Here is a 55,215-nt window from a genome sequence, read left to right on the forward strand (position 1 = left end):
TCGCGATGGCCTGACGGCCACCCTTGACAGACATGGTCGCCCTCGGCCAGGCGGCCGGCCGCCGTCCGGGGCTGGAGGCGCGCCGGATCGCCACACACCCCCGCTGGCCCGGCGTCCGACGGTCGTCCAGGGCGGGGAGACGCGTCAGATCGCTACATGGGCGCCGTTTGGCGGCGTCCGACGGTCGTCTCGGGCGGGAAGCGCGCTGAGCCGCAGTGGGCGTAAATGCGTCGACAGCGGCGCCGGCACCCGGCACAGTGGCCGGCCGTGACGAGTAGTGAGCTGTGGAGCTGCGCGACCGCCGACCCCTACGACGCCCACGAAGCCGGAACTCCGACCGTGGACGCCGGAGTGACGCGAGCGGGGTGGACGCTGCGCCCTGCGGTGCCGGCGGACATCGAGGTGATCGCCGAACTGCGCGCCACGGTCATGCGTGCGGACCTGGAGCGCCTCGGGCGCTATGACGAGCACCTGGTACGGCAGCGGCTGCGGGACTCCTTTTCCCCCCGGTACACGTCGATCATCACGGTCGACCGTGAACTCGCAGGATGCGTCACGGTCAGGCCTGCCGAAGGCAGGCAGTGGCTGGAGCACTTCTACCTTGCTCCGCACCGCCAGGGCCAAGGCCTCGGATCCGCCCTGCTGCGCACGGTCTTGGAGCACACCGACGCGCAGGACATGACCGTCGGCCTGAACGTCTTGCAAGGCAGTGCCGCCCGCCGTCTCTACGAGCGCCACGGCTTCGTCGTGGAGGCCCAAGACCCGATCGACGTCTTCATGGTGCGCCCGCCGGGGGGCAGGGGACTCGGTCAGACGCCGACGAACGACGCCCACGTAGCGATCTGACGCGCCTCCCGGCCCCAGACGGCCGCCGGCCGCCGAAAAGGTGGAGGCGTGTGGCGATCTGGGGCGCTCCTGTCGCCCGATGGTGCTCTGGGCGTCGTTTCGTGCAGGGACGGGTCCCGGCTGCCCGCCGGCGGGTCTGCTGATGCCGGTGGGGCGAAAGGGCCACCGGGGCGGGAGAGGAAGGTCTCTGATGCGCCCGTATGCCTCATCCACCCCCCTGGCCGTTCCCCTGGGGGCGTCCCGGCAGAAAAAATGCCTCCGGGGCGGGTCGGTCGGTCAAGGGTGGCCCGCAAGGGCCATCGCGCAGCGACGCGACCGAAAGGGAGCGCCCTTGAGGGACCGGCCCGCCCCGGACACCATCAACTGCCCGGGACCCCCAGAACGCCTTCGATCCCGGGTCATCGGCTCCCGCCGGCCCCCACCCCGCCGTCCCCCACCGCCCCGAGTCCGCACCGCATCCCCTCACCCCCCGAACACCACCTCCGCCTCCGCCCGATACGCCCCTACCAGCGGCTGCACCGGCGACTGCGCCCCCGCCCGCTCCCCCACGACACGGCGCAGTTCCTCCGGCGTCGCGTGGCTCAGGAGCCAGCCACGGGTCCAGTGGGGGTCTGCGGCGCCGTGTGCCGCGCGCAGGCCCGCTTCGGCGGCCGCGAACGCGGCTCCGGGGACCTGCTCCGTGATGACCGGCAGGAGGTGTTCCTCCTCCGCCTCGATGTGGTCGCCGAGCAGGCCGCGCGCTCGGGCGAGCAGGGCCGCCAGTTCCGGCGCGCCGTGGGCCGGGTCGGCGGCGAAGCCGTCGGCGGCCGCATCGCACGCGGTCTGCAGGGCCTCCAGTGCGCGGTGGTCGTCGACGAAGCGGACGATGTCGGCGATGGCCCCTGCCGGGTCGGCCGCGGCGTCCAGGACCAGCGGCCACAGGATCTCGGCCTCGCCGCGGTGGTGGGCGCGGACGGCGCGGTGGTAGCGGCGCACGTACGCGGCGATGGCGGCGGCCCGTTCGGGCGACACCGGGCGTGCCCCGGCGGCGAGGTCCGCGAGCAGCCCGGCGAGCCGGTCGGCGTCGGCGAGGATCGCCCGGTGGGCGAGGCGGAGGCCGGTCAGGTCGGGAACCGCCCGCAAACCGCGCGGCGTTGCCGTGGTGACACGTTCGCTGTTCATGCGTACGACTGTGCGCGCCCGGGCTGTCCGTCCGGTCAACGTTCGATGAACGCCCCCGTCGGACCGTAGGCTCGAGGGCCCGTACGTACGCGCGCAGGGCCGTCCTGCGCCGTTCCCGCCGTCCAGCACCCTGGGAAGGCACGATGCCGTATTCCGGTCCCGGTCCGCAGTCCGTCGACCGTGCCCTGGCCATCCTCGACGCCGTGGCGGACGCGGCCGGGCCGGTCAGTGCCAAGGTGCTGGCGCGGCGGCTGGGGTGCTCGCTGTCGACGGCGTACCACCTGCTGGGTCCGCTCACCGACCGCGGCTACGTGGTGCGCACCTCCCGCGGGTACGCGCTGGGCCCCCGGATCCCGGGGCTGCACCGAAGTCTGCGGCGGGATCTGGAGCCGGCTCCGCGGATGGCGGGGCTGTTGGCGGGGCTGCGGCGGGCCACGGGGGCGGAGGCGTACTACACCGCGTACCGCGGCGGGCTGATCACGGTGGTGGACACGACGGCGCCGGTCACGGACGCCGGCAATCCGTTCACGCCCGGCCGGGAGACGCGCGCCCACGCCACGGCCCACGGCAAGGCGCTGCTGGCGGAGCTGCCGCGGCCGGTGCTGCGGCGGTATCTGGCCGAGCACGGGATGGCCCGGCTGACCGCGGCGACGATCACGCGGGCCGATGTCCTGGAGGCGGAGTTGGCGCGGGTGCGGGGGCAGGGGTTCGCGGTGTCGGAGGGCGAGGCGGATCCGGCGTTCACCTGCCTGGCGGTGGCCCTGCCGCGCGCGGCGGGCACGGACGGCGCGGACGGCGGGGCGGTGCACGCGCTGTCGGTGTCACTGCCCGGCGAGGAGTACCGCCGCCGGCCCGCGGAGCTGCGCGGCGCGCTCGTCCGCGCGGCGGCGCACGCAACGGCCGCGGCGGTGCCCGGCGGCGGCGGGGCGGCGTGAAGGCGGCACCGCGCGCCCGCAACCGCCGCCCGCACCCGCTGCGCGGAGCGTCCCCCGGATCCGCCTCCTGCACCCGCCGCCCCCGTCCGCTGCCCGCCCCCCTACCCGCCCGGTCGCGGGTTTTCCGACGATGCCGGAATTCCGGCCCGCCGTGCGTGCGGCGGGCGCGGGCGGCTGCCAGGCTAGGCAACATGATCTTCATCGCCGTCAGGTTCGACGTCCGCCCCGAGTTCAGCGACGAGTGGCTCGCGATCGTCGACGACTTCACGCAGGCCACCCGCAACGAGCCGGGCAACCTCTTCTACGACTGGTCGCGCAGTGTCGACGACCCGAACAAGTACACGCTCCTGGAGGCCTTCGCCGACGCCGAGGCGGGCGCCGCGCACGTGGCCTCCGACCACTTCAAGGCCGGCATGGAGACGATGGCCGGAGCCATCGCAACCACGCCGGAGATCATCAACGTCGAGGTGCCCGGCCAGGGCTGGAGCGCCATGGCCGAGCTGTCCCCGCGCGAGGCCTGAGCGGCCGGCCCGTCAGGTGGAGGTGCCGAGCAGGCGGGCTGCCGCCTCGCGCATCTCCACCTTGCGGACCTTCCCCGTCACCGTCATGGGGAACTCGTCCACGACGTGGACGTACCGCGGGACCTTGAAGTGCGCCAGCCGTCCGTCGCAGTACGCGCGGACGGCTTCCGCCGTGAGCGGCTCGGCGCCCTCCCGCATCCGCACCCAGGCCATCAGCTCTTCGCCGTACTTGGCGTCGGGCACCCCGATGACCTGGACGTCGAGCACGTCGGGGTGGGTGTGCAGGAACTCCTCGACCTCCCGCGGGTACACGTTCTCCCCGCCGCGGATGACCATGTCCTTGATGCGGCCGGTGATGGCGAGGTAGCCGTCCTCGTCCATGACGGCGAGGTCGCCGGTGTGCATCCATCCGGCGGCGTCGACGGCCTCGGCGGTGCGCTCGGGCTCGCCCCAGTAGCCGAGCATGACGGAGTAGCCGCGGGTGCACAGCTCGCCCGCTTCGCCGCGCGGGACGGTCCGGCCGGTCTGCGGGTCGACGACCTTGACCTCCAGGTGCGGCCCGACGCGGCCCACGGTGGACACGCGGCGCTCCACGGAGTCGTCGGCGCGGGTCTGCGTCGAGACGGGTGAGGTCTCCGTCATCCCGTAGCAGATGGACACCTCGGCCATGCCCATCCGGTCGATGACCTCCTTCATCACCTCCACGGGGCAGGGTGAGCCCGCCATGATGCCGGTGCGCAGGCTGGAGAGGTCGTACGTGTTGAACGCGGGGTCGGCGAGTTCGGCGATGAACATGGTGGGGACCCCGTACAGGGACGTGCACGCCTCGGCCTGGACGGCGGCGAGAGTGGCCGCCGGGTCGAACGACGGCGCGGGGATGACCATGGCGGCGCCGTGGCTCGTGCAGGCCAGGTTTCCCATGACCATGCCGAAGCAGTGGTAGAACGGGACGGGGATGCACACCCGGTCCTGTTCGGTGTAGTGGCAGAGCTCTCCGACGAAGTAGCCGTTGTTGAGGATGTTGCGGTGTGACAGGGTCGCGCCCTTGGGGAAGCCCGTCGTGCCCGAGGTGTACTGGATGTTGATCGGGTCGTCGGGGTCCAACGCGGCCGCTGCGCCTGCGAGTTCGGCCGGGTCGGCGGTGCGGCCGCGCGCGAGGAGGGCTTCGTGGTCGGGGCCGTCGAGCAGGACGGTGAACTCCAGTGCCGGGCAGTTCGGCCGCGCTTCGGCGATCATCGCGGCGTAGTCGGAGGTCTTGAAGCGCTCGGCGGCGATGAGCAGCCGCATCCCGGACTGCCGGACCACGTACTCCAACTCGTGGAGCCGGTAGGCCGGGTTGACGGTGACGAGGATCGCGCCCATCTTTGCGGTGGCGTACTGGATCAGCGTCCACTCGGCGCGGTTGGGGGCCCAGATGCCGACGCGGTCGCCCTTGGTGATGCCGAGGCCGAGGAGGCCGAGGGCCAGGGTGTCGACGTCGGCCGCGAACTCGGCGTACGTCCAGCGGCGTCCGGTGGCCGCCTCGACGAGGGCGTCGCGATCGGGGAACCGGCGTACGGTGCGGTCCAGGTTCTCCCCGATGGTGTCGCCCAGCAGGGGCACTTCGCGGGCACCGGATGCATGGCTCGACGCAGCGGACACACGTTCCTCCTCGATCGGTGGCGGTGCATCCTAGCGGCCCGGAGGTCACTCCTCGATGGCGCCGCCGAGGCTTCGGAGGTGGCGGCGGAAGGTGTACGAGGGGTCGGCTTCGCGGAGCACCAGGTAGTCCTCGAAGGCGGTCTGGCTGCGGAGGCTGCGGCCGGCCCGGATGAGGCGGGCCTGTTCGCGTTCGGTCCGCATGATGTGCCGGGCCGTGTCCAGGAGTTCCTCCACACGGAACGCCTCGGCGAAGAGGACGCCGTCGGCGTCGCCGAAGACGACGTCCCGGTCGGTCACCAGGTGCGGTCCGAAGCGGGCGCCGGCGGCGGCGTCCGGTTCCGGGTCGTCGAGTCGGACGGGGCCGGCGGGGTGGGTGCCGTAGCTGAAGACGGGCAGGCCGATCTCGGCGAGCTCCGGGGTGTCGCGGTGCAAGCCCCACACGGCGATGCCCTCGACGCCCGCCTGCCCGGCTTCCAGGACGGCGAGGTCGCCGATGCAGGCCTCGTCGTCGCGGCCGCCGTTGTCGATGACCAGGACGTCGCCGGGGCGGGCCCTGCCGTAGGCCTCCAGGAACGCGTCGACGCTGCCGTAGTGGCGCACCGGCAGGGCGGGGCCGGCGATGCGGTGGCCGGGCACGACGGCGGCGATGCCGGGCGGTGCGACGCGCAGGGGCGCACCGGTGCGTACGCACGCGTCGGCGAGGAGGGGGGTGGACAGGTCGGCGAAGTCCTTCAGCATGGGCCCGTTCCCTTTCGGAGTGCGGACCGCCGCGGGCGGTCGCGGTCGGCGGGTCGCGGCCGCGGCGGGAGGGGTCCGGGCGGCCGGCCGTCACCATGGTGCCGGGCCGCGGGGCGGGAGGGGTGCTGCTCAGGGGATGTCGGTGTCGGAGGGTTCCGCCTCGTAGGCGTGCGGGTCGTCGACCATCCATTCGACGAGCGGCGAGTCGCCGAGGACCATCTCGTCGGGGTCGGGCACGCCGGCCCGGCGCAGGAACTCGATGACGTCGGCGTCGCTGCGGGCGAGGCCGAGGACGGTGTCCCGGCCCTCGGCGCGCAGGGACACGCGGCGGCCGCCGGCGGGTGAGATCCCGTGGACGAGGATCGGGGCGTGGTGCATGGGGCCAGCCTCCGCCGGGACGGGCGGCACCGCATCCGGAGGGCGGGCGGGCGGCGGTCGGCCGGGGGGCGCGGGAGTGGGCAGGGGTGGGTGGCGGAGGGCGGGATTCGGACAAAAGAGCTCCCCTTCGTGACGTGCACCTGACATTTCAAGGTCTTCGTGGGACCTTCCCCTCGCACGTCGCACGGCTCTCTCCCCCGGTACGGGCCGGACACCGCCTCCGCCCGCCCGGGCGCACGCCCGCGCGGCCCTCCCGCGGCCGCGCGTCACACCCCACGAGGACGTGGCGAAGAGGAGCGACAGATGAAGATGGCGACTTGGCCCGGACTGACCGTCCTGGCCGCCGGGCTGCTCGTCGGCACCGCGGTACCCGCCGCCGCCCTCGGCCCCGCGGCCGAGCAGCGGCTCGACGGGTCCATCGCGGTGGCCGGCAACACCTGTACGTGGACGAACGCACGCACCAGCGCCAACCCCCCGAGCACCCTCACCGTCGACCGCACCAGCATCAATGCCCCCGGCGGCAACCTGAGCTGCGCCGGCGGGATCACGGCGACCCTCAACAACAACCCGCAGTTCACCTTCGACGACGCCGCCGGCACGGCCCGGACGGACGTCATCGACATCACCGGCAAGCAGAGTTTCATCTCCTGCCGCTACAAGGCCTCCGGCATCACCTGGAACCGGGAGGGCGACACCCGCAAGTACGTCAACCAGGCCTTCACGGCGACGAAGGTCTCGGGCAGCTTCCTGTGCCCGGGGTCGGTGACCACGGCCGCCGGCGGCGCCTCGATGCTCTTCCGCTGAGTGGCGGGCCCGCCCGCCCCGCACCGCGCGGGCCCGGGCGGGCGGGCCCGGTGCGGCTGCCGGGTCAGGCCTGGCAGACGCCCCGCTCGTGGTCGAACGTGGCGGTGTCACGGGAGAACTGCCACTGCGGGGCGAGCAGCTGCTGGTTCAGCTGACCGGCTGCCGCGGGGCTCTCCACGATGTAGCCGAAGTCCTGGAGCCACGCCGGGTAGAGGTTCTTCGAGCCGATGTAGAACGCCGATCCGTCCACGGCCACCAGCTTGTGGTGCTGGGCGTACGGGCGGCCGTCGGCCCACTTCGGGCTCTTCGAGCTGCGGAACGTGGCCAGCTGGAGGGTGGAGCACATGGCGGCCTTGGCCTTGGCCTGGTCGCCCGTCAGCAGTGCCAGGCGGGCGCGCAGGACGTCGCTGATCTCGGAGAGCGACTTGATCTGGGAGTAGCCTCCGCTGCCGACGGCGCCCCGGTTCTCCGGGTCGCTGACCACGATGCGGACCTTGACACCGGCGGCCATCTTCGCGGCGAGCGCGTCGTAGACGCGGATGTCGTAGCGCGGCAGGGGCGGGCAGGTCGCGTTCATGTCCTGCTGGGAGATCTCGATGTGCCGCTCGGCGCTGGAGATGAGCGTCCGCAGGGCGCTCTCCTCCGGGTTGACGGTGTCGTAGTCGCGGTCGGCGTTGGTGTTGTCGTGGAGGCCGACGACGCCGCACTTGGTGTCCGGGGCGGCGGGCAGGGTCGGCTGGAACGCGGACGCGGGGTCGTTGCGCCTGATGCCGACGCCGAGACCGCCGACCGCGATGGCCGGGACGCCGCCGGTTCCGGCCCGGTCGCCGCGGGTGCCCGCGCCGGGCTCGGCCGCCGCGGCGGCGGCGTTCTCGCCGGCCAGGGCGGGCGTGCAGGCGGCACCGTTCGAGGAGGCGAACCAGACGCTCGCGAAGTTGCCCTTGTTCCGGCAGGTCCAGGACCACAGCTCGTCGAGGTACCGGCCGGCCGTGCCGGCCGCCGGGCCGCGCAGGGCCAGGGAGACGTCGGCGACGGGGTGCGCGGTCTCCAGGTAGTCGTCCTTCCAGCTGTTGATGCCGCCGGTGATGACGGAGCTGCCGTCGACCACGAGGAGCTTGGAGTGGTTCCAGGAGAACGCCGTCTTCGACGTGGTCATGGAGGCGACGTTCAGGTCGATCCGGGAGGCGGCGTCGGGGCCGAGCTTGGCGACGAGCTCGTCGCGGTACTTCGACGGCACCACGTTCACGTGGTAGACGGGCGCGGCGCCGACGAGGATGCGCACCTTGAGCTTGTTCCCGCGCGCGGCCGCGGTCTTGAGCCCGGCGACGATCGCGTCCTGGAAGCCGCCGTTCGGGAACGGGGCGAGGGTCGATATGTCGACCGTACGCGTGGCCTGCGCGATGTTCTCCGTCGTCTTCGCGAGAAGGCGCTCGGCGCCGGGGCGGGAGGCGCAGGTGTCGTCGCCCCAGCAGCCGGGCGTCTGGAGCAGCCAGTCGCCGCCGCCCGCGGCGGAGGCGTCGAGGGTGTTGCCGGCGGTCCGCTCCCACACCGTGCCCTCGAGGCCGGGCGAGACCTGGCGGAGCATCTGCTCGACGGAGTCGAGGTGCGGGGCCGGGCCCGCAACCGGGGCGGGGCCGTTGCCCGGGGCGGCAGCGGCGGGGCCGGCGGCGCACAGGGCCAGCATGACCGCCCCGACCGCGGCGCGGGTGGCGGGGGCGGAGGGGCGGAAAAGGGTATTGCGGTGCAATGTGACTTCCTTGCAGGAGGGATCGCCGTCGCCGCAGAGGGGGCCCGGCAAGATCAACTCGCGGAAGTTACCACTCGGTCAGATGGTCGAAGAATCCGATGAGTACGTTTCGGCCACACCGTCAACTTGGCCCCCCCACCTGCCCGATCCGGCCCCTCGCGCGCCGCCCGGCCGTCCCGGAAGGCCCGCCCGACACGGGGCGAACGCCCGTTCCGGGACCTCCGCGAGGGGATTCGGATTGGACAACCGCACGCGTGAGCGACCACGATGATGCGCGCAACATCGCGGCAGCTCAGGGGGGCAAACCGGTCACATGGTGTCGTTCCTCCGCTCGGTCCGCATCGTCCCCAATTCCGACACCGGAGAGATTTCGCCATGAGCTTCGGCGACCCGAACAATCCGTACGGCCAGCCCCCGCAGGGCCAGCCCGGCTACCCGCAGCAGGCCCCGCAGGGCGTGCCGCCGCAGTACGGCTACCCGCAGCAGCCCGCGCCGGGCGCGGCCCCGCAGTACGGCTACCCGCAGCAGCCGGCCGCCGCCCCGTACGGCGGCTACCCGGCGCCCGGCATGCCCGGCGCCGGCATGCCGGAACTCGCCCACTGGGGCCTCCGCGTCGGCGGCTACCTGCTCGACATGCTGATCATCGTCGGCCCGATGTACGCCCTCGGCTTCATCGACCTGGCCACGGCCTCGAACTCGGCGACCGCCGAGCCCGGCATCTTCTTCACCATCGGCATTCTCTACGCCCTCGGCATGGCCATCTTCCAGCTGTACAAGGAAGGCGCCACCGGCCAGTCGATCGGCAAGAAGATCGTCGGCATCAGCGTGCTCCGCGAGGCCAACGGCACCCCCCTCGGCTTCGGCATGGCCTTCGTCCGCAAGCTGGCCCACGTCCTCGACGGCCTGCCCTGCTACATCGGCTGGCTGTGGCCGCTGTGGGACGACAAGAAGCAGACGTTCGCCGACAAGGTGTGCAGCACCGTCGTCGTCCGCGTCCCCAAGGTCTGACCGCTCCTCGGACCTCCCCCGCCCGGCAGCGCTCCCCGGCGCTGCCGGGCGTACGCGTTCCCGGGCCGGCCCGCGGCGGAGCCTGCCCGGCCGCCCCGCCTCAGGCCGCCCGTGCTGCGGCCTCCGCGCCGGCCCCCGGCCGCGCCGCGTCACCCGCGCCGCCCGCCCGCGCGTCCGCTTCGGCGAGCGCCGTCCGCAACCGCCGGGCCTGCACGGCCAGCTGGGACGAGCCCGCCCGCTCCGCCGCCCCGGCGAGCCCCTCGGGCGCCGGGCCGGCCGCCCCGCACCCCTGGGCGCAGTCCGCGGCCACGGCCAGCACCTCCCCCGCGCCCCGCGCCCCGGCGCCGTCGGCCAGCAGCGCCGGCAGGGCCTGAGCGAGCAGCGTCCACGTCAGGCGGTACGCGCCGGTGGCGGCGGCCGTGCGGGCCGCGTCGGCGAGCCGGTTGGGCTTGACCGTGCCGAGGGCGAGCAGTTCGGCGAGGTCCCGCCCGAGCAGCGCGGCGTCCAGCTCCCCGCGGGCGGCGAGGACCAGCAGGGCGTCCACCGCGGCCAGCCGGTCCTCGGCGTGCCGGGCGCCGAGGCCGGTGGCGACGGCCAGGTGCAGGACGGGGCCCGCCGGGCCGCCCAGTTCGGCGATCCGCGCCAGCAGCTCCCCGGCCCCGCGTTCCCCGACCGTGGCGCAGGCGGTCAGCGCGGGCAGCAGCCAGACGGCCTGCGTCTCGCGGTCCTCGGGCATGACGGAGTGCTGGGCGAGCTCGTAGCCGCTCCAGTGGTAGCAGCGCCGGCCCGTGTCGGCGTACGGGCGGCCGAGCCGCCGGAACTCGGCGGGGAAGGAGCCGTCCTGCAGTGCGGGGCGCTCGGGCAGCTCGACGACGATGCGCGGCACCGTCTCGCGGGTCCTGTCCCACCCGAGGCGGCTCGCCGCGGAGGCGGGCTCCTGCACCCGGCGCGCCGTGCGCGGCGGCTCCCCGGCGGAGGCGAGCCAGGCGGCGAGGCGCCCGCCCTCGGCGGTGCCCAGCGCGGAGGCCGCCGCGGCGGCCTCCGGGTCGCGGCGGACGCGCAGCAGGGCCTGGGCGAAGTCGGCCGGGGCGGGTGCGGCGCCGAGGCGCCCGTACTCCGCGAGGCGGGCGACGAGTTCGAGGGGCTCCAGCGTGCCCGTGTCCCAGCTGGGGGTGGCCAGCAGGAACGGCAGCGGGTCGGTCAGGGTGCGGGCCGCCGCCTCCCGGATCCGGGCTGTGGTGACCGCGCCGAGCGCGGCGTGCACGCAGTCGTGCGGGTAGCCGACGCCCCGGCGGCTCCCCGCGGTCCGCAGGTCGACCGCCCGGACGCAGCCGAGCACCGTCGCGGCGACGAGTTCCACGCCCTCGAACCACTCGGGGTCCGTCCAGCCGTCGGCCTGGAGCCAGCGGCGGTCGGCGAGGGCGGGGTGCAGGACCGCGGCGAGGGCCGCGCGGTCGCGGTGGGCGTGGCGGACGAGGGCGTCGAGGGCGGTTTCGAACTCCGCGGGGTCCGGCTGCCGGGCGTGGGTGGGGGCGGCGACCAGTTCCACCGTCGCGGCGAGCGATAGGTCCGCGGCCGGCGCCGTCCGGCGGCGCTCCGGCGCCGGCGGCAGCACGTCCTCACAGGGCCCGGCCGCGGCGCCGCCTGCGGACGCGCCGAGGAGTTCCGCCGCGGCGCGCCGGTGCACCGGGCCGAGGAGCCCGGCCTGGTCGGCGAGTTCGGCGCGCAGGGCATCGTCCTCGGGCCGCAGGTGTGCGGCGGCGAGCCGCAGGGCGCGCTCCTGGAGCGCGGTGTCCGCGTGCCCGAACGCCGCCGCGGCCGCGGGCAGCAGCACGGCCCGGTCGTCGGGGCTTCGCCGCAGGGCCTTGCCGAGGAGCACGAGCTGGGCGCGTACGAGCTTCTTCTCGGGTCGGAAGAGGACGGCGGCGGACATCTCGGCGAGCTGCTCGGCGGTCAGCCGGCCCGCCTCGGCCAGGCCGGCGAGGATTCCCTGGGCGTGCCCGGCGAGCGGCGAGGGGGCGTCGCCGGCCATGGCGATCCAGTCGCCGGTGCGCGCCTGCTGCTCGTCCTGGGTGAGGTCGAGGGCCTGCAGGAGGTCGAGGTAGAAGGACAGGTGGGCGGGGCGGCCGCCGCGCAGCAGGCGGGCCGTGCAGCCGTCGGCGAGGACGCTGCGGTCGAGGAGCCCGTCCGCGGCGAGCCGGGCCAGTTCGGCGGGCCAGCCGCTGCCGTCGGTGGAGCGGCCGTACCAGGAGAGCGGTTCGGCGGGCTCGGCCGTCTCGAACAGCAGGGGGACGAACGCGCGCAGCTGCGGCTCCTCCCGGAGCGCCGCGCGCAGCGGCCGGCCGCGGCCGGCGGAGCGTCCGGGGCCGCCGGTGCTCATCTCGCGGACCCAGCCGTTGACGAAGGCGTCGCCGGTGGGCAGGGGGCAGTCGGCCCGGCGGACGAGTTCCCGGATGAGGGGGTAGTCCTCCTCGGCGGTGGCGGCGCGGGCGGCGAGGCGGTGCGCGACGTCGCCGAGCCAGGCGGGGTCGCGGTCGGCCAGGACGTGGAGGAGGAGTGCGGTGCGCCGTGCGGGGTTGTCCGTACGGAGGTCCCGGGCGGCGATCCAGGCGGCGGCGGCCGCGGCTCCGGTGTGGCAGGCGGCCCCGGCGAGCAGCAGGCCGCGGCGTATGCGCTCCCGCTCCTGCCAGCGGGACCAGTCCCAGCCGCGGACTTCGCGGCGCAGGGCGGTCAGTTCGGGTACGAGGGTGCGGCGCTCGGCCGGGGTGAGGGGCCGGAGCAGGGCGGGGAGGGCGTCGCCGGCGCTCCGGCGTACGGCTTCGAGGACGGCGGCGGTGCTCATCGGGTTCCTCCGGAAGTGCGGGTGGCGGCGGTGCGGGCGGCGGGGGCGGCGGCCCGGGCGCGCCGGGCCATGCGTACGGCGAGGGCGTGCTTGCAGGGGCCGCGGCGGCCGCGGTGGTCGGCCCACCACTGGCAGGTGCAGCTCAGCACCCCGCCGGCGGACTCGCGGACCTGGTAGCGCCGCCCGCCGGAGGCGACGGTCGCGGTGGCGTCGGCGCGCAGGGAGACGTTGCCGTCGGCGAGGAGGGCGCGGGCGGCGCCGAGCCGGGGGTTGTGGCGTTCGGCGCGGGCGGCGTCGTAGGGGAGTTCGCGGTGGAAGTAGGCGGCTTCGGCGGCGTCGTAGCCGACGCGGCCGGCGGTGCCGAGGCGGACGAGGGCGGCGCGGACCCGCGGGACCGTCAGCCCGGACTGCTCGGCGAGGTCGGCGGTGTCGATCCGCGGTTCCCAGGCGAGGAGGACGGAGACGAGTTCGGCGTCGGCGGCCGCGTCGTCGGTGGCGAGCGCCTCGAGGACGCCGCCCTCGCCGGAGAAGCCGCGGTGGGGCTCCGGGGAGAGGGTGAGGGTGAGCCGCATGCCGGGGGCGGCGACCTCCCAGGCGGAGGCGGTCGCGGCGCCGCCGTGTGCCGCGGGGCCGTAGACGCGCAGGCCGGTGGCGTGCCGCAGGATCCGCTGGAGGGCGGCGAGCCGCTCGGGCCCGGGGAGGCAGACGGCGCCGGGAACGGGCCGGGTGGTGGGGCGCAGGGTGGCTCCGGCGGGGACGACCCACAGCGGGGCCGCCCGTCCGGTGGCGCCGCTGCCGCCGGGCGCGGTGCGCGGCAGGGTGCGCAGGAAGCGTACGGCTTCGGCGGCGGAGAGCTCGGCGCGCAGGTCGAACGCGGCGGAGACCACCTGGGACTCGGCGAAGCCGCGCAGCCAGCGGTCGGGCAGCGGCACCTTCTTCTCGACGACGGGCCCTTCCAGGGTGGTGACGGCGAGGTCGTCGGGGCCGACGCGCAGGTGCATCGGGTCGTCGCCGGCGAGCCGCGACAGGGCTTCCCGCAGCGGGTTGTTGACGTCGACGTTGGTGGTGCCGTGGCCGGTGTCGGCGCCGTCCAGGCCTTCCGGGAGCACGTCGAGCCGGGCGTAGACGCCGCAGCAGCCGGAGAACGACTCGAAGCGGAGCCGGTCCCCGTTGGCGGTGACGACGGGGTCGAGGGAGGCCCGCAGCGTGCGCTGGTGGTAGCGGGCCGCGGCGACGTCGGCGACGGCGAGCAGCCCGCGGGCTGCGGCCTGCGGCGAGCGCAGGAACCCGGCGAAGAAGCTCGGGTGCTCCTCGGCGCCCACGGGTGTCAGCCCTCCGGCGGTCTCCAGGCCCAGGAGGTGCCCCTGCGGGTCGGAGGTGAGGGACGACGGGCGTGCGTAGGCGAGTGCCTGCATGGATCGGCTCATGGGCGTCAACGTAGGGGCGCGCACTGACAACCGGACGGCCCGTCACCCGCCGCGGCGAGCGCGCCTGGTGGTGGGCCGCGCCGCGGCGGGGCGCCGACGGGCGGGCGTCGCGTTCGCACACGAGGAGCACCCGGCGGCCGTCACACGACGACGGACGCCGGGCCGCCGGGGCGCCGGGCCGCCGGGGCGCCGGTGCACCCCCGACTGGGATGGAGCCCGTATGGGCAGCATCCCCGCCACGGATCCCGTACGGGCAGCGCCCCGCTGCGGACACCCACGAGGGCGGTTATCGGACCCGCGGTTCACGGTGGTCGATCCACCGCGTTCGCAAGTGCGCTGACGCGACGGCTCCCGAAGCGGCCGATTCCGCACCGGCCGGTCCCGCGACCCTGCTGTAGCCCGGGACGCGCGGGGCCGCGGCCGGCAGCCGCACGAGGGTCCTGCCGGACACCGGCGGGGCCCCCGGCCCCGTTCCGGGCGTCTGCGCCGGACCGTCGCGTCAGTCGCCGTCGGCCTCGTGCCGGCGCGGGGCCAGGCGTTCCACGACCTCCGCGAGATCCTCGCACACCTGCTCGATCCGCAGGCGGATGTTGTTCTGCTCGGTCACCAGCGCCGACAGCAGCAGCACGGTCAGGGCCGCGGAGCCGTTGAGGGCCTGGAGGTTGACCATGATGTCGAACAGGGTGTGGCCGGCGAAGGGGCCCGCCTGGTCGATCGCCGCGGAGATCGCGATGACGGAGACCAGCAGGGCGCACGGGGCGCCGCCGACGTGCTGGAAGCGGACGCCGGCCCAGATCAGCATCGGGAAGACGAGGAAGAGCACCGACAGCTCGCTGCGGCAGGCCACGGTGGTGACGAGGCCGCAGGTGACCAGCAGGGCCAGCGCCTCGGCCGCGCGGTAGGCGTCCGCCGGCAGGGTGACGTGCGGGAGGACCAGCAGCACCGGGGTGACCAGGAGCACGCCCATCGCGTCGCCCGCCCACCAGGCGGCCCACACCGGCCAGAACTCCGACGGCGGCAGGTCGCCGGTGGCGACGAGCATGCCGCAGCCGATGGTCGCGCTGATCAGCATGGCCGGAAGGCCCGCCAGGAAGACGAGGGCCAGCGCGTCCCGCAGCCGGTCCATCTGTGTGCGGAACCCGGTGCGCCGCAGCAGCAGGTACGCGCACACGGGGGCGAGGGTGTTGCCGAGGAGGAGCCCCGCGTCCCCGGGTTCGAAGGAGGCCAGGTGCTCGATGTTCATGTACGCGCCGAGCGTGATGCCGGGCCAGGCGCGCAGGCCGAACCACAGCAGGGCGGCGAGGGCGATGCCGGTGGGCGGCCACAGCGGGGTGACCATGGCGCCTTCGACGACGATGCTCAGCAGGAGCCCGGCCTGTCCGGTTGCGTAGTAGGCGACCGCGACCGCGAGGATCCTGAGGACGTCGGCGACGAGGGCTCGCCATTCCACGGTGCGCACCACAGCATCAGACAACAGGCACCGCCCCGGGGAGGGGCGTGACACGCGCTACCCGGCGCCCCGTCCGCGTTCGTCGTGGCTGATGACGAGGACGGCGGCGTCGTCGGCGTGGCCGGTGGAGTCGGCGACCTTCATGACCTCGGCGGCCAGTTCGGCGGGGTCGGTGCCCGCCGCCTCGCGTACGACGCGCAGGACGCGTTCGAGGCCGACGTCGAGGGGGAAGGCGGGGCCTTCGATGACGCCGTCGGTCAGCAGGACGATGGATCCGGCCCGGTCCAGCCTGCGGCGGGTGACGGCGTATCCGGCGCCGGGCAGCATGCCGAGGGGGACGCCGCCCTCGTCCTCGGCCATGCCGTAGCGGCCGTCGACGGTGGCCCATATCGCGGGGACGTGGCCGGCGCGGGCGCAGTCCAGTTCCCAGGTCTGCGGGTCGAAGCGGAGCAGGGTGCAGGTGGCGAAGAGCTCGGTGCCGGTCGAGAGCAGCACGTCGTTGGTCCTGCCGAGGACCTCGCCGGGGTCGTCGACGACGGAGGCGATGGCGCGCAGGCCGATGCGGACCTGGCCCATGAAGGCGGCGGCTTCGACATCGTGTCCCTGGACGTCGCCGATGGAGAAGGCGAGGGCGCCGTCGGGCAGCCGGAAGCCGTCGTACCAGTCGCCGCCGATGTCGAGGCCGTGCCGGGCGGGCGCGTAGCTGGCGGCGGTGCGCAGTCCGGGGACGCAGGGCAGGGAGCCCGGCAGCATCTCGCGCTGGAGGGCTTCGGCGAGCTCGACGCGGGCCTGCTGGTGTTCGGCGCCGGCGCGGGCGCGGGCGGTGAGTCGTCCGAGGGTGCTCAGCAGGTCGTCCGCGCTCTGCGACCGGGGGCCGCGGCGCGGGATCACGGACTGCTCCCGGCTGCATCCATGCGTCGCTCGTCCCTGCTCTCGGTTCTCGCGGCGTGCTGCGCCCCAGACCCGTGCCCATCATATTTGCAGGTCTGCGCGGGCCGCGACAGGTCCTGTGCCGTACGGTTCCCCGACGGTCGCATCACCGGCCGGAGCAGGGGCGGAGCGCCCGGGGGCGACCACGGGGCGTGAGCTATGTTGGAAGACGAGTGACATGAGAGGGAGGCACACCGGTGTCATCCGGGCAGCAGGCACGCGCCCAGGCGGCTGCGATCACGCCGAGCGGGCAGGCGCCCGACCACGAGAGGGCTCCGGGTGACCGGGTCCGCGCCCTGTTCGACGGCCGCCGCCTCTCGCCCGGCCAGCGGCGCATCGCCCAGTACCTGATCGACCACCTCACCGAGGCGGCGTTCCTGTCGATCACGGAGCTCGCGGAGCGGGTGGGCGTCAGCCAGCCGTCGGTGACGCGCTTCGCGACGGCGCTCGGGTTCAGCGGCTATCCGGCGCTGCGGGACGTCCTGCAGCCGATGGCGCTGAGCGCGGTGGCGGGCTCGCCGGAGGCCCGCGAGCAGTACCGGCGCAACGAGCTCCAGGCGGCCGTGGACGCGGAGATCGAGAACCTGGAGAACGTGCGGCGGCTGCTCGCCGACACCAACCAGGTGCTGGACATCGGGCGGGAGCTGGCCCGTTCGGTGCCGCTGACGGTGCTGGGCCTGCGGATCTCGGTGTCGTTGGCCGAGTACTTCGCGTACGCGGCGCGGCGCATCCACCCCGACGTGCGGCTGGTGACCCGGGGCGGCAGCGTCGCCTACGACGCGCTGCTGCAGTCGCGCGAGGCGGGCGGGACGTGGGCGCTGGCGTTCGCCATGCCGCGGCACGCGAAGGAGACGCTGTCGGCGCTGCGGGCCGCCCGGCACGCGGGGCTGAAGATCGCGCTGATCACCGACCACACGCTGGGGCCGCTGGTGGACGAGGCGGACGTCGCGCTGACCGCGGGGACCGGGGCGCGGCTGGTGTTCGACTCGTACGCGGCGCCGGGCATGCTGTCTGCGGCGCTGCTCCAGGCCATGGCCGATGCGGATCCCGAGCGGACGCAGGCCCGGCTCGAAGGGTACGAGCAGGTCGCCGACCAGCACGGTTTCTTCCTCTAGGGACCGGTTTGACCCGTAGTGACCTGCGGATTTTCATGCCGTCGAGGCGCATGTAATTTTTCATTCTCTTGTTTACTCGACGGTATATATGTTTACTGAGCAGCGCGCCGGATCCGTCAGACGCGCCAAGGAGGGCGACCCCTAACGCCCTCCCGGAACGGATACCCGGGCCGGACGACTCCTCCTCACGTCCTGGCCCGGGTGCCGGTCCCGGCAGCGGGTCCACCAGAGCGCTTGTGGCGGCCCCCGGTCAACCCCTGGGCCGGGGCCGCCGCCCACCGACGCCTCGATCACAGTTCGACACCCTTCGGAAGCGACGAGAATGCGCCAGACGCTCTCCCCCGCCCTGAGCCCCGACTGGCCCTGCCAGGTCAAGGCTCCGGGCACCCAGGACTGGGAACGCACGGCCATGCGCTGGCTCCGGGACCTGCTCCCGGCCCGCTACGGCAGCTACTCCACGCTGACCCGCAGCTCCGTCCTCCTCGCCCGGCACGCCCAGCTCCAGCTCCAGCACGAGATGCGGACCGTCCGCGTCGCCCTGGAGACCAGCCGGGCCGAGCTCCCGGCGCTCGGCGTCGGCGAGGCCGTCATCGAGAACTCGATCCGCATGTACGCCGTGGAACTCCAGCAGCTCGGCCGGCTGTCGCGGGCCGTCCGGCTCGTCGGCGACGCACTGCGCGCTACACCCAGTTGATTCCGGCGCGGGCCAGGAGCGGGTCGTCGACCAGCTCCCACAGCGGGACCGCGTAGTTCCCGAAGCCGTAGCGGCCGCCGTAGTGCAGGCCGAGGACGCGGTGGTCGGCGAGGTCGAAGACCGGGGAGCCGCTGTTGCCGCCGAGGGTGGAGCAGTCGTGCCGGACGGTGAGCCGGTCGGGAGCAAGGCCCGTCGTCGTCCCCGGCTGGAGCCGTTTGACGTTGTAGACGTCCATGAAGATGCGGCGCATCGCCTCGGGCTCGTTGCGGCGGCCGTCCTCCGCCGGGTAGCCGACCACGTACACGGGCCGGCCGGGCACGTCGCCGGGCGGATCGGCGGCCACCGCGAGCGGCGTCGCCGGAGCGCGGCCGTCCGAGGCGGTGTCCACGCGCAGCAGGGCCAGGTCGACCTCGGGGTGGATGCCGATGACCTCCGTGACGGCGAACTCCAGCGACGCGTCCCCGGGCGCGGTGTCCGCTTCCTCCGCGAGGTCCAGCCGGGCGGACATCCCCGCCCGGAACGTCCAGGACCCGCCCCCGCCGTCGCCGTCGCGGCCGGCGGAGAACTCGACGGCCACGTGGCGGTTGGTCATCACCACCCCGGGGGCGACGAGGAACGCAGTGCCCACCCAGGCCAGCCGCGGATGGCCCTCGACGTCGACGCGGCCCACACGGGCGAGCGACTCGCGGATCGCGGCCCGGTGCCCGTCCAGGACCGCCCAGTCACCCTGCTGGGAGGGGAAGTCGCGGCCCTGCACCAGGATCGCGGGCCGGCCCTCCAGCAGGACGATGGCCTCCACGCCGAAGTACTCGTCCTCGTCGACCTCGTCCGCGCGGCCCTCGGCGAGCTTCTCCAGCCCGCGAGCGCCTGCGGCCAGTACGCGCGCCCGCTCCTGAACGGCGCAGGCGGCGATCTCCCGGGCCGCCGCCCCGGCCTGCGCGAGGCCGCCCTCCGCCCCGGCGGGGAGCGGGGCCGACTCCGGAACCTCCGCCTCAAGGGCGTGCCGTACGCGGGCGGCCACCTCGCGCAGGTCGCCGAAGACCTGCTCGGGCCGGGTGGCCACCGGTGATCGGGCCGTCATCTCAGACCACCTCCGCGGGGTGCCGCCCGCCGAGCAGTGCCTGGGCGTCCGCGATCTCCCGGTGGACGGCGGGACTGTGCTCGGCAAGGTGCTGCATGATCGTGCCGATCTGGGTGCCGACGTTCACGAACGCCGTCGTCTTGCCCTGGTAGACGACGTCCTCGACGCGCCGGGTACCGCGGTGCAGGGCGACGACCGTCCAGTCGTCGGTGAGGACGGGCGATCCCGAGGACCCGCCGCGGGTGTCGGTGAAGTAGCGGACGTCCTTCGCGTCCGCCTCGTAGACCAGGTTGTTGCGCAGGGCGACGCGTTTCGGCTCGCCGCCGGGGTGCTGGATGATGTTGACGGGGACGGGCTCCTGCGGGGTGACCGCCAGCGGGGCGGCCGCGATCCGCAGGGGTTCGCGCGGCGGGCCGTCCGCCAGGCGGAGGACCGCGTAGTCGAGGCCCTCGTCCCAGGCGAGCAGCTCGGCCACGGCCACCTCGTCGGCCGGCGTCGCGCCCGAGGCGGCGTCCGCGCCGTAGTCGAACCGGCAGCGGGTGTTCCGCGCCTGGAGGAGGAGGTCCGCGGGATCGAGGGGGCCCCGGCTGGCGGCGGTCCGGGTGCGCGCGGTGACGACGTGGTGGTTGGTGACGAGCAGCCCCGGCGCGATGAGCCAGCCGGTGCCGGCGTGCGGGTACCCGCCCGGCCCGAGCGGCGCGCCCCCCTGGTACGGGGTCACCTTGAGCCGCGCCACTGCGCGGCCCGCGGCCTCGCCGGCGAGGAGGAACTCGAAGGGGACCGTGTCGTCGCGGAAGACGATCTCCTCCTTGGTCTCCCCGGCGGGCGGCTCGGGCACGTCGGGCTCACCTTCGGCCTCGCGCGCCACCTCGTCCAAGGCGCTCTGGAACACCGCGAGCGGGCCGGCCTCCGCCGTCTGGGCGACGGCGTTGCGCAGCCAGATCTCCAGCGGCACGGAGCCGTCCACGAGGCGCTCCACCCTGTTCATCGCCTCCAGGTCGGACTGCACCTGTGCGCCGGGGGCGGCCAGGACGGGCAGGACGCCCCTGTACCTGGGCATGATCCCGGCGAGCAGGAGGGGCCGCATCGAGGGATCGGCCAGCCCTGTCTCCAGGGCGGTGTTCCTGAGGCGGATGAGGTCCTCACGCGGCAGGTATGTGAAGTCCATGCGGTCCACGCCCCGTGGGGGCGGTTCCTTTCCGGTGTCGGGCGAGACCTGTTCGACCTCCGACTTGTCGGGTCTGCGGACAGCGACGCCCATGGCGGCCGCCACTCCGGAGACGAGGTCGCCGTGGTCGTCCCGCAGGACGATCAGGCGGCGGGCGAGTTCGTCGAGGGTCCCGCGGCGGCGGGCCTCCCGCAGCATCCCGGCCGTACCGCTGCCGGCCGGGTCGGCTGCCGGCGCGGCCGCTCCCGACAGGGCGGAGCTCTGCGGGCCGGCCCCGGCCCCGGCGGACCCCGGAGGCTGCGACTCGCCCTGCGCACCCGCGTCCTGCCCTTCGGTCGGCACGGGTCCCCCGGCCGGTACGGGCCCGCCAAGCCGTCCAGGCCTTTCGGGCCCAGCGGGCAGTGGGGGTGCCCCCAGCGGCGGGGGCCCGGCGGGCTCCGCCGGCGCAGTGGGCGGAACAGGCCCGGGCGCCGGGCCGGACCCGCCGGGCTGCACGGGCGCACCCGGTGGTGCGACAGGTGCCGGCGGCTTCGGCGGCTGCGGCGTGGTGCCGGCGGCGTCGGCGAGGACGCGGTGCAGGGCCTCGCCGAGCCGGGGCTGTTTGGCCACGGCCAGGCGGATCGATTCCGCCAGCTGCTCCAGGGCCGTGTCGTCGGCTTCGGGCAGGCCCAGCACCTTGAGGGTGTGGTCCAGTGCGGCCGGGTCGCGGGCGGACACCTCCGCGGCGACGGCCCGTACGAGGGCCGGCTGCTGCGCCATCGCCTCGTCGGGCAGCGCCCGCAGCCGCTCGGAGAGCCTCGTCACGGCCTCCGGCCCGGCATCGGTTGCTGCGGCGAGCCGGGAGCGGGCCAGGAGCGCGCCCATCGCGTCGAAGTCGCGGCCCAGACCGGTCGCGAGGTCCTCGGCCTCGGCGAGGTCCCGGTCGGCAGCCGCCGGATCGCCGTCCTCCTCCGCGAGCCGGGCCGCGAGCAGCAGCAGGTCCAGTTCGGCGTCGGCGTCGCCCGCCTCCTCGGCCCGGTCGATCGCCCTGTCCGCCTCGGCCCTGGCCTCCGCGCGCCGGTCGAGGCGGGCGAGGGTCTCGACCAGCAGCGGGTCGAGCACGCTGCCGGGGGTCCAGGGCCGGCGTTCCGCCAGCCGCGCCTCCGCCTCGGCGAGGTAGCCCTGCGCGAGCAGGTCCTCGACCTCCCGGGCGGTGATCCGCTCCCAGTCCTCCTGGTCGGCGTCGTGCAGCGGCAGCCCTGCGGTGTGCCCGCCGAGGCGGCCGTCGAGGAAGGCCGCAGACCGGGGTGCCATGTCCTCGGCGGCGCTGCCGAGGTGGCGTTCGACGCCGGGTTCCCAGCGCTCCTCCACGGTGCGGGGGCTCTCGTTGAGGCGCAGCCGGTGGTAGATCTCCTCGGCGCGGGCCTCCGCGCCGGGCCGGGCGGCGTAGAACTCCACCGCCCGCCGGGCGACGGCGCGCATCAGGACGGTGCCGGCGGTGTCGGACAGGCGCAGCATGATGGCGCGCAGGTCGGGGCGGTGGCGGATCCGGCCGGGCCCGGCGGGTTCCATCAGGTCGAGCCGGGCCAGCAGGCCGAACAAGGTCCGGGCCTGTTCCGCCGTGTCGACGCGCAGCCCGCACGGCTCGGCGAGGACGTCCTTGACCAGCTCGGGTGTGATCTTGCGCAGGGCCAGTCCGCCCTGGGCGAGGGCCCGGACGGAGGGGTTGGCGATGTGGCGCAGGATCCGGTCGTAGAGGACGCCCTGGACGAGCATCTGGTCCACCTTGCGCAGGACCTGGCGGCGCCGGGGCAGGCTCTCCACCAGCTCGCCCAGCTGGCCCGTGCCGTCCCCGACGATCATTGCGGCCCGAGCGGCGAGCTTCAGGCTGAGCGGATGTCCGCCGACGCGCTCGGCGAGGGCCCGGGCGACGGCCTCGTCCTCGATGCCGCGGCTGCGCAGGAGCGCGACGGCCGCGTCAGAGCCGAGTTCGCCGAGTTCGATGGTCAGGGGGTCGACGACGCGCGCGGGGTGGTCCACGGGGGCGCGGCCGGCGACGATCCACCGCAGCCGCGGGTAGGCCTTCTGCAGCACCGACCACATGGCCCACAGCCGGCCGATCGCCGGGTTGGCCCGGTACTGGGCGGCCTCGAACGAGTCGACGGCGACGACCAGAGGCGGGGCCTGCACGCCCGCCGGCTCCTCCGCGCCGGGACCGGTACCGACGGCCAGGGCCACGAGTTCGGCGACCTGCCGGACGAGTTCGGTCTCGCGCGTGCGGGCGGTGGTGTGGAACCGCTCGGCCGCGGTGCGCCCCATGCTCGACCGGGTGGAGGAGAGCCCGTACAGCTCGTCGATCTCGCCCTGCTCCTCGCGCTGGGTGCGGGCGGTCTCCTCGCATGCGCCGGCGAGGGCGTCGAAGGCGGGGCGGTGATCGGGGTACTGCACGCCGAGCTGCCGGGCCATTTCGGCGATGAGCGTGGCCGGTTCGTGGACGGAGAGGGTGGGCCGCGCGAAGTCCACGTACGCGAAGGGGAAGGGGAAGGGGGCCGTGACGTCGTCGGGGAGGCAGTCGAGGAGGAACTTGGCCAGGAGGGTGCTCTTGCCCATGCCGCCGAGCCCGTGGATCAGGAGCGGGGGCCGTTCGGCCGGGCCGGGGCCGCCGGCTCCGTCGTCGAGGACGTACGCGCGCAGCCGGGACAGCTCGGCGGTGCGGCCGCAGAAGGCCTGCTGGTCCATCACTCCTCCAACAGGCGGCGCAGCGGCTGGAGCAGGCGCACCCGCTCCAGCAGGTTCCGGAGCTGCCCGGGGTCGGGGATTCCGGCGGTGCCCGGGATCCGGGACAGCCACAGCACGGCCTGGTGGGCGGCGGCGAGGGCGTCCGCGTCGAGCCGCCGGGCGTCCGGGGGCCGCCCGCTGAGGTAGGCGAGCGTGATGCGTTCCGGTGCCGGGCCGGCCTGCACCTGGGCGAGGTTGGCCTCCAGGCAGCGCCGGGCGGCGGCCGGCCCGGGCAGGTCGGCGAGGGCCGCCTCCCGGATGTCGTCGCGCAGGGTCCAGACGGGCGGGTTCGTGGAGAGCGTCGTGCAGTCGTCGACGAGTTCCTGCTGGGCGCGTCCGGAGGGTTCGCGTTCGCCGGGCAGGCGCAGGGTGTCCGGTTCGAAGCGGACGAGCAGGCAGGCGGCCCGCCGGTAGGCCCGGCGGTCCTCGGAGGGGGCCGCCGGCTCCAGGGCCGCCGGGGCGCCGAGCTCGCGGAGCAGCAGGCGGGCGTAGTCGGCGCCGGGTGCCAGGGAGCGCCAGGTGCCGACGGCTGTCTCGGCGGCCGTGCACAGCCGGCGCATGGGGCTGTCGCCTGAGGCGGGTGCCTGTGCGGCCTCCCACACCGCCGCCGCGGAGGCCGCGGCCAGGCGGACGGCGTCCGCGGGGGGTACGGGGGCCTGGGTGAAGTACGTGCGGAAGAAGTCGTCGACGTCGTCGCGGCCGAGGATGCGGGCGGTGTCCCGGCACACGGTCTTGCGGATCTCGTACGGCAGCTGCGGCATCGTCGCCGGGTAGCCCAGCAGGACCAGCCGGGGCGCGCTGCCCTCGGGTGCGGGCCCGTGCTCGAACAGGGCCCGGGCCAGCTGGCCGATGGCGTCCCAGGCGTCGGAGGTCGAGGCGAGCCGGTCGCACTCGTCGAGGATGATCCAGAACGCCTCGGGGGCCGCGGTGGCGCGGGTGACGATCTGCTGGACGGCCCATTCGTGCGCGGACAGTGGATCGTTCAACGGTGCCGGATTCAACTGCGGGGGCTCGGCTTCGGGGTTGAGGCGTGCGGCGATCTGCCGGATCAGCTGGGCTGCGGTCGTCGTGTGCGTCAGCGTCACGCGGACGGGGCGGAATCCGCAGTGCTGGCCGAGGTAGCGGATGAGGCTGTAAGTGTAGGAGCGGCCGCTGTCGGGCTCGCCGTCGACGACGAGGACGGTCTTCTCGGGGTCGGCGAGGAATTCCCGCAGCCGTTCGCGCAGCTGTGCGCGGTCGATGAACACCTCGGCGCCGTTGCGCAGCACGCCCGCGCGGAAGTGGTCCTGGTCGGAGACGTGGGCGCGCGCGTCCTCCGCGAGTCTCGCCCGGAAGGCGGTGGCCTGGGCCTGCAATTCGAGCTGGCAGGCGAATTCGTCGAGACCGAGCAGGACGTCGAGGAGGAATATCTGGGCAGTGATGCTGTGCCGAACGGCCCGGACCAGGGCGGCGGCGTTGTCGCCGGCCTTGGAGGTGAGGCTGAGCGCGCCGATGAACGCACTCGGGTACCCGACCTGCCGGAGGCGGTCGTGGGGGTCGGGCGTGTCCAGGAGGTAGTCCCGCACCCAGGCGGTGACCACGCCCCATTCCGTGTCGGTGAGCGGCATTGTGCACCTGCCCGTCCGCCCGTGGGGGCGGCCGACGGATCCACTGGTGACATCTGTCATGGTTTCACCCGCTTCACCTGGGTGCAAGGCCGCGGAGTGGCGGGCGCGGGGCAGCCGGCGTCGACGGCGCCGCGGGGCCGGTTGGTCGCAGCCGTTGCTCCGCCCGCACGCCGCACTGCCGGACTCACACGGCCGCGTCCGGTCGGCACATCCGCTGCGGTGGCGGCCCCGGCCGGTCCTTCGTTCGGCCGCCCGCCGACCTCACCGCGGCGGCCGTTCCCGATCGGGCGGCACCGGCCGCCGCCGGGTTCGCGGGGTGCCGCGCCGAGGAAGCCATCCCCGAGGTATCCCGATCCCGCACCGCTCTCCGAGGAGGAACCCGTGCCCGCAGGACTCTCCGTCCACGTAGGACTCAACAGCGTCGACCCCGCCGCGTACGGCGGGTGGGACGGCCGACTGCTGGCGTGCGAGAACGACGCCCGCGACATGGCGGCGGTCGCCCGCGCCGCCGGCTTCGAGCCGACGGTGCTGCTCACCCCGGAGGGCACCGTGGACCGCGTGACGGCCGAGCTGCGCAAGGCCGCCGGGCGGCTGGAGGACGGGGACATCCTGCTGTTCACCTACTCGGGCCACGGCGGACAGGTCCCGGACGAGGAGGGTGACGAGCCGGACGCCCTCGACGAGACCCTCGTCCTCTTCGACCGCCAGTTCCTCGACGACGAGCTGCACCGGGAGTTCCGCCGCTTCTCCCCCGGGGTGCGGATCTTCTGCCTGCTGGATTGCTGCCACAGCGGGACGGCCACCGAGGCCGCGTCGCAGCCCGGCGGAGACGGTGACGCCGCGGTCCGCGTCATGCCCGTCGTACGCCAGCAGCAGCTCTTCGAACGCGACCGGGCGTTCTACCAGGAGCTCCAGCGCGAGCTGCGCAAGAACGGGGTGGACGGCGAGCCCGGCACGCTGCTGATCTCCGCCTGCCAGGACGACCAGTTCGCCCTGGACGGCCGGGTGAACGGCGCGTTCACCGAGGCCCTGCTGCGGGTGTGGGACGCGGGCGCGTTCTCCGGCGGCTACCGGGACTTCCACCAGGCCATCCGGGAGCGGCTGCCGCGCACGCAGGTGCCCAACCTGCACACCACGGGCAGCCCGTCGCCGGAGTTCCTCGGGCAGAAGCCCTTCACCGTCTGATCGGCCGCCGCGCGGGCCGTGACTTCCGGCGCGGTGCGTCGTTGGTCACGGTGGTCAAGCGAAGTGCACCCGTGACGTCCCGGGCCCCCTGCGGGGGTCCGGGACTTTGCGTTGGCCGCCGGATCCCGGCGCGCCGGACCCTGCCGGAGGGAGAACTCGCTGGTCCGGGCGGCGCAGGGCTGACAGACTGGCGGCTTCGCACACCGGAGGAGGACACATGGCACAGGAGTCGGACGCGCCGCAGGACGAGTCGCCCGCCGAGGAGGCCAAGCGCAGGTTCCGCGAGGCCCTGGAGCGCAACGCGCGCAACGCGCGGGCCCAGCAGGCCCACCAGAGCCGGACGAAGATCCAGGGCACCAGCACAGGGGCCGGCGGCGGACAGAAGCGGACCCGCCGCAAGGCCGGCTGACCGGCCGCCCGAGCGCGCGCTGGGCCACATGGGTGACAGGCGATAACCCCCGGCGGGAACGGCAGTTGATCAGCTCGTCCCGCCGGGGACCACCATCCATGCGACAGCGCGACAGAAGGATCCTCCTCATGCTCAAGAAGCTCATGGCCACGACCGCCGCCACCGCAGCCGTGCTCGGCGCCGGCGCCGCGGTCGCCTCCCCGGCGATGGCGATCGGCAACGACAACGGCGTCAACACCGTCAACGGCAACGACTCCGCGCAGATCTACGGCAACCAGGAGACCAAGGGCGCGATGAGCCCGCAGCTGGGCCTGGTCCAGGGCTCGCTGAACAAGCTCTGCGTGGGCCTTCCCGCCAAGGTCAACGCCCAGTCGCTGATCGGCGCCCTCAACATCGGCGTCCAGGACATCAACGTCCTGTCCAACCCGATGAACCAGCAGTGCGCCGAGAACTCCACCCAGGCCAAGGGCGACGAGTCCCTCTCCCACATCCTGGACAACATCCCGGTCCTCTCCGGCAACCTCTCCGCCGGCAGCTGACCCCCCGGGCGGGGCAGCGGCGCCGCTCCCCGCACGACAGGCAGGGCCCGTACGCACCACCCCGCGTACGGGCCCTGCCCGTTGCCCGCTCCCGGAGCCGCCCGCGCGGCCACCCACACGGCACCTTGGTCTAGACCTTGACAGGTCCATACCAGTTCGCTTGGCTGGTGGCAGTGCCGCCCCACCGGCAAATCCCCACGCCTTAGGAGAAGTTGCGTGATACGTCCGCTGCGCCGCCGCGCCCTCGCCCTCGCCGCCGCCGCGGCCGCCGCCCTCGGCATCGCCGCCGCCCTGCCCGCCTCCCCGGCCGCCGCCGCCCCCGCCTGCGCCGGCGCCTGGACCTCCTCAGCCGTCTACACCGGAGGCGCGACCGCCTCGCACAACGGCCGCAACTGGCAGGCCAAGTGGTGGACCCAGGGCGAGAAGCCCGGCACCACGGGCCAGTGGGGCGTCTGGTCCGACCAGGGGGCCTGCGGCACCGGCGGCGGTACGGACCCCGACCCGGACCCGGGCACCGACCCGTCCGGATTCGTCGTCACCGAAGACCAGTTCAACCGCATGTTCCCGAACCGGAACCCCTTCTACACCTACCGCGGCCTCGTCGCGGCCCTGTCCGCCTACCCCGGCTTCGCCAACACGGGCGACGACACCACCAAGCGCCGGGAGGCCGCCGCCTTCCTCGCGAACGTCTCGCACGAAACGGGCGGGCTCGTCCACATCGTCGAGCAGAACACCGCCAACTACCCGCACTACTGCGACGCCGCCCAGCCCTACGGCTGCCCCGCAGGGCGGGCCGCCTACTACGGCCGCGGGCCCATCCAGCTCAGCTGGAACTTCAACTACAAGGCCGCCGGCGACGCCCTCGGCATCAACCTGCTGGGCGACCCGTACCTGGTGGAGCGCGACCCGGCCGTCGCCATGAAGACCGCCCTGTGGTACTGGAACACCCAGAACGGCCCCGGCACCATGACGGCGCACGCCGCGATGACGAACGGCTCCGGCTTCGGCGAGACGATCCGCTCCATCAACGGCGCCCTGGAGTGCAACGGCGGCAACCCCGCCCAGGTCCAGAGCCGCGTGAACGCCTACAAGAACTTCACCGCGATGCTGGGCGTGACCCCCGGACCGAACCTGACCTGCTGACCGGGCCGGGCCCGACGGCCCGCCCCGCCGGCCCGGCGAGGGCCCCTTCGGCGCGTCCCGCGCTCAGGGGGCCCTCAGGGCCATCGCCAGCTGTGCCCGCGAACGCACCTCCAGCTTCTGGTAGATCCTCGTCAGCCGCGCCTCGACGGTCTTGACGCTGACGAACAGCCGGGCCGCCGCCTCCTGGTTGCTCGCGCCCTGCGCCACCAGCAGCGCCAGGCGGGCCTCCGCCTCCGTCAGGGCGGCCAGCGCCACCGCCGGCCCCGCCTCGGCCGGCACCGGCTCCGGCCCCTCGGCCGCCAACTGCGCCCACGGCCGCGCACCCGCCTGCTCGAAGACCGCCGCGGCCGCCTGCAGCGCCGCCCGCGCCGGAGCCTTCCGGCGCCGCCGCCGCTCCGCCCGGGCCAGCGCGAGCAGCGTCCGGCCGCGCTCCACCGGCAGCTGGTACGCCTGGAAGTCGGCGGCCGTCCGCGTCAGCAGCTCCACGGCCGCCTCTGCCTCGCCCAGCACGGACAGGGCCGAACCGCGCGCCCGGTCCAGCGCCGCGACGACCGTCGCCCGTCCCAGCGACCGCGCGACCGCGCCGACCTCGTCGATCAGCGCCACCGCCTCCTCGGGCGCGTCCGCGGCGACCAGGGCCTCCGCGAGCTCCCCGTGCCAGCGCAGGATCGAGGGGTCCACCACCTGCTGGGCCGCCTCCAGGACCGCCACCCGGCGCAGCGTCGCCACCGCCTTCGCCGCCTCGCCCGTCGCCAGCTCGACGAGGCCGAGCGCGTACAGGCTCCGCGACAGGAAGACCTGGTCGCGCTCCTCCTCGGAGGCCTGGATGCCGCGGCGCGCGTACCCGGCGGCGCGTGCGAAGCTCCCGCCCGTCACCTCCGCCATCGCGGCGACGTACCAGGCGGGGCCGGGTGAGAGGCCCGCCTCGATGGTCAGCTCCAGGGCCCGCCGGGCGTGGTCGGAGGCGGTCGCGCACCGGCCGCGCCGCAGCTCCACCTCGGTCAGGCTGCGGAGCACCTCGAAGACGTCCTCGGCGGAGCCGGTGCGGCGGACCGCGGGCAGCAGCGCGAGCAGCTCGCGGCGCGCGTCGGCGAGCCGGTCGTCGAACAGGGCGTGTCTGACCGCCAGGTACTGCGGGGCGTTGCGCATGCCGAGGGGGACCTCGGGGGCGGGCAGGGCGAGCGCCTCGGCCAGGATCTCCTCGGCGTCAGGGTCGCCGAGGATGCGGCCCATCCGGGCCCGGACGGTGAGGGCCATGGCCTCGGCGACCTGGTCCCCGCCGATGGCGGCGAGCCGGCCGGCCTCGGCCGCCTCGTCCCGGGCGCGGACGGGGTCGCCGTCGCTGAGGTTGTGCTTCCAGGCGACGCGCAGGCGGACCGCGGCCTGGAGGGCCGGGTCGCCCTCGGCGTCGTCCACGGCGTACGCGAAGGTCTCGTCGAGGGTGCCGAGGGCCTGCCCGGCGGCGTCAATGACGGCGAGGCGGGCCCGGACCCGGTCGGAGCGCGAGGCGTCGCGGGCGAGGACGGCGCGGGTGGCGCGGCGGGCGAGGTCGGCCCGGCCGGCCCAGCCCGCGTCCTCCGCGGCGGCGACGAGCCGGGCCAGTTCGTCGCCGGGCCGGTCGCCCGGGGTGCGTTCGGCGGCGAGCAGTCCGAGTTCGGCGGCCAGTGCCCGCTGCCCGCGGCGGCGGCAGTCCGCGGCGGCCCGGGTGATCTCGGCGGCGAGCCATTCGTCCGGGGTGTCCACGGCGAGGGCCCGGTGGCGTACGGCCTGGACGGGGTCGTCGACGGCGGCGGCGAGCGCGGCGTGCCCGGCGGCCCGCTCGGGCCAGCCCGCGTCGGCGGCCAGCGCCATGGGCAGGGCTCCGGCGGTGAAGGCGACGGTGCCGTCCTCGCCGACGGTGACCAGTGCGGCCCGTTCGGCCTCGGCGAGTTCGGCTTCGGCGTCGGGGCGGCCGGCGCGGCGCAGCAGCGCGGTGGTCGGGCGGGCCGCGAGGGCGGCGAGGAGCAGGGTGCGCCGGGTGCGGGCGGGGACCTCGGCGAGGAGGCGCCGGGCGACCTCGCGGGCCTGGCCGGACAGGGGCAGGGTGTCGGCGTGGTGGGCGCCGCCGTCGCGGGAGCCGGCGGCCTCGGCGAGGGAGTGGCCGAGGGCGAGCGCGAGGCGCGGGTTGCCGCCGCTGGCCTGGTGGACCCGGCCGGCGATGCGGGCGGGCAGGCCGTGCCGGACGAGGAGTTCGGCGACCTCGTCGGCGCCGAGCGGCGGGATGCGTATCGCCGGGGTGCCGGGGCCGCACAGGGGCGCGGCGACGGGCACGCCGCCCTGCACGCATTCCGCGACCAGGACGCGGACCCGGGGAGGGGTCAGCCGCAGGGCGAACCGGAGCAGATCGGTGCTTTCCGGGTCCAGCCATTGGGCGTTGTCGACGACGAGGAGGACGGGGGTGCGCGCGGCCAGGGTGCGCAGCACCTCGACGACGGCGAGGCGCAGGGCGACGTGGTCGCGGCCGGCGCGCGGGGTGTCGGTCTCGCGGCGCAGGTGGGCGATGGCGGTGCGCTGCGGTCCGGAGAGCGGTTCGAGCGCGTCGCAGGGGACCGAGGCGAGCAGCGCGGCGGCCGACGCCTCCGGGATCCACCGGTCGGCGGCTTCGGGGGCGAGGCGGAGCACGGTTTCCTGCCTGGCCTCGGCCGCTGCCGCGATGGCGCCGGCGAGCTCGGTCTTGCCCGCGCCGGCGGGTGCGGTGAGCAGGGCGCGCCCGTGCTCGGCGAGCGCCTGCTCGACCGCCTTGATCAGTTCACCGTGTCCTACGGTCGCGTTGGCGCGCCCCGCTGCCACGCACAGCCACCAGCCTCTCGGTCCCCACTCTGTGCCTTTCCTGTGAGGAGCGAGAATACGAGGTCGCGGGCCGGGTGGAGGCGAAGTGTGACGCACAATTCAGTCACGGCCGGGAAAGCCGCGCGGGCCTGCCGGTACGAGGGTATCGGCAGGCCCGCGGGTGTCATCGGGTGGTGCGTGCGCCGGCTGCCGGGGCGGCCGGGCGGGGGTGTCTCAGAAGGTGAGCTTCCAGGCGTCGAGGTAGCCGGTGTCGCCGCCGGCGTTGTCGTTGATCCGGAGCTTCCAGGTGCCGTTCGCGACCTCGGAGGAGGCGTTCACGGTGTAGGTCTGGTTGATGTTGTCGGTGCTGCCGCCGGCGCGGTTGTGCAGGGTGTAGACCGAGCCGTCGGGGGCCACCAGGTCGACCTTGAGGTCGCCGATGTAGGTGTGCTTGATGTCGACGCCGACCTGGAGCGCGGCCGGGGCGTTGCCCGCGACACCGGTGACGGTGATCGGGCTCTCGACGGTCGCGTTGTCGAAGATGTTCACGTTCGTGGTGTTCTCGAGGCCCGGGGCGGGGGTCGTCGAGGTCACCGCGTTCAGCGTGGCGGCCGCGTCGGCGAGGCCGGTGCCGCAGCCGCCGGTGCAGGTGCCGGCGAGCGGGCGGGTGTTGGTCTTGATGGCCGCCTCGATCTGGGCCGGGGTCAGCGCGGGCTTGGCGGCGACCATGAGGGCGGCGAGGCCGGCGACGTGCGGGGCGGCCATGCTGGTGCCCTGGTACGGCTTGTAGTTCTCCGAGCCGGGGGTGGTGAGACCGGTGTTCAGCGTGGAGAGGATGGCGTTCTCGGGGGTGGTGACGGTGCCGGGCGTGTCGGTGGCGCGGCGGGTCTCACCGCCCGGGGCGGCGACGTCGATGCTGGCGCCGTAGTTGGAGTAGTACGAGCGGTCGCCGGCGCGGTTGCTGGCGGCCACCGTGATGACGTTGCTGCAGCTGGCCGGGGTGAAGCCGGCGGCGTCGGCGTTGCTGTTGCCTGCGGCGACGACGACGGTGGTGCCGCGGGCGACGGCCGCGTTGATGGCGTTCTGGTAGCTGGTGGAGCAGGTGCCGGAGCCGCCGAGGCTCATGTTGATGACCTTGGCGGGGTTGGCGTTGGCCGGGACGCCCGAGACGGTGCCGCCGGAGGCCCAGGTGATGGCGTCGACGATGTCGGAGGTGGCGCCGCCGCACTTGCCGAGGACGCGGACGGGCTGGATCTTCGCGTTGTACGCGATGCCCGCGATGCCCTTGGCGTTGTTGGCGGCCGCGCCGATGGTGCCGGCGACGTGGGTGCCGTGCCAGGAGGAGTCGCTCGCCTTGGAGCCGGTGCCGCACTCGCCGGCCGCGCTCCAGTCGCCCTGGTCCGCCGGGTTGCTGTCGCGGCCGTTGCCGTCGCGGGCGGCGGTGGAGCTGCTGATGAAGTCGTAGCCGGGGACGATGTTCGCGGCGAGGTCGGAGTGGGCGACGTAGCCGGTGTCGAGGACGGCGACGGTGACGCCGGTGCCGGTGGCCTTGTCCCAGGCTGCCGGAACGTTCATGCCGGCGGTGGGCTCGAAGAGGTCCCACTGCTTGGCGTACTCGGTGTCGTTCGGGGCGGCCATGGCGTAGGCGCGGGTGTCCGGCTCGACGTAGGCGACGTCGGGGTCGGAGCGGAACTGTGCCATCAGGTCGGCCGCATCCTTGGGGGCGGTGGCCCCGCCGAGGCTGACGAGGGCGGCACCGGTGCCGAGGCGGCGGTCGAAGGCGGCCTTCTTGCCGGCCTTCTTGCCCTTGTCGGCGGCGTCGGTCGCGGCGGCGCTGTTGGAGCTGGCCTCTGCGGCGCCCGACTTGTAGCCGACGATCAGGTTCTCGACCGGGGCGGCGGCCGGGGCGGCGGGGGCGCCGGGGGCCGGGATGGTCGAGGCGGCGGCCCGGCCGGCGGGGGCGGGCTCGGCGCCGGGCAGGGCCACGGAGGCGGTGGCGGAGCCGGCCAGCAGGGTGACGGACATCGCCGCCACGGATATCAGCCTGCGTCGCGTTGCGTGCACGGTCTTCCCTTTCGCGGGCCGGTCCCGGGCAGGCCGGAGCGACCCCGGTTGGGGCGGTGTGGGAGGTGGGTTGACGATCTTACGGGGCCGGGCGGGCTGGTCAATTCCGGCCCGGCCACCGCGGGATCGCCACGCCGTCCCTGCCGCTTCGGCGGGGCTGGGACGACGTCGGTGCTGGGCGGTCGTCCGGCTCGCGGCTTCGCACCATGTGGGGTTGGGACGGGGGCCGCGGGCGGGGGAAGATCGCCGGTGGCCAGACAGTAGGCAACGGGCGGGTGAACTGGATACGGGGAAAACCCTTGTCCGCCCCCTGCCGGCCCCCGAGGGGTCCTCCCGGTACCGCCGGCCACCCGTCCGGGCCCCGGCTGAGCTGTGGATTTGCCCGGGGGTGTCCTATCCCTCGGTGCCGAGCCGGCGGAAGTGGGTCCAGCTCGTCTCGTTGGGCTCGGACCAGTTCTCCGGGGCGTGCGCGAACTCCGGATGCCGGTCGGCGATGAAGCGCCGGGTCCGCTCCGGTACCTCCGCGTACGAGCCGAGCTTGCGGCCGCGGCAGTGGAAGGTGAGCCCGCCGGGCCGCTGCCCCTGCTCCATCCACGGCAGCCAGGGCGACATCCGCGTCCAGGACATCGTGCACGGCACACCGGGCTCCTCGGTGTCCAGCACCGAGGCGGGGGCGAAGAACTGGAAGAGCTCCAGGGCCCGGTAGGTGTCCCCGGCGGAGTGCAGGGGGTAGTCGGCGACGGGCAGCGGCGAGGGGTAGGAGAGGGGGATCTCCAGACTGAAGCAGACCTGGTCGCCCAGCCGGGTCAGCGGGACGGGGAACGGGCGCAGGGCAAGGTTGGCCGGGTCGTTCCAGACGTGGACGACCCGCCTGCCCTCCCAGGTGTCGAGGATGTCCCGGGTCCGCGGGTCCAGGTAGAAGGCGGCCTCGCGGGCCAGGAGCCGGTAGCCGCCGCTCTCCTCGTCCGCCACGAGGCGGGCGGCGTTGACGCCTTCGAAGCCGAACAGGCGGCGGTAGGGCTCGTCCGGGGCCCAGGAGTGGACGTCGCCGGACCACCAGAAGACCGTTTCGGCGCCGTCGAGGGAGGCGCGGGCGCGGGCGAAGGCGCGCAGGAGGTCGGCGGGGGCCGTGCCGGGTGCGGTTGTCATGCCGGGTACTGTGCTCGGCCGCGCGCGGCCGGGCAAGGCACCCCCGGGCCTGTTGCGGCGGGCAGGTGGCCGGGATGCGGACTCCGGGTTGACGCGGGGGCGGGCAGCGGCGACGGTGATCCGCATGGTGAGGGGAAGCGGGCGCCGCAGGCGCCGCGGACGCCGCCCGCTCGCGCTGCTCGCGCCGGTGCTGTGCCTGGTGTTGGGGGCGGGGCTGGCCGCGGCCCTGCCGGACGGCGCCCGGCCGGACCGCGCAGGGCACGGCGGGGCGGGGCACGGCGGCCCGCGCGCCGCCGGAGTGCCCGCGCCCGGGCCGGCCACGGCGGAGCCCGGCCCGGAGCCGCCCGTACCGGGGGATCCGCCGCCTGCCGGGCCGCAGGCCTCGTCCGGTTCGGTGTCCGTGGACTGCGGGCGGGGCGGGGAGGGCCACTACAACGAGGACAACGTGGTGGTCTCCCCCGGGCTGCGCGCCGGCGCCCACCACACGCACGCGTACGCGGGCAACCTGTCGACGGACGCGGCCTCGACGGACGCCTCGCTGGCCGCCGCGGCGACCACCTGCCGCGGCGGTGACCGCTCCACGTACTACTGGCCGGTCCTGCGCCGCACCGACCGGCCGGGGACCCGCCCGCACGAGCGCGCCGCCGGGCACGGCAACACGGGCCGGATCCTGTCCGAGGCCGCCGTCACGGTGGAGTTCCGGGGCAGCCCGGTGAGCCGGGTCGTGCCGATGCCGCGCTTCCTGCGGGCCGTCACCGGAGACGCGGTGGCGGGCACCGCCCGCGACGGAGGGCGCGTACGCGCCCGGTGGGGCTGCTCCGGTACGCCGGAGCGGTCCACCACCCGCTACCCGCGCTGCCCGGCCGGCGAGCGCATCACCCGGACGCTCGTCTTCCCGAGCTGCTGGAACGGCCTGGACACCGACAGCCCCGACCACCGGGCCCACCTGGGGTTCCCCGCCGCGAACGGCGTCTGCCCGGCGGACTCCTTCCCCGTGCCGCAGCTGCGGATCGGGCTGGAGTACGAGGTGGAGCCGGGGGTCCCGGTCGCCGTCGACTCCTTCTCCGAGCAGCGGCACGATCCGCGGACCGACCACGCGATGTTCGTCAACGCCATGACGGACGAGCAGATGGCGGCGGTCGTCGACTGCCTCAACCGGGGTGTGCGCTGCCGCTTCTGACCTGCCGTCCGCCGCCCTGCCGTCCGGTGTGATGCAGGTCACTTGAACCGGTGGCTCCGGAACCGCGTGTTCTGACCGCACGACAGGGCTAGTGAGGACGAGAGGGCGATATGGCCGGACCACTGTGGCCCCGTACCCGGCGGGGCGCGACCGACGAGGCGCTGATCAGGTCGGTCTACGAGGAGCACGGGCACGCCCTGCTCGCGTACGCCACCCGGCTGACGGGGGACCGGGCCACCGCCGAGGACGTCGTCCAGGAGACGCTGATCCGGGCCTGGCGGCACGCCGAGGTCCTGGTGAACGGGAAGGGCTCGGTGCGCGGCTGGCTGCTCACCGTGGCCCGGAACATCATCACCGACCGGTACCGGGCCAAGGCCGCCCGGCCGCAGGAGGTGTCCGGGGCTGCGGCCGCTCCCCCGGTGGAGGTCGACCACGCCGACTCCGTCGTGGACACGATGACCGTCCTGGGGGCGCTCGACCAGCTGTCGCCGGAACACCGGGACGTGCTCAAGGAGTTGTACTACCGGCAGCTGAGCGTGGCGGAGGCGGCCGACAGTCTCGGCATCCCGGCCGGTACGGTCAAGTCGCGCTCGCACTACGCGCTCAAGGCCCTGCGCGAGGTGTTCCGACAGAACGGCGGCGCCGGCAAGGGCCGTCGACATCGATCGGGCAGGCCGCCCCAGCAGCCCGCCGGACTGCGGGAGGTGGTGGCATGAACCGGCAGCGGCACGAGCACGAGGAGGAGCTCCTCGGCCCGTACGTTCTCGGGGTCCTGGACGCGGAGGACGTCCGCCGGGTCGAGGAACACGTCGGCGGCTGCCTGCGGTGCCGTGAGGAGGTGGCCGCGTTGCGCGAGATGGAAGCGGCGCTGGGCGAGGTGCCCGCGGAGGCGTTCCTCGACGGGCCGCCGGTCGGCGGGGACCTGCTGCTCCAGCGCACACTGCGGCGGGTGCGCGGCGAGGCCGCCGCGGCCCGGCGCAGGCGGTGGGGGCTGGCGGGCCTGGCGGCCGCGGCCTCGCTGGCGGCGGTGTTCTGGACCGGCGCCCGCGTGGGCGGCGGCGGCGAGCCCGTCGCGGCGCCGCCGCCGGACCCGTCCCCGGCGGTGACGGCGGCCCCGTCGCCTCCGCCGGCCGGGACCAGGGTGGCCTCCGCGACCGACCCGGGCACCGGGGCGCGGATGACCGTGAAGGTCACCCCGGCGGCAAAGTGGGTGCGGGTCCACGCGGCCGTGACGGGCGTCCCGCCGGGCGAGCGGTGCCGGCTGGTCGTGGTCTCGCGCGACGGCAAGCGCAGCACGGCGGGCAGCTGGGTCGTCGGCGGGCAGGCGCAGGCGGGCGGCCAGGGCGGGGCGGCCGGCGGCGAGGCGAAGGGCGCCGCCCTGGACGGCTCGGCCTGGGTGGACCCGGCGGACGTCCGCGAGGTCCTCGTGGAGAACGAGTCCGGGCGGACGTTCGTCTCGGTGCCGGTCCCCGCGGCCGTCTGACCGCGCCCGCCGGCCCTGCGGGGGCCCGGCCGCCGACTCCCCCGGCGGCCGGGCCCCCGTACGGCGTTCCCGGGGGCGGGCGGAACCGGGCGGGCGGGGCGCTGCGTGTGAACCCGTGGCGCCCCGGCCGCCGTGCGCGCCCGCGGCGCAGGCCGGGGCGGAGGCCGATGCGTACGCGTACCGCGGACCGGACTGATCGTCACATTGTGGTTCATGACATCCTGTGACATCACAATTCGCCGGACGTAGTCGGCGGACGTCCGGCGATGATGGGGTGGGGAATGTCCAGGTCCATGAGGCTGTGCTTCCTGGTGGAGGAGCACTACCGCCACGACGGGATGCCCAACGAGGTGATCGGGCAGCTCACCTCGTGGGGACACCGCGTCGACGTGGTGCGCCCCGGCGGCTCGCTGCTGGACATGACCGGGGGCGTCGGCTCCGGCTCGCACGACGCCTGGGTCCTCAAGACGGTGTCGGGCGGCCCCGGACTCCTCCTGCTGGAGGCGGCTGCCGCCGCCGGGATGACCACCGTCAACGACGCCCGCTCCATCCGCGGCGTCCGGGACAAGGCGCTCGCCGCCGCCCTCGGGCGGGCCGCCGGGCTCCCGGTGCCGGCCACGTACGCGGCCGCCCGGCCGGAGCTGCTGCGGGAGGTGCCCGCCGCGGAGTACCCGCTCGTCGTCAAGCCGGCCGACGGCAGCTCGGGCCGCGGCGTACGCCTCGTGTCGTCCCCGGAGCGGCTGGAGGCACTGCTCCCCGAACTCGCCGCAGAGGGCGGCATGCTGATCGCCCAGCCGTACGTGCCGAACTCGGGCAGCGACATCAAGGTGTACGCCGTCGGCGGCGAACTGTTCGCCACGGAGCGCCGCTCGCCGCTCCACCCGGACCCGGCCGTGCGGGAGCGCCCCGTGCCCCTGACCGCGGAGGTCGCGGCGATCGCCGCGCGGGTGGGGGCGGTGTACGGGCTGGACCTGTACGGGGTGGACGTGCTGCTCGGGCCCGACGGCCCGGCGGTGGTCGACGTCAACGACTTCCCCAGCTTCCGGCAGGTACCCGACGCGGCCGCGCGCGTCGCCCGCGCCGTCCTCGGCCTGGCCCGCCGCGGCGGTACGGGCCCCGCCTCGCCGCCGCGGCCGGCGCTCGCGCGGACGGCGCCCGCGGGGGCGGGCGCCGGCGCGCCTGCGCTGGCCCTGCCGGCCCCGCGGACGGGCGAGGCCGCGCTGTGAGGGTCTGCCTGATCACCCCCGAGCCCGGACACCCGCTGCTCGCCGCCGCAACCGGACTGCTGCGCGCCGCCGGACACCGCGTGGACGCCCTGGACCCGGCCGCGGAGCACCCCGCGGGGGCACCGGCGGACGTCTACCTCCTGAAGGCGCGGACCCCGCGGGCCCTGGCGCTGGCCCGGCAGCTGGAGGAGCGCGGCGCCGCCGTCGTGAACTCGGCCGCGGCCACCGCACTCTGCCAGGACCGGACGGAGATGGCCGCGCTGGCCCTCGCGGCGGGCCTGCCGTTCGCCGTAACCCGCACGCACGCCTCGCTGGCGGCCTGGGCGGCGCAGCACGCGACGCCGCTCGACGGCCGGCTGTGGGACCCGCCGGTGGTGGTCAAGAGCCGCCACAGCCGCCGCCACGACCTCGTCGCCCGCGTCGACGACCGCGCCCGGCTGCAGGAGCTCGCCGCGCAGTGGCCGCAGGAGCCGGTCGTCGTCCAGGACTTCGCCCCGAACAGCGGCTGGGACCACAAGCTGTGGGCGATCGGCGGCCGGGTCTTCGCCGCGCTGCGCCGCTCCGAACTGGCCCCGGAGGGCCGCGGCCCGGCCCGGCCGCTCGATCCGGCCGGCCTGCCCGACGGCTGGGCGGACCTCGTCCTGCGGACCGGCGAGGTGTTCGCGCTGGACGTGTACGGGGTCGACGTCGTCGACACCGGCGGCGCCCCGCTCATCGTGGACGTCAACGCCTTCCCCGGCATCCGCGGCCAGGACGGCGCGCCGCAGGCCCTGGCCGACCTCGCCCTCGCCCGGGCCCGGGCCGGGCGGCGGCGCGGCTGAGGCCGACGGGGGGATTGCGCGGCCCGGCGCGTGTCGGCGGGTTCGGCACCGCCCGGAGAGGCGTGAGGATCGGCGGATGGGCGTCCTGCTGCCGGTCTTCTTCGCGCTGTTCGCGGCGCTGAGCAACGCGCTCGCCACCGTGCTCCAGCGGCGGGCCGCCCTGACGGTGCCGCAGAGCCGCGGGTTCCGGCCGGGGCTGGTCCTGGACCTGCTGCGGCGGCCCGTGTGGGTCGCCGGGATCCTCGCCGTGATCCTGGCCGGCGCGGGGCAGGCCGCGGCGCTGGCCACCGGCGCCCTGGTCCTCGTACAGCCGCTGTTCGTGCTGGAACTTCCCCTCGCACTGCTGATCGCCTCGCTGGTGGTGCGGCAGCGGCTGCCCCCGGCGGTGTGGGGGGCCGTCGCCGCGGTCGTCGGGGGGCTGGGCCTCGCGCTGGCCGCGGCCGCGCCGTCGGAGAACCGCACGCACGTCCCGCTCGACCGGTGGCTTCCCTCGGTCGCCGGATGCGCGGCCGCCGCCCTGCTGCTGGCGCTCGCCGGACTGCGCAGGCCGCCGGGCCGGGCCCGCGCCGGCTGCCTGGGCGCCGCCACCGCCGTCTGCTACGCCCTGACGGCCGCCCTGATGAAGGACTCGGTGCCGCTGCTCGCCGAGGGCGGGGCGGCTGCCTTCCTGACGGCCTGGCAGACCTACGGCTTCGCCGTCAGCGGCGTCTGCGCCCTGCTGTTGCTCGAACACGCCATGCAGGGCGGCCCGCTGGTGGCCTCCCAGCCGGCGCTGACGCTGGGCGACGCGACGGTCAGCATCGCGCTGGGCGTCGTCCTGTACGACGAGCACCTGCGGACGGGGTGGTGGGTCCTGCCGCAGCTGGCCGGCATCTCGCTGATCTGCGGGGGCGTCGTCGCCCTGGCCCGCGCCGAAACGGCGGAAGGCGCTCCGCCGGCGGCCTGATGCCCGCGGCGCCCCTGGGCTACGATCACGACCCGATCCGTTCGAACAAACCTCAGGGGTGGGCGATGGCGCCGAACTCGCGCACGAAGGCAGCTGCAAGAGCCGCGGCCGCCGTGCTGGCTGCCGCCCTCCTGACCGCGGCCTGCTCGGCCGACCCGGCGGAACCCGCCGCCCCGGCCACCCCGCCGCCGGCAACCCCGTCCCCGGCCCCGCCCCGGCCGACTCCCCCTCCCACGGAGCCGCACGCCCCGGCTCCCACGACTCCGGCCGCACCGGAGCCGTCCGCTCCGCCGAAGCCGGACCAGCCCGCCTCCCCGCAGCTGCCCACGCGGCCAGAAAGCCCCCCGCCCTTCAAACCGGGCGGCACCTACTCCCTCCCGCCCCAGCCCCGCTAGGGCCTGTCGTCAAACTCCCGCCTGCCCCGCCCTCCGGGCGACGACGGGACGACAGGCCCTAGGCCGGCCCCTGCGCGGGCGGCGCGGTGCGGGCGTTGCGGCGGCGGAGCCGGGTCGCCGCGGCTGCCGCGGTGGCCGCCAGGGTGGCGCCGAGGGCCGGCAGCCAGGCCGGGACCCCGCCGACCTTCAGGAGCCTGTCGCGGTACACCACCTGGCGGTAGGGGGTGTCGGCGGCGGTGGCGCGCAGTTCGTGGTCGCCGTCGATGCGGGCGGGCTGGGGGAACCGCTGCTCGATCGCCGTCAGGAACGCCTCCTTGCCGTCCGTGAGGGAGGCGAGCGGTTGCCGGGGGGAGATCCGCCCGGCGAAGGTGACCTCCGGTTCGGCCCCGCCGATCGCCGACGCCGGTTCCATCCGGTGGTCCGCGAGGACGTACAGGCCCAGCGACTGCGGCGTCCTGGCCATCCGCGACAGCCGCATGGGGTAGACGAGGCGGTCGCTGTCGAAGCGGATCCGCAGCGGGTCGAGGTCCCCGCGCAGGGGCTTGCCCTCGTCCCGCGGGGCGAGGCGTACGGCGACGTACTCCCAGCCCTGGTCGACGTACGGCTTCACCTCGGTGGTGAGCGTGTCGGGCAGGGAGAAGCCGTTGGCCTCCAGCCAGCCGCGCAGTGCGGCGGGGTCGCCGGCGGTCAGGCGGGCGACGTCGAAGTCGCCGAGCCGTTCGCGGCCGACGACGCCGACCGGCGGCGCGCCGGCTCCGGGCATGGCGCCGGCGGTGGCGCCGTCCACGAAGTCGAACGGCCAGTCGCCGCTGCGCGGCAGGAAGTAGTGCCGGGTGCGGCGCTCGGGCGCGGTCAGCCGGGAGAGCTCCGTGAACACCCCGGCGTCCGCGAGGTCGACCGTCGCCCGGGTCGGCACCGGCATGATCCAGGCGGCGCGGCGCGCGTCCCCGCCGACGGTGAACCGCATCACGATCTGCTCGGTGCGGCCGTCCCAGCGGACCACGGACGTCTCGCGCTCGACGCCGAGGCGGGAGCCGCCGTCCGGGATCATCGCCCCGCAGCCGCACGCGTAGGCGGGGCTGACCAGCGAGGCCGCCTGGGTCGCGAGCAGGGCCAGGAGCAGGGCCGGTATTCGTCGTTTCATCCACACGGGGTCTCAGACGACCGCCCCCGAACTCCGGTTCCGGCCACCGGCCGGATCCCCACGGGCGTGGGGGCCGCTGCCGGGTGTTCCGCTCTGCGGGGGTCCCCTGTCCGGCTGTCCGAGGGCATCCCCATACTGCTCCCATGAGAGGGACGGACAACCCGCGCAGCAGCCCGCTGGTGCCCGACACCGTCGTGGCCGAAATCTCCCGGCACGACTGGGACGCGGTCGCCTGCGGGTGCGGCCGCGGCGCCGGGCATCTGGTCGACACCCTGTGGAACGCCGCCGAGGGGCACCCCTCCGCGTTCCGCGCGCTCGAGGGGCACGCCTTCCTGGCGGGGGCGCTGCGGCCGCCGGCCCCCGCGGTGTGCGGGGTGCTGATGGCGGTGTGGTCGGCGGGCCCGCCCCGGCAGGCGACCCGTGAGGCGCTGCTGTGGACGCTGCTGGCGCTGCTGGGCGCGGAGGACGACGGGTCGGCGTACGAGGCGGGCCTGTACGGGCAGTGCGCGGCCTTCGTGCGGCGCGCCGCGGACTCGCTGCGCAGGGAGGCGGTGGACCGGCCCGGCTCGGTGTCGGCGGCCTACGCGGACGGCGTGCTGGAACTGCTCGGCATGGCCGCCTGAGCTTCGGCGACGGCCTGCGGGAGCCAGTCGGCGACCCGCTCGAAGGCGAAGCCGAGGGCGGCCGCTCGGCTGTTGTCCAGGGCGTAGGCGCGGTCGTAGGAGAACGGCGACGCCGGCTCCCCGGGCGCCACGACCCGCAGGCGCGGGGTGCGCCCGACCCGTGCGGCGACGGCGTCGCACAGGGCGAGGACGTCGAGGGAGCCGTGGGAGGCGGCGTCCACCGTTCCGGTGAATTCCTGCTCCGCCGCCCAGTGCAGGAAGCGGGCGATCTCGCGGTGGTGGACGAACGAGGTGGCGTACGGCGTGCCGTGCACGGCGACGGGTTCGCCGGCGCCGATCCGCTCGACGTAGTGGGCGAGCCGCCCCGTGAACTCCTCGCGGCCGCCGCCGAGGACGTGCGCGGTGCGGACCGCGGCGAAGGCGAAGGGCGCCGCCGTCCCGGGGGCCGCCGGGCGGGCGAGGACGGCTTCGGCGCGCCGCTTGCCGTCGGCGTAGGCGCGGGCCTCGGCGGTCGGGGGTGCCGGGTCGTACACCTCCATGGTGGAGGTCATGACGTAGCGGGCGGTCCGCCCGGCGAACACGCGGCGCGCGACGGCCGCCTGGCGGGGCGTGTAGCAGACCTGGTCGACGACGGCGTCGAAGGCGTGCGGGCCGAGTGCCGCGGCGAGGCCGCGCGCGTCGTCGCGGTCGGCGACGAGGTGCAGGGCGCCGGGCGGCGGGGCGGTGGAGCCGCGGTTGAGGACGAAGACCCGGTGGCCGGCCTCCAGCAGGTCGCCGACCAGGTGCTTTCCGAAGTACCGGCTGCCGCCGATGACGAGAATCCGCTTCATGGCCATGACTCTGCCGGGATAGGGTCCGCCGGAGAACCGACGATCCGCTGATCATCCCGTAAGGAAAACTGCATGCTCGATGTGCACCGGTTGCGCGTCCTGCGGGCGGTGGCCGAGCACGGCAGCTTCAACCGGGCGGCCGCGGCCCTGCTGCTGACCCCGTCGGCCGTGTCGCAGCACGTCGCAGCCCTGGAGCGGAGCGTCGGCCACCCGGTGGCGGTGCGCAGCCCGCGCGGGGTGACGCTGACGGAGGCGGGGCGGCTGCTCGTGGAGGCGGCCGAGGCGATCTCCGCCGAGCTCGACCAGGTCCGGCACGCCATCGACCGGCTGGCCGCGGTGCGGCAGCGGCTGACGCTCGCCACGTTCACCAGCGGCGGCCGGCACCTCCTGCCGGAGGCGCTCCCCCGGTTCGTGGCCGCGTACCCGGAGGTGGAGCTGACGGTGCTGGAGGCCGAACCGGAGGCCGCCCTCGCGATGGTCCGCGGCGGCGGGGCCGACCTGGCGGTGGCGTACGCCTTCGACGGGCCGCTGCCCCTGCCGCCGGGCGTCGCCTGGACGCCGCTGCTGGACGACCCGCTGTGGCTGGTGCTGCCGCCCGGTCACCCGCTGGCCGGGCGGGAGGCCCTCGGCCCGGACGAACTCGGCGCCGCCCGCTGGGTGCTGGGCTGCCTGCGGACGGAGGCGTTCCTGCGCCGGTACGCGGAGCAGGCCGGGTTCGAGCTGCGGGTGGCGGCCTCCACCACGGACTACTTCTTCGCCCAGACGCTGGTCGGCGCGGGGGTGGGCGTCGCGCTGGTCCCGCAGGTGTGCCTGGCCCCACCCGCCGGATGCACCGCCGTACGGGTCGAACCGCCCGTCCCGCCCCGGCACATCGGCCTGCTCGGGCCGATCCGGCGCCGGGCCCAGCCGTACGCGCAGGCCTTGGCGGACGCCCTGCGCGCGGCCGCGGCCCCGGCCGCGGGGGCACCGGGGCCCGCGGGCGCCAGGGGCGCCGCAGAGGCCGCGGGCACCACGAGGGCCATGGGCACCACGGGCCCCGCGGGGGCCACGGGCGTCGCGGGGACCACGGGAGTCATGGGCACTGTACGGGCCACTGGCAACAGCGGCGCTACGACGTCCGCAGGCGCCACGCGGGCCATGGGCACCAAGGGGCCCGCAGGGGCCACCAATGCCATGGGGGCCAGGGGGTCCACGGGGGCCGCGGGGGCCGCTGGTCCCGTGGGCGCCGCAAGGGCCATGGTCACCACGGGGCCCGCGGGCGGCACCGTCCCCACGGGGCCCGAAGGCGCCACAGGCGCCGAAGTGGCTGCGGAGGCCGCGGAATGAGCCGCCGCCCGCTCGCCGGTGTCGCGGCCCGGGCGGATCTCCCCTCCGGCCTCCTCGACCGGCTGGTCGCGATCGCCGTCCGCCCAAACGCGACGCTCCCGGCCCTGTGGGCGTGCCTGGAGGACGCACGGGCCCGGAAGGACGCCGCCGCCCATCCCGCGCTGCCCGCGGCCGTGGTGGCCGGTCTGCTGGGGCATCCGCATCCGGAGGTGGCGTGGGCGGCGGCCGGCCATCCGGCGCTCCCGGCGGCCGCGGTGGAGCGGCTGGTCGCGGAGGCCGAGCGGGCCGGGCCGGCCGGGCGGGCGCCGGGCTGAGGCCGGGCGGAGCCGGCGCCTCCCGGCACCGCGGGCCCCGCCGCCCCCGTCACTTCCGCAGCCCGGGTGTCGTTAGCCCCAAGGGGTTGACTCTGGGGGGCGAAGGGATGACGGAATGCGGCAGTTTCCTCTGGAGATGCACGGCATGGCAGCGGGCCGGGTCGTCGAATGGCGGTTGCGGTCCACGGCAGGGCCGGAGCCGGCCGCGGAGACAGAGGGCAGGAGGGCGTCCTTCAACCAGGACAAGCACTTCACCGTCGCGGAGGAGAGCCGCGGCGCCGACGACCCGGTCGCTTCCTGGCTGGCGGTGACCTTCGAGGTCTCCGAGGACCTCGACGAGCAGGCAATGACGCAGGCCCTCCTTGCGTTCGTCCGGCGGCACGAAGTGCTGCGGTGCGAATTCCGGCGGCTGGCAGGCGAGTTGGCGTGCGATCCCATCCCGCCGGCCGAACTCGCCCTCGCCGTCCATCCCGTCGCGTCCTTCGACTCGGCCCCGGAGCTGGTCGGCTTCCTGTCCGAGCGGTTCAAGCGGAGCATCGACACCCTGGCCTGGCCGCTGTTCACGATGGGCGCGGTCCTGCGCCCCGGTTCGGCGACCGTCTACCTCGCCTTCGACCACATCGTGTGCGACGGCCTGTCGATGCCGATCGTGGTGCAGGAGGTGCAGGACGCGTACGAGGCGCTGCGCCGCGGCGAGCGGCTCGACGAGCTGCCGGCGCCCAGCTACCTGGACTTCGCGGAGGAGCAGCGCCGCCGCTACCTGTCCTTCGACGCCGGCGACGGGCGGCTCGGCTACTGGAAGGACTTCATCGCCCGCGGCGGGGGCGAGTTCTTCCCCCGGTTCCCCCTCGAACTGGGCGTGGAGCCGGGCCGGATGTACCCCATCGTGAACGAGGCGTCGCCGCTGCTGGACGCGGCCGAGACGGAGGTCTTCGACAAGGCGTGCCGGGAGGCGGGCGGGAAGGCCTTCATGGGGGTGCTGGCGGCGGTGGCCGTGTGCCTGCGGGACGCCGGAGGGCCGGGCGTGTACCGCGGGTTCATGCCGGTCAGCGAGCGCGGGCGGTCGGGCTGGTCACAGTCGGTGGGATGGTTCGTGAACACCATGCCGATCGAGTTCGACGCCTCGCCGGGACGCGGTTTCGCGGAGGTCATGGCGGGGGTGCGGGCGGGGTTCGGCGTGATGATGGACCACATCGACGTGCCGTTCGTCCGGGCCTGGGAGCTGCTGGCGCCGGCGGAGTTCGCGGCCCGGTCGTGGCCGTACCCGGTGAACTTCTTCTCGTACATCGACATGCGCAAGTGCCCCGGCGCCGAGCGGCACGCCGACTGGCGGCCCGCGACGCACGTCTGGTCGGCGCGCGCGAACGGCGTGTGCTCCTGGTTCCAGCGCGACGCGGACGGGCTCCACATGAACTCGATCTACGTGGACACCCCGGCGGCGCGCCACACCATGGCCGCGTTCCAGGAGGCGCTGCGGCGGACGGTCACGGAGATCGCACGCCACGGCTCCTTCGGCCGCCCGATCGGCCTGTCCGCCCCCCGGGGCCCGGTCGGGGCGGCGCTCGGCGTCAGCGGGTACGGGTACGCCGCACACCGCTGAGGCGGCCGGGCAGGAACGTGCAGGCAGCGGACGCGCAGGCGGGCGGCAGGGCTTCGGGTACGCGCCTGCGGCGCGGCCGGGAGCGGGCAGGGCGGCGCGTACGCCCCCGCGGCGCGGGCCGGTCGGGCATGCCGGGCGGCCCGCGATGAGCCGGTACGGGGCCTCGCGTGCCGCGACCGCGAGGCTCCCGCACTCCCCGCGGCTCCTCGGCGGCGGTTCCGCCGCGCATGCCCCGCCCCACGGGGGCCCTACCGGCCAGTACGATGCCGGAGCCCCCGTTTCCGGCGAAAGGACCGCCCCGTGCCGCGCACCCCTTCCTCCCCCGCGCTCCTCGCCGGCTTCCTGGCCGCGATGGGGGTGGCGCACGCGCTCGCGCCGAAGCCGTTCGACGCGATCGTCCCGCGGGCGCTGCCCGGCAGCCCGCGGCTGTGGACGTACGCGAGCGGCGCGGCGGAGCTGGCGGTGGCGGCGGGTATCGCCCATCCGCGGACCCGCCGGGTCGCCGGGCTGGCCGCGGCGGCGCTCTTCGTCGGGGTCTTCCCCGCGAACGTGCAGATGGCTGCCGACGCGCGCCGCCGCTCGCCCGCCCACCGGGCCGTGGCGTTCGGCCGGCTGCCGCTGCAGGTGCCGCTCGTGCTGTGGGCGCGCAGCGTCAGCCGCGGGGCGGCGCCCCGCTGAGGCGGCCGGCAGGCCGGCGCCGCAGGGCCAGGCCCGCGGGTGCTCAGCGGCTGTCGCCCGACCAGTCCCAGCGGGCCGGGTCCTCGGCCCGCCGGCGGTAGTGGGCGCGGCCGCCCGGACCGTAGCGGCCTATCTCCGTGGGGAGCGCCGCCTCCTCGGCGAGGCGGGGCGCGCTCCATCCTGTGACGTCGAGCAGGAGCCCGTCGAGGGGCCCGCCGACCAGTTCGCCGTACTGGCGGCCGGGCTGCGGGCCGGGGTCGGGATCTTCGTGGTCGGCGCCGTAGACCCGGCGCCGGAGCATCCTGTCGTCCATACCCGCCAGCTTCACAGACGCCACTGACAACGGAGCAGGAGCACCGCCATGGCACATCGCGTACACCGGCCGGCCGAGGACGAGGAGTTCGCGTTCGTCCTGCGGCTGGCCGAGGGGCCGGTTCTGGCCTGTTTCGTCGGGAGCTGGCCCAAGGCCCTCGCGGCGAGCCGCGAGATGGACGCGCTCGCGGCCGAAGCGGCCGCGGAGTACGGGCCGCGTCTGACGGCGGTGCGCGCCGACATGACGCGCTGCCCCGGCCCCACCAGGGGGTTCGGCGTCACGTCCGCGCCGACCGCGCTGATCCTGCGCGACGGGCGGGAGGCGGCGCGGTACGAGGGTCCGGCGGTAGCGGAGGAGTTCCGGGCGTTCCTTCGGGAGCACCTCGGCGCGCCCTGAGGCCCGCGCCCCGGGGCGCGGCACGGTCCGGCGCCCGCCCGGACGCGGCGGCCATCTGGCCGAAACGGGTATGGGTGGGATAGATGCCCAGGGCATGTAATGGGTCCAGGCACGACGGAGCCACGGACCACGCCGACGAGGTGCTGCATGTCAGAGACCGTTGTCTTCCCGCAGAACCGGACCTGCCCCTACCACCCGCCGACCGCCTACGAACCCCTGCGTGCGGGGCGCCCCCTGTCCCGGGTGAGCCTCTTCGACGGCCGCTCCGTGTGGATCGTCACCGGGCACGCCGAGGCGCGGGCCCTGCTCGCCGACGGCCGCCTGTCCGCCGACCGCCAGAACGCGGCCTTCCCCGCCCCCACCCCGCGTTTCGCGGGCCTGCGCGACCGCCGCACGGCCCTGATCGGCGTGGACGACCCGGAGCACAACGTGCAGCGCCGGATGCTGATCCCCAGCTTCACCCTGAAGCGGACCGCGGCCCTGCGGCCCCGGATCCAGGAGACGGTGGACCGGCTGATCGACGCCATGGTGGCGCGCGGCCCTCGGGCGGAGCTGGTCGGCGCGTTCGCCCTGCCGGTGCCGTCGATGGTGATCTGCGACGTGCTGGGGGTCCCGTACGAGGACCACGAGTTCTTCGAGGAGCAGTCGCGCCGGCTGCTGCGCGGCCCGGAGATGGCCGACGTCGAGGACGCCCGCACGCGCATCAACGCCTACCTGGCGGAGCTGATCGAGCGGAAGCGTTCGGAGCCGGGCGAGGGCCTCCTCGACGAGTTGGTCGGCCGGCACCTGCTGGCGGGCGAGACGGATACGGGCGAGCTGGTGTCGCTGGCGGCCCTGCTGCTGATCGCGGGCCACGAGACCACGGCGAACATGATCTCCCTGGGGACGTACACCCTGCTGCGGCACCCGGAGCAGCTGGCGGAGCTGCGCCAGGACCCCTCGCTGCTCCCCGCAGCCGTGGAGGAGCTGATGCGGTTCCTGTCGATCGCGGACGGCATGCTGCGGGTGGCCACCGAGGACATCGAGGTGGGCGGTGTGACGGTGCGCGCCGACGACGGGGTCGTCTTCTCCACCTCCGTCATCAACCGGGACGAGGCGGTCTTCGAGCGGCCGGACGTCCTCGACTGGCACCGTCCGGCCCGCCACCACCTCGGCTTCGGCTTCGGCGTGCACCAGTGCCTGGGTCAGAACCTGGCGCGCGCCGAGATGGAGATCGCGCTGGGCACCCTGTTCGCGCGCCTGCCCGGGCTGCGGCTGGCGGCCGAGCCGGACCGCATCCCGTTCAAGCCGGGCGACACCATCCAGGGCATGGTCGAACTGCCGGTGGCGTGGTGAGCGGCGGCGCGCCGCGCGAGCGGCGTACCGGCGACGGCACCGGCGTCGTCGTCGCCGTCGACCGCGGTGTCTGCATCGGTGCCGGGCAGTGCGCCCTGACAGCGCCAGAGGTGTTCACGCAGGACGACGACGGCTTCGGGCAGGTGCTGCCGGGGCGGGAGGACGGCCGCGGCAGCGCCCTGCTGCGGGAGGCCGTCCGCGCCTGCCCGGTGTCGGCGATCTCGCTGGGGCCGGGTGGCTGAACCGCCGGGCCGCACCCTGCGGGCCGGACGGGAGCGGGCCCCGCCGGATGTCTCCCGGCGGGGCCCGCTGCCGTATGTCCCGATGTCGTACGCCGCGCGAATGCGTGGAGTGGTGTCCCGTGTCAGGGCTGGGGGACGACGTTCTCCGCCTGGGGGCCCTTGGGGCCCTGGACCACGTCGTATTCGACCTTCTGGTTCTCCTCCAGCGACCGGTACCCGGAGGACTGGATCGCGGAGAAGTGGACGAAGACGTCGGGGCCGCCCGCGTCCTGCGTGATGAAGCCGAACCCCTTCTCCGCGTTGAACCACTTCACGATGCCTGTTGCCATTGGTGCTGATCCTTCTCAACGTGCCACGCGGACCGCACAAACGGTGCAGTCGTCACGATCCTGCCCTTGTGTCCCGCCCGCCACACTCCGGGTGCAGCCAATCCGGGGACGGGTCGAACACCCTGCCGACCCCCGGTGGACCTGAGGGCGCGCGCCGCGGTCAGGCTCCGGTGTCCGGGGCGGGGGTCAGTGCAGCGGAGCGGGGGCGCCCGGCCGCGGCAGCGGCGCGGCGGCCGCCGCTCATGCGGCAGCCGAGGCAGTCCGGGTGGCCGCCGTGCGCGGCGGTGTCCCGGACCCGCCAGTCCCATTCGGCTTCGGGCCGGGGGCCGCTCGGCTTGCCCCAGCCGGCCAGGTGCAGCAGCCAGGTGGTGAGGCCGGCCGCCGCGACGAGGGCGAGGCCCAGCCAGAGGGCCGGCCCCGAGGAGAGGCACAGCCCGGCGCCGGCGACGGCGCTGCCGAGGACCGCCAGGGCGGTTCCGGTCCAGCCGGCCACGGTGTGCCCCATGTCCACGTGCCCGTGCGCGCTCATGCGTTCTCCCAAGTAGGCTTTCCGAACAGGAAGTTTTACCTCGCGAGATAAACATCTGATCAAGGAAGTATCTCGCGGTCTAAGTTACTTAGATGCTAAGGAGTATCGGCGTGCAGGGCAAGCCCCGCCCACCGGCCACGGCCGCGGAGGCGATCTCCCGCATGGACAGCTACGTCGCCCTCGGCCTGATCGGCCAGCAGGAGGTGGCGCAGCTGCTGGGCCTGAACGTCACGGACCTGACCTGCTTCGGCCACATCCTGGGAGCCTGCGAGGAGCCGCTGTCCGCAGGGGACCTGGCCGCGCTGACGAACCTGACGACCGGTGCCGTCACCGGCGTCCTCAACCGCCTGGAGCGCGCCGGATTCGCCGAGCGCCGCCCCGATCCCGCCGACCGGCGGCGGGTGCGCGTCGTGGCCGTGCCGGAGGCCGCGCAGCGGGTCATCGCCGTGTACCAGCCCTTCTACGACCGCCTCGGCAGGCTGTTCGCCCAGTACACCCCCGACGAGGTGGCCGTCATCGCCGACTGGTTCGACCGGGCGGCCGCCGAGGCCCGGGAGCACCTGGACCGCCTGCGGTCCGGCGGGGCCGCGACCCTGACCGGCCCCGCGGCGGCGGCTGCCCCCGGCGGTACACCGGCCCCGATGGTAAAATCACCCTTTTCGCGCCCCGAGGAAGGCTCTGCATGAGGAACCCGTCACCCTACGGGCGTTTCGGCGTCAGGCCCGCCGCGAAGGCGGCCCCGAGGAGCACCGCCGCCGGCAAGGGCGGCAAGGCACCCCGGAGCGCCGCGCCCGCCGGCGAGTTCGCCATGCCCGAGCCGGCCGTGCCCGCACTGCCGCCGGTGGCGTCGTTCGAGGAGCTGGACCTGCCGAGCGAGCTGCTCGGAACGCTGGCCCAGGCCGGCGTGGCCGAGCCGTTCCCCATCCAGGCCGCCGCCCTCCCCAACGCCCTGGCCGGGCGGGACGTCCTCGGCCGCGCCCGCACCGGCTCCGGCAAGACGCTCGCCTTCGGCCTGGCCGTGCTGGCCCGGACCGCCGGCCGCAAGGCGGAGCCGAAGCGGCCCCTCGCGCTGGTCCTCGTACCGACGCGCGAGCTCGCGCAGCAGGTCACCGAGGCGCTCGCCCCGCACGCCGCGGCGCTCGGCCTGCGCATGACCGCTGTCGTCGGCGGCCTGTCGATCGGCCGGCAGGTCAGCGAGCTGCGCCGCGGCACCGAGGTCGTCGTCGCCACCCCCGGCCGCCTGAACGACCTGGTGGGCCGGCGCGACGCCTCCCTGGAGCGGGTCCGTACCGCGGTGCTCGACGAGGCCGACCAGATGTGCGACATGGGCTTCCTGCCGCAGGTCACGGAGCTCCTCGACCAGGTCCGCCCGGACGGGCAGCGCATGCTCTTCTCTGCGACCCTCGACCGCAACGTCGACCAGCTGGTGCGCGCCTACCTGAAGGACCCGGTCCCGCTCTCCGTCGACCCGTCCGCGGCGACCGTGACGACCATGGACCACCACGTCCTGCACATCCAGGCCGCCGACAAGTACTCCGCGGCGACCGAGATCGCCGCCCGCGAGGGCCGCGTGCTGATGTTCCTGGACACCAAGCACGGCGTGGACCAGTTCGTGAAGCACCTCCGGGCCATGGGCGTGCGCGCGGAGGGCCTGCACAGCGGCAAGTCGCAGCCCCAGCGGACCCGAACGCTCGCACAGTTCAAGGAGGGGGCGGTGACGGTCCTCGTCGCCACGAACGTCGCCGCCCGCGGCATCCACGTCGACGACCTGGACCTCGTCGTGAACGTGGACCCGCCGGCCGACCACAAGGACTACCTGCACCGCGGCGGCCGCACCGCCCGCGCGGGCGGCTCCGGCAAGGTCGTCACACTCGTCACCCCGAACCAGCGGCGGGACGTCGTCCGCCTCATGGCCGATGCCCGGATCAGGCCCACGACCACGCAGGTCCGTTCCGGCGAGGCCGCGCTCAGCCGGATCACCGGCGCCAAGGCCCCCTCGGGCGTGCCGCTGTCGGGCGCCTCGCCGACCGACGCCAAGGGCCGGCCGGCCGGCTCGGACCTCGGCTTCCGCGGCATGGGCAGCCGGTCGGGCAAGGCCGCCCGCGGCAAGGAGTCCCGCAAGACCGCCGAGGCCAAGGCCCTCGCCGAAGCCCGCCGCGCGGCCCGCGTCCGCCGCGGGCACTGAGCCGGGGCGCGGGGAGGCGAACGCCGTGGGGCGGGCCGGCCCCGGTGAGGGGCCGGCGGAGCGGGACGTGGCGGTCAGCGGCGCTCGCGGCGCCGGCGGCGGGCGGTGACGATCGCGCGGGTGACGACCGGCGGCAGCAGGTCCTTGGCCAGCTTCCGCCAGGCAGCTCCCGGCCGCGGCTTCGGCGCCGGCTTCGGGGGCGCGACCGGCTGCGGCTCGGGCTCCGGAGCCGGGCGCAGCGGCTTCGGGGGCTCGGGCGCGACGGCGCCGTGGTCGCCGATCCGCACCAGCTGCTGCCCGGCCACGTCGTCGATGCCGTGCCACAGGTCCGGGCGGCCCTGCAGCCAGTCGAGGAGGCCCTTCCTGTAGGGCTCGGGGTCGTCCCAGGTGGCGTACAGCTTCGCCCCCGACACGCAGACCAGCCGCAGGCCCTCGTTGGCGACGGCCGCCCACACGGCGGCGGCGACGCCGGGGCAGTGCTCGGAGCGGTAGTCGTCGAAGGCGATCACCGCGCCCGGGGCGGCGACGGCCTTGGACGAGGCGATGTCCTGGACCACGTGCTCGTACAGGTGGGAGGCGTCGATGTGGACGAACCGGCAGCTCGCCGGCCGGACCCGGTCGGCCACCATGAACGTCGGCGCCTGGATCACGGTCGGCAGCCGCTCGTGGAAGGCCAGGTAGTTCACCTCGAAGCCGCGGCGCGTCAGGGTGGGGTACGAGTCCTTCGTCTCCGCCAGGTTCGACTCGTCCGGGGCGGGCGAGTCGAAGAGGTCGCAGACGGTGAACTCCTCCCCCTCCCGCAGGTACTTCCCGAGGAAGATCGCGCTCTTGCCCATGAAGGCACCCAGTTCGAGCAGGTCGCCCGGCTCGGCCCCGCTCTCCTCCTGGTGGGTCAGGAACCAGTCGAAGATGGCCTGGTCGTAGTCCGAGAACCACCCCTCGACCTGCTCGTACGCGGTCGGAGCGGGGATGGCCGGCTCTCCGTCGGGGGTGGTGACGGGAGCATGCGAAACGTGCGACACGGAGTGCAGCCTCCAGTGGAACGGCTTGGATCGACGCTGATACCCGGCCGGGGGTAGGCAGACCATAAGCCTGCGGACGGCCGGAAGACGAGTCCTTGTGCACACTGGACGAATCCCGGTCCGCGGGGGCTTCCGTGATGCCCGCTTCGCCCCGGTCCCGCCGGGGGCGTCGGGGCGGATCAGGCGGTCGCGCTGCCGCGGCGCAGGCGCTGCGCGGCTCCGTTGCGGACCAGGCGCGTGCGGGCCGCCCCGGCGAGCAGGACGAGGGCCTCCTCGGGGACGGGCGAGCGGACGGCGGTGCGCTGGCACCAGTCCGAGGCTCCCGCCAGCTCCTCCGCCGACCAGGGCTCGCCGCGGACGACGGCCCTCAGCAGGACCCACTCGCGCAGCCGGCCCGCCGCGAACGCACGCCCGGCGACTGCGGCGGACATGGCCGCCGCCCAGTCGGCGAAGCCGTCGGAGTGCAGCAGGCGGGCGGCCCGCCGGTCCAGGTGCGTCACCACCGCGCTCTCCGCCATCACGGGGTCGGGGTCGCGCAGCACCGCCGCGACCGCGCCGGCCTCCGCCTCGGCCCCCGCGCGGCCCCCTGCCGCAGGGGTGCCCGCCGCTGCCGCCGCGGCCAGGGCGTCGAGGTGGCGGGCGTAGCGCCAGTGCTCGGGCGGTTCCGTCCCCTCCGGCGCCGGCGCGGGTATCGGCTCATCGGTGCTCCCCATGGGCCCCATTCCACACGACGGCCGCGGACGGGCGGCGCGCAGGGTGGGCGTGACGGGTACCGGGCCGGGCCCGGCGGTCAGCCGGCGGCCGGTGCCCGACCGCCCGGCTCCGGCTCGGGCTCGGGCAGCGGGGCTCCCGTCTCCAGCAGCGTCTTCAGGCTCGACGCCAGCATCGGCCAGGCCTCCCCGCACATCCCGATCAGCGAGCCGTCGGGAACGAAGCCCTCGTGGCGGATCGTCAGCCGCGCCAGGGCGTCCCCGACCGGCTCGATCTCGTACGCCACCCGTGTCCGCGGCTGGGCGGCCAGCTCGGCACGCAGCTCCTCGCCGACGCCCACCGAGGCCGCCCACTCGGGCGTGAAGGTGTGCCAGGTGTAGGCGAGCCGGCGGTCGGGGACGCACTCCAGGACGACCTGCTCGGCGTCCTCGGTCCGCGCCCCGCGCTCCACCCACACCATCGGCGAGCCCACCGCCCAGTCCGTCTCGAACGCCAGGCCCCAGTAGCGGCGGGTGTACCCGGGGTCGGTGAGGGCCTGCCAGACGACGGCGGGGTCGGTCCGGATGTAGACGGTGTACGTGATCGCGCTGTCGGTCATGCCCCCATGCTGCGGGACGGCCCTCCGCAGTGGCCGGATTGGCCCGCCCGTGGGACCAGGGACGGCGGTCGGGAGGGCGGCGGGGACGGCGGTCGGCGGGGCGCTGCTGCCGGCGGATGTCTCCTTATGACTTGGTTACATCCCTGCTGCTACTTTCTGGCGCGCGGACTGGCGGCATCGAACCCGCCGGTCCGACCACGTGGAACCGGCCCCGACCGGACCGGCCGGACCGAGGAGAGGCACAGGCATGCGAGGCGCTACCCGTCCCCGCACGGGCGCGGGCGGCGCAGGCGCGGGCCGCCTCACCGGGGTCGACGCCGTGCGCGGGCTCGCCGTACTCGGCATGTTCGCCGTACACGTCGGCCCCGGGGCGCAGCCCGACGGCGCCGGCTACCTGGTCGTCGCCGCGGACGGGCGGGCCCCCGCCCTGTTCACGCTCCTCGCCGGGTTCTCGCTGGCCCTCGCCGGGCGCGGCAGCCGGCCGTCGCCCACACCGGCCGGCGGGCCGCTCCGGCGGCACCGGCCGCTGCTGATCCGCTGCGCGGTGCTGGCCGCCCTCGGGCTGTTCCTGGCCGCGCTGTGGCCGGGGTTCCTCGTCATCCTGACCTTCTTCGCCGTGTACTTCCTCGCCGCGGAGCCGTTCACCCGGCTGTCCACGCCGGTGCTCACCGCCGTCGCGGGGGCGTCGGTCGTCGCCGGGCCCGTCCTGTCGTTCGTCCTCGGCCCCGTGTTCGGGTACGGGCGGTCCGGGCGCGGCGCGGTCCCCGAGCCGGCCGGGCTGACCAGCTGGGAGGGCCTGGGCCGCACCCTGTGCGAGCTGCTGCTGACCGGCGCCTACCCGG

The 55,215-nt window shown here is 75.2% G+C and carries 51 protein-coding genes (1 of these 51 only partly in view); 28 read left to right on the top strand and 23 right to left on the bottom strand.

Annotated elements, in window-relative coordinates; all coding sequences use genetic code 11:
- Window positions 1–351: 351 nt before the first annotated feature.
- Window positions 352–846 carry a GNAT family N-acetyltransferase gene (locus IE170_RS15920; RefSeq protein ID WP_229884854.1) on the top strand — a complete coding sequence of 165 codons (495 nt, stop codon included), beginning with the start codon at window positions 352–354 and terminating at the stop codon, window positions 844–846.
- 462 nt (window positions 847–1,308) lie between these two features.
- Here the strand turns inward: IE170_RS15920 and IE170_RS15925 are convergent, their stop codons facing one another.
- On the bottom strand, window positions 1,309–2,007 hold the full coding sequence (locus IE170_RS15925) for a hemerythrin domain-containing protein (protein ID WP_189810038.1): 699 nt from the start codon (window positions 2,005–2,007) through the stop codon (window positions 1,309–1,311).
- 143 nt (window positions 2,008–2,150) lie between these two features.
- Here IE170_RS15925 and IE170_RS15930 point away from each other — a divergent pair, with 143 nt between their 5' ends.
- Entirely contained in the window at window positions 2,151–2,942 is a 792-nt protein-coding gene (locus IE170_RS15930) for an IclR family transcriptional regulator (RefSeq protein ID WP_189810039.1), read from the top strand.
- Between the two features lie 191 nt (window positions 2,943–3,133).
- On the top strand, window positions 3,134–3,463 hold the full coding sequence (locus IE170_RS15935; protein WP_189810040.1) for a putative quinol monooxygenase: 330 nt from the start codon (window positions 3,134–3,136) through the stop codon (window positions 3,461–3,463).
- A 12-nt stretch (window positions 3,464–3,475) separates the two neighbouring features.
- Here the strand turns inward: IE170_RS15935 and IE170_RS15940 are convergent, their stop codons facing one another.
- The 3 genes from IE170_RS15940 to IE170_RS15950 form a co-directional block, all read right to left on the bottom strand.
- Window positions 3,476–5,104, bottom strand: coding sequence for an AMP-binding protein (locus tag IE170_RS15940; protein ID WP_189810041.1), 1,629 nt, complete (start codon window positions 5,102–5,104; stop codon window positions 3,476–3,478).
- A gap of 45 nt (window positions 5,105–5,149) precedes the next feature.
- Window positions 5,150–5,842, bottom strand: coding sequence for an RraA family protein (locus IE170_RS15945; protein WP_189810042.1), 693 nt, complete (start codon window positions 5,840–5,842; stop codon window positions 5,150–5,152).
- A gap of 129 nt (window positions 5,843–5,971) precedes the next feature.
- A complete protein-coding gene (locus IE170_RS15950) occupies window positions 5,972–6,220 on the bottom strand; it encodes a hypothetical protein (RefSeq protein WP_189810043.1) in 249 nt (82 codons plus the stop codon).
- Between the two features lie 303 nt (window positions 6,221–6,523).
- Here IE170_RS15950 and IE170_RS15955 point away from each other — a divergent pair, with 303 nt between their 5' ends.
- Window positions 6,524–7,024: a hypothetical protein gene (locus IE170_RS15955; protein ID WP_223856115.1), complete on the top strand. Its 501-nt coding sequence runs from the start codon at window positions 6,524–6,526 to the stop codon at window positions 7,022–7,024.
- 64 nt (window positions 7,025–7,088) lie between these two features.
- Here IE170_RS15955 and IE170_RS15960 read toward each other — a convergent pair whose 3' ends face one another.
- Window positions 7,089–8,771 carry a phospholipase D-like domain-containing protein gene (locus IE170_RS15960; RefSeq protein WP_223856114.1) on the bottom strand — a complete coding sequence of 561 codons (1,683 nt, stop codon included), beginning with the start codon at window positions 8,769–8,771 and terminating at the stop codon, window positions 7,089–7,091.
- A gap of 375 nt (window positions 8,772–9,146) precedes the next feature.
- Between IE170_RS15960 and IE170_RS15965 the strand changes: the two genes are divergently transcribed.
- Window positions 9,147–9,779: an RDD family protein gene (locus IE170_RS15965; RefSeq protein WP_189810044.1), complete on the top strand. Its 633-nt coding sequence runs from the start codon at window positions 9,147–9,149 to the stop codon at window positions 9,777–9,779.
- A gap of 100 nt (window positions 9,780–9,879) precedes the next feature.
- Here IE170_RS15965 and IE170_RS15970 read toward each other — a convergent pair whose 3' ends face one another.
- The 4 genes from IE170_RS15970 to IE170_RS15985 form a co-directional block, all read right to left on the bottom strand.
- A complete protein-coding gene (locus tag IE170_RS15970) occupies window positions 9,880–12,621 on the bottom strand; it encodes a DUF7824 domain-containing protein (RefSeq protein WP_189810045.1) in 2,742 nt (913 codons plus the stop codon).
- On the bottom strand, window positions 12,618–14,048 hold the full coding sequence (locus tag IE170_RS15975; protein ID WP_223856113.1) for an SWIM zinc finger family protein: 1,431 nt from the start codon (window positions 14,046–14,048) through the stop codon (window positions 12,618–12,620). The genes IE170_RS15970 and IE170_RS15975 overlap by 4 nt, the downstream gene beginning before the upstream one ends.
- A 499-nt stretch (window positions 14,049–14,547) precedes the next feature.
- Window positions 14,548–15,498 carry an MASE1 domain-containing protein gene (locus IE170_RS15980; RefSeq protein WP_229884832.1) on the bottom strand — a complete coding sequence of 317 codons (951 nt, stop codon included), beginning with the start codon at window positions 15,496–15,498 and terminating at the stop codon, window positions 14,548–14,550.
- A gap of 57 nt (window positions 15,499–15,555) precedes the next feature.
- Window positions 15,556–16,389 carry a PP2C family protein-serine/threonine phosphatase gene (locus IE170_RS15985; RefSeq protein ID WP_189810047.1) on the bottom strand — a complete coding sequence of 278 codons (834 nt, stop codon included), beginning with the start codon at window positions 16,387–16,389 and terminating at the stop codon, window positions 15,556–15,558.
- Between the two features lie 236 nt (window positions 16,390–16,625).
- Between IE170_RS15985 and IE170_RS15990 the strand changes: the two genes are divergently transcribed.
- Window positions 16,626–17,543, top strand: a complete 918-nt coding sequence (locus IE170_RS15990; RefSeq protein ID WP_189810048.1) for a MurR/RpiR family transcriptional regulator — start codon at window positions 16,626–16,628, stop codon at window positions 17,541–17,543.
- Window positions 17,544–17,865: 322 nt separating this feature from the next.
- Window positions 17,866–18,237, top strand: a complete 372-nt coding sequence (locus tag IE170_RS15995; RefSeq protein ID WP_189810049.1) for a hypothetical protein — start codon at window positions 17,866–17,868, stop codon at window positions 18,235–18,237.
- Here the strand turns inward: IE170_RS15995 and IE170_RS16000 are convergent.
- The 3 genes from IE170_RS16000 to IE170_RS16010 are packed head-to-tail and all read right to left on the bottom strand — an operon-like array spanning window position 18,224 to window position 24,850.
- Window positions 18,224–19,318 (bottom strand): trypsin-like serine peptidase, encoded by a 1,095-nt coding sequence (locus IE170_RS16000; protein WP_189810050.1) that lies wholly within the window; start codon window positions 19,316–19,318, stop codon window positions 18,224–18,226. The genes IE170_RS15995 and IE170_RS16000 overlap by 14 nt on opposite strands.
- Window position 19,319: 1 nt before the next feature.
- The gene (locus IE170_RS32665) at window positions 19,320–23,204 is read right to left on the bottom strand and encodes a trypsin-like peptidase domain-containing protein (protein WP_223856112.1); all 3,885 of its coding nucleotides are present in this window, start codon (window positions 23,202–23,204) and stop codon (window positions 19,320–19,322) included.
- Window positions 23,204–24,850: a P-loop NTPase family protein gene (locus tag IE170_RS16010; protein WP_189810051.1), complete on the bottom strand. Its 1,647-nt coding sequence runs from the start codon at window positions 24,848–24,850 to the stop codon at window positions 23,204–23,206. Before IE170_RS16010 ends, IE170_RS32665 begins: the two co-directional genes overlap by 1 nt.
- Before the next feature lie 381 nt (window positions 24,851–25,231).
- Here IE170_RS16010 and IE170_RS16015 point away from each other — a divergent pair, with 381 nt between their 5' ends.
- From IE170_RS16015 to IE170_RS16030, 4 genes are all read left to right on the top strand, one after another.
- The gene (locus IE170_RS16015; RefSeq protein WP_189810052.1) at window positions 25,232–26,035 is read left to right on the top strand and encodes a caspase family protein; all 804 of its coding nucleotides are present in this window, start codon (window positions 25,232–25,234) and stop codon (window positions 26,033–26,035) included.
- 217 nt (window positions 26,036–26,252) lie between these two features.
- Window positions 26,253–26,444 (top strand): DUF5302 domain-containing protein, encoded by a 192-nt coding sequence (locus IE170_RS16020; protein ID WP_189810053.1) that lies wholly within the window; start codon window positions 26,253–26,255, stop codon window positions 26,442–26,444.
- Between the two features lie 128 nt (window positions 26,445–26,572).
- On the top strand, window positions 26,573–26,983 hold the full coding sequence (locus IE170_RS16025) for a rodlin (RefSeq protein ID WP_189810054.1): 411 nt from the start codon (window positions 26,573–26,575) through the stop codon (window positions 26,981–26,983).
- Between the two features lie 228 nt (window positions 26,984–27,211).
- Window positions 27,212–28,126: a glycoside hydrolase family 19 protein gene (locus IE170_RS16030; RefSeq protein WP_189810148.1), complete on the top strand. Its 915-nt coding sequence runs from the start codon at window positions 27,212–27,214 to the stop codon at window positions 28,124–28,126.
- A 63-nt stretch (window positions 28,127–28,189) separates the two neighbouring features.
- On the opposite strand, the gene IE170_RS16035 is transcribed toward IE170_RS16030, so the two are convergent.
- From IE170_RS16035 to IE170_RS16045, 3 genes are all read right to left on the bottom strand, one after another.
- A complete protein-coding gene (locus IE170_RS16035) occupies window positions 28,190–30,955 on the bottom strand; it encodes a helix-turn-helix transcriptional regulator (protein WP_229884834.1) in 2,766 nt (921 codons plus the stop codon).
- A gap of 213 nt (window positions 30,956–31,168) precedes the next feature.
- Window positions 31,169–32,959: a S8 family peptidase gene (locus IE170_RS16040; protein ID WP_189810150.1), complete on the bottom strand. Its 1,791-nt coding sequence runs from the start codon at window positions 32,957–32,959 to the stop codon at window positions 31,169–31,171.
- Window positions 32,960–33,391: 432 nt separating this feature from the next.
- Window positions 33,392–34,147, bottom strand: coding sequence for a DUF1838 family protein (locus tag IE170_RS16045; protein ID WP_189810055.1), 756 nt, complete (start codon window positions 34,145–34,147; stop codon window positions 33,392–33,394).
- A gap of 124 nt (window positions 34,148–34,271) precedes the next feature.
- Between IE170_RS16045 and IE170_RS16050 the strand changes: the two genes are divergently transcribed.
- The 6 genes from IE170_RS16050 to IE170_RS16075 all read left to right on the top strand — a co-directional run bounded on the left by IE170_RS16050 (window position 34,272) and on the right by IE170_RS16075 (window position 39,803).
- A complete protein-coding gene (locus IE170_RS16050; RefSeq protein WP_189810056.1) occupies window positions 34,272–35,327 on the top strand; it encodes a DUF1996 domain-containing protein in 1,056 nt (351 codons plus the stop codon).
- A gap of 110 nt (window positions 35,328–35,437) precedes the next feature.
- Window positions 35,438–36,043, top strand: a complete 606-nt coding sequence (locus tag IE170_RS16055) for a sigma-70 family RNA polymerase sigma factor (RefSeq protein ID WP_125547600.1) — start codon at window positions 35,438–35,440, stop codon at window positions 36,041–36,043.
- Window positions 36,040–36,810, top strand: a complete 771-nt coding sequence (locus IE170_RS16060; protein ID WP_189810057.1) for an anti-sigma factor family protein — start codon at window positions 36,040–36,042, stop codon at window positions 36,808–36,810. The genes IE170_RS16055 and IE170_RS16060 overlap by 4 nt, the downstream gene beginning before the upstream one ends.
- Before the next feature lie 293 nt (window positions 36,811–37,103).
- Window positions 37,104–38,036 carry an ATP-grasp domain-containing protein gene (locus IE170_RS16065; protein ID WP_189810151.1) on the top strand — a complete coding sequence of 311 codons (933 nt, stop codon included), beginning with the start codon at window positions 37,104–37,106 and terminating at the stop codon, window positions 38,034–38,036.
- Window positions 38,033–38,857, top strand: coding sequence for an ATP-grasp domain-containing protein (locus tag IE170_RS16070; RefSeq protein WP_189810058.1), 825 nt, complete (start codon window positions 38,033–38,035; stop codon window positions 38,855–38,857). The genes IE170_RS16065 and IE170_RS16070 overlap by 4 nt, the downstream gene beginning before the upstream one ends.
- Before the next feature lie 76 nt (window positions 38,858–38,933).
- Window positions 38,934–39,803 carry a DMT family transporter gene (locus IE170_RS16075; protein ID WP_189810059.1) on the top strand — a complete coding sequence of 290 codons (870 nt, stop codon included), beginning with the start codon at window positions 38,934–38,936 and terminating at the stop codon, window positions 39,801–39,803.
- A 453-nt stretch (window positions 39,804–40,256) separates the two neighbouring features.
- On the opposite strand, the gene IE170_RS16080 is transcribed toward IE170_RS16075, so the two are convergent.
- A complete protein-coding gene (locus IE170_RS16080; protein WP_189810060.1) occupies window positions 40,257–41,342 on the bottom strand; it encodes a DUF2330 domain-containing protein in 1,086 nt (361 codons plus the stop codon).
- Window positions 41,343–41,485: 143 nt separating this feature from the next.
- Here IE170_RS16080 and IE170_RS16085 point away from each other — a divergent pair, with 143 nt between their 5' ends.
- Window positions 41,486–41,965: a hypothetical protein gene (locus IE170_RS16085; protein ID WP_189810061.1), complete on the top strand. Its 480-nt coding sequence runs from the start codon at window positions 41,486–41,488 to the stop codon at window positions 41,963–41,965.
- On the opposite strand, the gene IE170_RS16090 is transcribed toward IE170_RS16085, so the two are convergent.
- Entirely contained in the window at window positions 41,923–42,795 is an 873-nt protein-coding gene (locus IE170_RS16090; protein ID WP_189810062.1) for an NAD-dependent epimerase/dehydratase family protein, read from the bottom strand. The genes IE170_RS16085 and IE170_RS16090 overlap by 43 nt on opposite strands.
- Window positions 42,796–42,867: 72 nt before the next feature.
- On the opposite strand from IE170_RS16090, the gene IE170_RS16095 reads away from it, so the two are divergent.
- From IE170_RS16095 to IE170_RS16110, 4 genes are all read left to right on the top strand, one after another.
- On the top strand, window positions 42,868–44,121 hold the full coding sequence (locus IE170_RS16095) for a LysR family transcriptional regulator (RefSeq protein ID WP_189810063.1): 1,254 nt from the start codon (window positions 42,868–42,870) through the stop codon (window positions 44,119–44,121).
- The gene (locus IE170_RS16100) at window positions 44,118–44,435 is read left to right on the top strand and encodes a hypothetical protein (RefSeq protein WP_189810064.1); all 318 of its coding nucleotides are present in this window, start codon (window positions 44,118–44,120) and stop codon (window positions 44,433–44,435) included. The genes IE170_RS16095 and IE170_RS16100 overlap by 4 nt, the downstream gene beginning before the upstream one ends.
- A 115-nt stretch (window positions 44,436–44,550) precedes the next feature.
- Complete coding sequence (locus tag IE170_RS16105; protein ID WP_189810065.1) at window positions 44,551–46,035, top strand: condensation domain-containing protein; 1,485 nt, start codon at window positions 44,551–44,553, stop codon at window positions 46,033–46,035.
- 300 nt (window positions 46,036–46,335) lie between these two features.
- Entirely contained in the window at window positions 46,336–46,713 is a 378-nt protein-coding gene (locus IE170_RS16110) for a DoxX family protein (protein WP_189810066.1), read from the top strand.
- A gap of 43 nt (window positions 46,714–46,756) precedes the next feature.
- On the opposite strand, the gene IE170_RS16115 is transcribed toward IE170_RS16110, so the two are convergent.
- Window positions 46,757–47,026: a hypothetical protein gene (locus IE170_RS16115; protein ID WP_189810067.1), complete on the bottom strand. Its 270-nt coding sequence runs from the start codon at window positions 47,024–47,026 to the stop codon at window positions 46,757–46,759.
- A gap of 48 nt (window positions 47,027–47,074) precedes the next feature.
- On the opposite strand from IE170_RS16115, the gene IE170_RS16120 reads away from it, so the two are divergent.
- The 3 genes from IE170_RS16120 to IE170_RS16130 all read left to right on the top strand — a co-directional run bounded on the left by IE170_RS16120 (window position 47,075) and on the right by IE170_RS16130 (window position 48,999).
- Complete coding sequence (locus tag IE170_RS16120) at window positions 47,075–47,422, top strand: thioredoxin family protein (protein ID WP_189810068.1); 348 nt, start codon at window positions 47,075–47,077, stop codon at window positions 47,420–47,422.
- A gap of 147 nt (window positions 47,423–47,569) precedes the next feature.
- Entirely contained in the window at window positions 47,570–48,757 is a 1,188-nt protein-coding gene (locus IE170_RS16125) for a cytochrome P450 (protein WP_189810069.1), read from the top strand.
- Complete coding sequence (locus IE170_RS16130; protein WP_189810070.1) at window positions 48,754–48,999, top strand: ferredoxin; 246 nt, start codon at window positions 48,754–48,756, stop codon at window positions 48,997–48,999. Before IE170_RS16125 ends, IE170_RS16130 begins: the two co-directional genes overlap by 4 nt.
- 122 nt (window positions 49,000–49,121) lie before the next feature.
- On the opposite strand, the gene IE170_RS16135 is transcribed toward IE170_RS16130, so the two are convergent.
- Window positions 49,122–49,328, bottom strand: coding sequence for a cold-shock protein (locus tag IE170_RS16135; RefSeq protein WP_189810071.1), 207 nt, complete (start codon window positions 49,326–49,328; stop codon window positions 49,122–49,124).
- 160 nt (window positions 49,329–49,488) lie between these two features.
- Window positions 49,489–49,857 carry an HGxxPAAW family protein gene (locus IE170_RS16140; RefSeq protein WP_189810072.1) on the bottom strand — a complete coding sequence of 123 codons (369 nt, stop codon included), beginning with the start codon at window positions 49,855–49,857 and terminating at the stop codon, window positions 49,489–49,491.
- A 110-nt stretch (window positions 49,858–49,967) separates the two neighbouring features.
- Here IE170_RS16140 and IE170_RS16145 point away from each other — a divergent pair, with 110 nt between their 5' ends.
- Both IE170_RS16145 and IE170_RS16150 read left to right on the top strand, forming a co-directional pair.
- On the top strand, window positions 49,968–50,543 hold the full coding sequence (locus tag IE170_RS16145; RefSeq protein ID WP_189810152.1) for a MarR family transcriptional regulator: 576 nt from the start codon (window positions 49,968–49,970) through the stop codon (window positions 50,541–50,543).
- Between the two features lie 122 nt (window positions 50,544–50,665).
- A complete protein-coding gene (locus IE170_RS16150; RefSeq protein ID WP_223856133.1) occupies window positions 50,666–52,042 on the top strand; it encodes a DEAD/DEAH box helicase in 1,377 nt (458 codons plus the stop codon).
- A gap of 74 nt (window positions 52,043–52,116) precedes the next feature.
- On the opposite strand, the gene IE170_RS16155 is transcribed toward IE170_RS16150, so the two are convergent.
- The 3 genes from IE170_RS16155 to IE170_RS16165 form a co-directional block, all read right to left on the bottom strand.
- A complete protein-coding gene (locus tag IE170_RS16155) occupies window positions 52,117–53,064 on the bottom strand; it encodes a class I SAM-dependent methyltransferase (RefSeq protein ID WP_229884835.1) in 948 nt (315 codons plus the stop codon).
- 179 nt (window positions 53,065–53,243) lie between these two features.
- Window positions 53,244–53,777, bottom strand: coding sequence for a hypothetical protein (locus IE170_RS16160; RefSeq protein ID WP_189810075.1), 534 nt, complete (start codon window positions 53,775–53,777; stop codon window positions 53,244–53,246).
- A 77-nt stretch (window positions 53,778–53,854) separates the two neighbouring features.
- Window positions 53,855–54,373 carry an SRPBCC family protein gene (locus IE170_RS16165; protein WP_189810076.1) on the bottom strand — a complete coding sequence of 173 codons (519 nt, stop codon included), beginning with the start codon at window positions 54,371–54,373 and terminating at the stop codon, window positions 53,855–53,857.
- A 247-nt stretch (window positions 54,374–54,620) separates the two neighbouring features.
- On the opposite strand from IE170_RS16165, the gene IE170_RS16170 reads away from it, so the two are divergent.
- Window positions 54,621–55,215, top strand: partial view of a DUF418 domain-containing protein gene (locus tag IE170_RS16170; protein WP_189810077.1) — the 5' portion only. The gene runs 629 nt beyond the window's last position; only the first 595 of its 1,224 coding nucleotides appear in the window; it begins with the start codon at window positions 54,621–54,623; its stop codon lies beyond the right edge, outside the window.

Origin of the sequence: Streptomyces toxytricini, assembly GCF_014649915.1 — a bacterium.
In the GTDB taxonomy this organism is placed as follows: Bacteria; Actinomycetota; Actinomycetes; order Streptomycetales; family Streptomycetaceae; genus Streptomyces; species Streptomyces toxytricini.

Excerpts from the sequence above, each read along its gene's own strand:
- IE170_RS16160 (WP_189810075.1), bottom strand. The coding sequence starts at position 53,777 with ATGGGGAGCACCGATGAGCCGATACCCGCGCCGGCGCCGGAGGGGACG.
- IE170_RS16095 (WP_189810063.1), top strand. The coding sequence starts at position 42,868 with ATGCTCGATGTGCACCGGTTGCGCGTCCTGCGGGCGGTGGCCGAGCAC.
- IE170_RS16100 (WP_189810064.1), top strand. The coding sequence starts at position 44,118 with ATGAGCCGCCGCCCGCTCGCCGGTGTCGCGGCCCGGGCGGATCTCCCC.
- IE170_RS16025 (WP_189810054.1), top strand. The coding sequence starts at position 26,573 with ATGCTCAAGAAGCTCATGGCCACGACCGCCGCCACCGCAGCCGTGCTC.
- IE170_RS16045 (WP_189810055.1), bottom strand. The coding sequence starts at position 34,147 with ATGACAACCGCACCCGGCACGGCCCCCGCCGACCTCCTGCGCGCCTTC.
- IE170_RS15925 (WP_189810038.1), bottom strand. The coding sequence starts at position 2,007 with ATGAACAGCGAACGTGTCACCACGGCAACGCCGCGCGGTTTGCGGGCG.
- IE170_RS16055 (WP_125547600.1), top strand. The coding sequence starts at position 35,438 with ATGGCCGGACCACTGTGGCCCCGTACCCGGCGGGGCGCGACCGACGAG.
- IE170_RS16000 (WP_189810050.1), bottom strand. The coding sequence starts at position 19,318 with ATGACGGCCCGATCACCGGTGGCCACCCGGCCCGAGCAGGTCTTCGGC.
- IE170_RS16010 (WP_189810051.1), bottom strand. The coding sequence starts at position 24,850 with ATGCCGCTCACCGACACGGAATGGGGCGTGGTCACCGCCTGGGTGCGG.
- IE170_RS16120 (WP_189810068.1), top strand. The coding sequence starts at position 47,075 with ATGGCACATCGCGTACACCGGCCGGCCGAGGACGAGGAGTTCGCGTTC.
- IE170_RS16075 (WP_189810059.1), top strand. The coding sequence starts at position 38,934 with ATGGGCGTCCTGCTGCCGGTCTTCTTCGCGCTGTTCGCGGCGCTGAGC.
- IE170_RS16090 (WP_189810062.1), bottom strand. The coding sequence starts at position 42,795 with ATGAAGCGGATTCTCGTCATCGGCGGCAGCCGGTACTTCGGAAAGCAC.
- IE170_RS16105 (WP_189810065.1), top strand. The coding sequence starts at position 44,551 with ATGCGGCAGTTTCCTCTGGAGATGCACGGCATGGCAGCGGGCCGGGTC.
- IE170_RS16165 (WP_189810076.1), bottom strand. The coding sequence starts at position 54,373 with ATGACCGACAGCGCGATCACGTACACCGTCTACATCCGGACCGACCCC.
- IE170_RS15995 (WP_189810049.1), top strand. The coding sequence starts at position 17,866 with ATGCGCCAGACGCTCTCCCCCGCCCTGAGCCCCGACTGGCCCTGCCAG.
- IE170_RS16040 (WP_189810150.1), bottom strand. The coding sequence starts at position 32,959 with ATGTCCGTCACCCTGCTGGCCGGCTCCGCCACCGCCTCCGTGGCCCTG.
- IE170_RS16085 (WP_189810061.1), top strand. The coding sequence starts at position 41,486 with ATGAGAGGGACGGACAACCCGCGCAGCAGCCCGCTGGTGCCCGACACC.
- IE170_RS15955 (WP_223856115.1), top strand. The coding sequence starts at position 6,524 with ATGAAGATGGCGACTTGGCCCGGACTGACCGTCCTGGCCGCCGGGCTG.
- IE170_RS16050 (WP_189810056.1), top strand. The coding sequence starts at position 34,272 with ATGGTGAGGGGAAGCGGGCGCCGCAGGCGCCGCGGACGCCGCCCGCTC.
- IE170_RS16125 (WP_189810069.1), top strand. The coding sequence starts at position 47,570 with ATGTCAGAGACCGTTGTCTTCCCGCAGAACCGGACCTGCCCCTACCAC.
- IE170_RS16060 (WP_189810057.1), top strand. The coding sequence starts at position 36,040 with ATGAACCGGCAGCGGCACGAGCACGAGGAGGAGCTCCTCGGCCCGTAC.
- IE170_RS15970 (WP_189810045.1), bottom strand. The coding sequence starts at position 12,621 with ATGAGCACCGCCGCCGTCCTCGAAGCCGTACGCCGGAGCGCCGGCGAC.
- IE170_RS15950 (WP_189810043.1), bottom strand. The coding sequence starts at position 6,220 with ATGCACCACGCCCCGATCCTCGTCCACGGGATCTCACCCGCCGGCGGC.
- IE170_RS15935 (WP_189810040.1), top strand. The coding sequence starts at position 3,134 with ATGATCTTCATCGCCGTCAGGTTCGACGTCCGCCCCGAGTTCAGCGAC.
- IE170_RS16140 (WP_189810072.1), bottom strand. The coding sequence starts at position 49,857 with ATGAGCGCGCACGGGCACGTGGACATGGGGCACACCGTGGCCGGCTGG.
- IE170_RS15975 (WP_223856113.1), bottom strand. The coding sequence starts at position 14,048 with ATGAGCCGATCCATGCAGGCACTCGCCTACGCACGCCCGTCGTCCCTC.
- IE170_RS15930 (WP_189810039.1), top strand. The coding sequence starts at position 2,151 with ATGCCGTATTCCGGTCCCGGTCCGCAGTCCGTCGACCGTGCCCTGGCC.
- IE170_RS16115 (WP_189810067.1), bottom strand. The coding sequence starts at position 47,026 with ATGGACGACAGGATGCTCCGGCGCCGGGTCTACGGCGCCGACCACGAA.
- IE170_RS16135 (WP_189810071.1), bottom strand. The coding sequence starts at position 49,328 with ATGGCAACAGGCATCGTGAAGTGGTTCAACGCGGAGAAGGGGTTCGGC.
- IE170_RS16080 (WP_189810060.1), bottom strand. The coding sequence starts at position 41,342 with ATGAAACGACGAATACCGGCCCTGCTCCTGGCCCTGCTCGCGACCCAG.
- IE170_RS16020 (WP_189810053.1), top strand. The coding sequence starts at position 26,253 with ATGGCACAGGAGTCGGACGCGCCGCAGGACGAGTCGCCCGCCGAGGAG.
- IE170_RS16150 (WP_223856133.1), top strand. The coding sequence starts at position 50,666 with ATGCCCGAGCCGGCCGTGCCCGCACTGCCGCCGGTGGCGTCGTTCGAG.
- IE170_RS32665 (WP_223856112.1), bottom strand. The coding sequence starts at position 23,204 with ATGGACCAGCAGGCCTTCTGCGGCCGCACCGCCGAGCTGTCCCGGCTG.
- IE170_RS15945 (WP_189810042.1), bottom strand. The coding sequence starts at position 5,842 with ATGCTGAAGGACTTCGCCGACCTGTCCACCCCCCTCCTCGCCGACGCG.
- IE170_RS15965 (WP_189810044.1), top strand. The coding sequence starts at position 9,147 with ATGAGCTTCGGCGACCCGAACAATCCGTACGGCCAGCCCCCGCAGGGC.
- IE170_RS16065 (WP_189810151.1), top strand. The coding sequence starts at position 37,104 with ATGAGGCTGTGCTTCCTGGTGGAGGAGCACTACCGCCACGACGGGATG.